Origin of the sequence: Prosthecobacter sp. (assembly GCF_044373815.1) — a bacterium.
GTDB lineage: Bacteria > Verrucomicrobiota > Verrucomicrobiia > Verrucomicrobiales > Verrucomicrobiaceae > Prosthecobacter.
Window position 1 is genome coordinate 1 of record NZ_JBIPNG010000004.1, and the last position, 46,644, is coordinate 46,644.

The 46,644-nt window shown below is 60.1% G+C and carries 35 protein-coding genes; 24 read left to right on the forward strand and 11 right to left on the reverse strand.

Annotation, left to right across the window (positions count from 1 at the left end):
- The 3 genes from ACIREA_RS00620 to ACIREA_RS00630 all read left to right on the forward strand — a co-directional run.
- The coding region (locus tag ACIREA_RS00620; protein WP_397379500.1) for a DUF2339 domain-containing protein at positions 1-2,527 on the forward strand (2,527 nt) is incomplete at its 5' end.
- Positions 2,524-4,452 carry a hypothetical protein gene (locus ACIREA_RS00625; protein WP_397379502.1) on the forward strand — a complete coding sequence of 643 codons (1,929 nt, stop codon included), beginning with the start codon at positions 2,524-2,526 and terminating at the stop codon, positions 4,450-4,452. The genes ACIREA_RS00620 and ACIREA_RS00625, both read left to right, overlap by 4 nt.
- Positions 4,453-4,518: 66 nt before the next feature.
- Positions 4,519-6,696: a thioredoxin domain-containing protein gene (locus ACIREA_RS00630; protein WP_397379505.1), complete on the forward strand. Its 2,178-nt coding sequence runs from the start codon at positions 4,519-4,521 to the stop codon at positions 6,694-6,696.
- Between the two features lie 154 nt (positions 6,697-6,850).
- On the opposite strand, the gene tnpA is transcribed toward ACIREA_RS00630, so the two are convergent.
- Positions 6,851-7,297, reverse strand: coding sequence for an IS200/IS605 family transposase (tnpA, locus tag ACIREA_RS00635; protein ID WP_397379507.1), 447 nt, complete (start codon positions 7,295-7,297; stop codon positions 6,851-6,853).
- A gap of 418 nt (positions 7,298-7,715) precedes the next feature.
- Between tnpA and uvrA the strand changes: the two genes are divergently transcribed.
- The 4 genes from uvrA (at position 7,716) to ACIREA_RS00655 (ending at position 16,900) form a co-directional block, all read left to right on the forward strand.
- The gene (uvrA, locus tag ACIREA_RS00640; RefSeq protein WP_397379510.1) at positions 7,716-13,334 is read left to right on the forward strand and encodes an excinuclease ABC subunit UvrA; all 5,619 of its coding nucleotides are present in this window, start codon (positions 7,716-7,718) and stop codon (positions 13,332-13,334) included.
- Between the two features lie 267 nt (positions 13,335-13,601).
- The gene (locus ACIREA_RS00645) at positions 13,602-13,934 is read left to right on the forward strand and encodes a hypothetical protein (RefSeq protein ID WP_397379512.1); all 333 of its coding nucleotides are present in this window, start codon (positions 13,602-13,604) and stop codon (positions 13,932-13,934) included.
- Positions 13,935-14,015: 81 nt separating this feature from the next.
- Positions 14,016-14,732, forward strand: coding sequence for a YebC/PmpR family DNA-binding transcriptional regulator (locus tag ACIREA_RS00650; RefSeq protein ID WP_397379514.1), 717 nt, complete (start codon positions 14,016-14,018; stop codon positions 14,730-14,732).
- 104 nt (positions 14,733-14,836) lie between these two features.
- Positions 14,837-16,900, forward strand: a complete 2,064-nt coding sequence (locus ACIREA_RS00655; RefSeq protein WP_397379516.1) for a hypothetical protein — start codon at positions 14,837-14,839, stop codon at positions 16,898-16,900.
- A 112-nt stretch (positions 16,901-17,012) separates the two neighbouring features.
- Here the strand turns inward: ACIREA_RS00655 and ACIREA_RS00660 are convergent, their stop codons facing one another.
- The 3 genes from ACIREA_RS00660 to ACIREA_RS00670 all read right to left on the reverse strand — a co-directional run bounded on the left by ACIREA_RS00660 (position 17,013) and on the right by ACIREA_RS00670 (position 22,678).
- Complete coding sequence (locus ACIREA_RS00660; RefSeq protein WP_397379519.1) at positions 17,013-19,109, reverse strand: hypothetical protein; 2,097 nt, start codon at positions 19,107-19,109, stop codon at positions 17,013-17,015.
- A gap of 56 nt (positions 19,110-19,165) precedes the next feature.
- The gene (locus tag ACIREA_RS00665) at positions 19,166-22,105 is read right to left on the reverse strand and encodes a PAS domain-containing protein (RefSeq protein WP_397379522.1); all 2,940 of its coding nucleotides are present in this window, start codon (positions 22,103-22,105) and stop codon (positions 19,166-19,168) included.
- Between the two features lie 132 nt (positions 22,106-22,237).
- Positions 22,238-22,678: a 23S rRNA (pseudouridine(1915)-N(3))-methyltransferase RlmH gene (locus ACIREA_RS00670; RefSeq protein WP_397379524.1), complete on the reverse strand. Its 441-nt coding sequence runs from the start codon at positions 22,676-22,678 to the stop codon at positions 22,238-22,240.
- A 169-nt stretch (positions 22,679-22,847) separates the two neighbouring features.
- Here ACIREA_RS00670 and ACIREA_RS00675 point away from each other — a divergent pair, with 169 nt between their 5' ends.
- The 4 genes from ACIREA_RS00675 (at position 22,848) to ACIREA_RS00690 (ending at position 26,427) form a co-directional block, all read left to right on the forward strand.
- Positions 22,848-23,597, forward strand: a complete 750-nt coding sequence (locus ACIREA_RS00675; RefSeq protein WP_397379526.1) for a hypothetical protein — start codon at positions 22,848-22,850, stop codon at positions 23,595-23,597.
- A 132-nt stretch (positions 23,598-23,729) separates the two neighbouring features.
- Positions 23,730-24,533, forward strand: a complete 804-nt coding sequence (locus ACIREA_RS00680; protein ID WP_397379528.1) for an MlaE family ABC transporter permease — start codon at positions 23,730-23,732, stop codon at positions 24,531-24,533.
- 3 nt (positions 24,534-24,536) lie between these two features.
- Positions 24,537-25,343: an ABC transporter ATP-binding protein gene (locus ACIREA_RS00685; RefSeq protein WP_397379531.1), complete on the forward strand. Its 807-nt coding sequence runs from the start codon at positions 24,537-24,539 to the stop codon at positions 25,341-25,343.
- A 34-nt stretch (positions 25,344-25,377) separates the two neighbouring features.
- Positions 25,378-26,427 carry an MlaD family protein gene (locus ACIREA_RS00690; protein ID WP_397379533.1) on the forward strand — a complete coding sequence of 350 codons (1,050 nt, stop codon included), beginning with the start codon at positions 25,378-25,380 and terminating at the stop codon, positions 26,425-26,427.
- A gap of 18 nt (positions 26,428-26,445) precedes the next feature.
- Here the strand turns inward: ACIREA_RS00690 and ACIREA_RS00695 are convergent, their stop codons facing one another.
- Positions 26,446-27,078, reverse strand: a complete 633-nt coding sequence (locus ACIREA_RS00695; RefSeq protein ID WP_397379536.1) for an RNA polymerase sigma factor — start codon at positions 27,076-27,078, stop codon at positions 26,446-26,448.
- A 133-nt stretch (positions 27,079-27,211) separates the two neighbouring features.
- Here ACIREA_RS00695 and ACIREA_RS00700 point away from each other — a divergent pair, with 133 nt between their 5' ends.
- From ACIREA_RS00700 to ACIREA_RS00710, 3 genes are all read left to right on the forward strand, one after another.
- Entirely contained in the window at positions 27,212-28,813 is a 1,602-nt protein-coding gene (locus ACIREA_RS00700) for a sensor histidine kinase (protein WP_397379539.1), read from the forward strand.
- A gap of 215 nt (positions 28,814-29,028) precedes the next feature.
- Positions 29,029-30,708, forward strand: coding sequence for a 30S ribosomal protein S1 (gene rpsA, locus ACIREA_RS00705; RefSeq protein ID WP_397379542.1), 1,680 nt, complete (start codon positions 29,029-29,031; stop codon positions 30,706-30,708).
- A 232-nt stretch (positions 30,709-30,940) separates the two neighbouring features.
- A complete protein-coding gene (locus ACIREA_RS00710; RefSeq protein WP_397379544.1) occupies positions 30,941-31,804 on the forward strand; it encodes a hypothetical protein in 864 nt (287 codons plus the stop codon).
- 25 nt (positions 31,805-31,829) lie between these two features.
- On the opposite strand, the gene ACIREA_RS00715 is transcribed toward ACIREA_RS00710, so the two are convergent.
- From ACIREA_RS00715 to ACIREA_RS00725, 3 genes are all read right to left on the reverse strand, one after another.
- Complete coding sequence (locus tag ACIREA_RS00715) at positions 31,830-32,117, reverse strand: hypothetical protein (protein WP_397379547.1); 288 nt, start codon at positions 32,115-32,117, stop codon at positions 31,830-31,832.
- 100 nt (positions 32,118-32,217) lie between these two features.
- Positions 32,218-32,808 (reverse strand): PAS domain-containing protein, encoded by a 591-nt coding sequence (locus tag ACIREA_RS00720; RefSeq protein WP_397379549.1) that lies wholly within the window; start codon positions 32,806-32,808, stop codon positions 32,218-32,220.
- A 147-nt stretch (positions 32,809-32,955) separates the two neighbouring features.
- Positions 32,956-34,434, reverse strand: a complete 1,479-nt coding sequence (locus tag ACIREA_RS00725; RefSeq protein ID WP_397379551.1) for a glycoside hydrolase family 10 protein — start codon at positions 34,432-34,434, stop codon at positions 32,956-32,958.
- Between the two features lie 72 nt (positions 34,435-34,506).
- On the opposite strand from ACIREA_RS00725, the gene ACIREA_RS00730 reads away from it, so the two are divergent.
- Positions 34,507-35,625 carry an SMP-30/gluconolactonase/LRE family protein gene (locus ACIREA_RS00730; RefSeq protein ID WP_397379553.1) on the forward strand — a complete coding sequence of 373 codons (1,119 nt, stop codon included), beginning with the start codon at positions 34,507-34,509 and terminating at the stop codon, positions 35,623-35,625.
- Positions 35,626-35,653: 28 nt separating this feature from the next.
- Positions 35,654-36,496: a hypothetical protein gene (locus ACIREA_RS00735; RefSeq protein ID WP_397379554.1), complete on the forward strand. Its 843-nt coding sequence runs from the start codon at positions 35,654-35,656 to the stop codon at positions 36,494-36,496.
- On the opposite strand, the gene ACIREA_RS00740 is transcribed toward ACIREA_RS00735, so the two are convergent.
- Positions 36,480-37,022, reverse strand: coding sequence for a flavoprotein (locus ACIREA_RS00740; protein WP_397379556.1), 543 nt, complete (start codon positions 37,020-37,022; stop codon positions 36,480-36,482). The genes ACIREA_RS00735 and ACIREA_RS00740 overlap by 17 nt on opposite strands.
- 105 nt (positions 37,023-37,127) lie before the next feature.
- Between ACIREA_RS00740 and nrdR the strand changes: the two genes are divergently transcribed.
- From nrdR to ACIREA_RS00760, 4 genes are all read left to right on the forward strand, one after another.
- The gene (nrdR, locus tag ACIREA_RS00745; RefSeq protein WP_397379558.1) at positions 37,128-37,616 is read left to right on the forward strand and encodes a transcriptional regulator NrdR; all 489 of its coding nucleotides are present in this window, start codon (positions 37,128-37,130) and stop codon (positions 37,614-37,616) included.
- Positions 37,617-37,622: 6 nt separating this feature from the next.
- A complete protein-coding gene (locus ACIREA_RS00750; protein ID WP_397379560.1) occupies positions 37,623-37,976 on the forward strand; it encodes a histidine triad nucleotide-binding protein in 354 nt (117 codons plus the stop codon).
- A gap of 44 nt (positions 37,977-38,020) precedes the next feature.
- Positions 38,021-38,446: a hypothetical protein gene (locus ACIREA_RS00755; RefSeq protein WP_397379562.1), complete on the forward strand. Its 426-nt coding sequence runs from the start codon at positions 38,021-38,023 to the stop codon at positions 38,444-38,446.
- Positions 38,447-38,520: 74 nt separating this feature from the next.
- Complete coding sequence (locus ACIREA_RS00760; RefSeq protein ID WP_397379564.1) at positions 38,521-40,212, forward strand: ArnT family glycosyltransferase; 1,692 nt, start codon at positions 38,521-38,523, stop codon at positions 40,210-40,212.
- On the opposite strand, the gene ACIREA_RS00765 is transcribed toward ACIREA_RS00760, so the two are convergent.
- Positions 40,202-40,993: a phosphatase PAP2 family protein gene (locus ACIREA_RS00765; RefSeq protein WP_397379566.1), complete on the reverse strand. Its 792-nt coding sequence runs from the start codon at positions 40,991-40,993 to the stop codon at positions 40,202-40,204. The genes ACIREA_RS00760 and ACIREA_RS00765 overlap by 11 nt on opposite strands.
- Positions 40,994-41,141: 148 nt before the next feature.
- Between ACIREA_RS00765 and ACIREA_RS00770 the strand changes: the two genes are divergently transcribed.
- The 4 genes from ACIREA_RS00770 (at position 41,142) to ACIREA_RS00785 (ending at position 44,825) form a co-directional block, all read left to right on the forward strand.
- Complete coding sequence (locus tag ACIREA_RS00770; RefSeq protein ID WP_397379568.1) at positions 41,142-42,329, forward strand: DUF3419 family protein; 1,188 nt, start codon at positions 41,142-41,144, stop codon at positions 42,327-42,329.
- Entirely contained in the window at positions 42,329-42,973 is a 645-nt protein-coding gene (locus ACIREA_RS00775; protein WP_397379570.1) for a class I SAM-dependent methyltransferase, read from the forward strand. The genes ACIREA_RS00770 and ACIREA_RS00775 overlap by 1 nt, the downstream gene beginning before the upstream one ends.
- Before the next feature lie 71 nt (positions 42,974-43,044).
- Positions 43,045-43,485, forward strand: coding sequence for a DUF3592 domain-containing protein (locus ACIREA_RS00780; RefSeq protein WP_397379572.1), 441 nt, complete (start codon positions 43,045-43,047; stop codon positions 43,483-43,485).
- A complete protein-coding gene (locus tag ACIREA_RS00785; protein WP_397379574.1) occupies positions 43,482-44,825 on the forward strand; it encodes an O-antigen ligase family protein in 1,344 nt (447 codons plus the stop codon). The genes ACIREA_RS00780 and ACIREA_RS00785 overlap by 4 nt, the downstream gene beginning before the upstream one ends.
- Before the next feature lie 243 nt (positions 44,826-45,068).
- Here the strand turns inward: ACIREA_RS00785 and ACIREA_RS00790 are convergent.
- Positions 45,069-46,644, reverse strand: a 1,576-nt coding sequence (locus ACIREA_RS00790) for a sulfatase-like hydrolase/transferase (protein ID WP_397379576.1), incomplete at its 5' end; no start/stop codon positions are given.

Sequence of the window (46,644 nt, forward strand, 5' to 3'; positions counted from 1 at the left end):
GTTTCTGGGCATCATTTTCTTTGTGAAGCTCAGCATCGAGCGCGGATGGATTTCCGCCGAACTGCGCACGGCGATTGGTTTTGTGATCGGCGCGGGGCTTGTGGGTGCGGGTGTGGTGATCCAACGCCGCAAGCCGTATGCCACGCTGGCGCACACGCTTTGCGCGACAGGCATCGTGGTGCTGTATGGCGTGAGTTTTGCCGCGCATGCGCTCTACCACATTCCTCCCTTCAATCATGCGCTGGTGACCTTTGGCATGATGACGCTGATCACCACAACGGCCTTCCTGCTGGCGGTGCGGATGGAGGCGCAGGTGGTGGCGGTGCTGGGCATGCTGGGTGGTTTTTTGACGCCGATTCTATGCTCCACCGGCCATGACAATCCCGGCGGGCTTTTCAGCTACATCGCCTTGCTGGACATCGGCGTGCTGGCGGTGGCCAAACATAAACGCTGGCTGCATCTCACGGCATTGGCGGCGGCTGGCACGATCATCATGCAGGCGGGGTGGATGCTGAAATTCTTTCGCTCGTCCGAGTATGCCATGGGTTCAGCCACGTGGATTCCGGTGATCGTGTTTCTTGGCTTTGCAACACTGTTCATGCTCGCTGCCTGGTGGTCGCGGCAGCGTGAAGATGAGGACGCCTACCCTGCGGGTGCGGCGCTGGCCTTGTGTGGCAGTGCGCTGTTCGCCGCGTTCGTCTTCCTTGGATTTGGTGCCATCACGGAGCGGCCGACGCTGCTGTACACCTTTGTGCTCGGCATCAATGCCGTCGTCTTGCTCATTGTGTGGCAGCAGCCGCGTGTGGCCAGGGCTCAAGGCATCGTCGCCACACTGACCTTCCTGCATCTTTCCATCTGGACCTCGACAAGGCTCACCGACGAGCTGCTTCCCTACGCGCTGGGCATTTATCTCGGCTTTGGCCTGCAGCACACCGCCTTTGCTGTGCTGTGGCAGCGCCGCAGTCAGTCCGCCTCGCTGTTCATGAGCTGGACACCGGTGATCACGCTGGTGCTGCTGCTCATGCCGGTGCTGTGTCTGGATGCGGTGAGCCTCATGCTGTGGCCCGCGATCCTGCTCGTGGATCTGCTCATCATCGGTCTGGCGATTTTCACGGGTGCGCTGATTCCCGTGCTCGCCGCATTGGCGCTGACACTCATCACGGCAGGAGCGTGGTTGTTCCGTCTGCCTGCGAATACCGCCGGCGGCCTGGGAGTGTTCCTCATCGTGCTGAGTGGCTTTGCGGTGCTGTTTGGTGTGGCCAGCAGCTTTCTCTCACGCAAAATGCCGAAGGTGCCGATTGCAGCCATGCTGCCCGTGAGTTCGGCGGTGCTGCCTTTTGCGCTGCTCATTCTCGCCACACTGCATCTGCACGTGATTGATCCCTCGCCGGTGTTTGGCCTCGCGCTGCTGCTCACGGTGTTTCTGCTGGGGCTTGCGCACATCAGCGGCATCACGGTGCTGGTGCCGACGGCGCTGGGCTGTGTGCTGGCGCTGGAGTGGGCCTGGCATCAGCAGAGCTTCAACGCGGAACACGCCGCCACGCCGCTGCTGTGGTATCTGGGCTTCTATGCGCTCTTCACGGCGTTTCCGCTGGTGTTTCGGAAGCTCTTTGCCACACGCCAGCTCCCATGGATCGCCTCGGCGGCTGCGGGTCTGGGGACCTTTGGACTTGTCTATCGTCTCGTGGGCCAGACCTGGCCGAATGAGATGATGGGGCTGCTGCCTGTGGCGTTTGCCATCGCACCGCTGCTGTGCCTCGTCTTTGTGCTGAAGCAGCATGCGGCGGAAAATCCGGCGCGACTGACGCAGCTCGCGTGGTTCGGAGGTGTGGCGCTGTTTTTCATCACGCTCATTTTCCCGATCCAGTTTGAGAAGCAGTGGATCACGCTGGGCTGGGCGCTGGAAGGTGCGGCGCTGTGCTGGCTTTTCCGCCGGGTGCCGCATCCCGGTCTGCGTGGTACGGGCACAGTTTTGCTGGTGGCTGCCTTTGTGCGACTGGCGCTCAATCCGGCGGTGCTGGCCTATCAAATGCGCGGTGAAACGGCCATCCTGAACTGGCAGCTTTATGCCTACAGCCTTTCAGCGCTGGCGATGTTTGCAGCGGCACGGTGGCTCACGCCGCCGAATGATTGCTGGGACAAGGTGAACCTGCGGGGGCTGTTCTGCGCCTTCGGTGGCATCCTGCTCTTTCTGCTGCTGAACATTGAGATCGCGGATGCCTTCACGCCTGCGGGAGAACGCTCAATCACCTTTGACTTCGATGGCAACTTCGGGCGTGACATGACATACACGATCGCCTGGGCGCTGTATGCTCTTGTGCTGCTCATCATCGGCATCTGGCAGCGCAACGCGCCCACGCGCTATGCGGGAGTCGGACTGCTGGCGGTGGCGCTGCTGAAGCTGTTTCTGCACGATCTGGCGAACATCGAAAGCATTTACCGCATTGGCGCGCTGATGGTGGTGGCCGTCATTGCCCTGGCCGCTTCGTTCCTGTATCAACGTTTCCTCACTGACGACAAATCATGAAACTGCCTCTTCTGCTCATTGCCCTGTGCCTGTCCTCGACCGCCGGTGCTGCTGACTTTGCCGCGTGGACGCATCGTCAAACGGTGCGCGTCACACAGCCCGGACTCACGCGCATCGAACTCGAACCGGAGCTGCTCGATGCCTCGCAAACGAAGGGTGGCGCGGCGTTTCATGACCTGCGGATCATCAGTCCCGGCAAGGTGGAGACGCCCTACATCATCGCTCTGCCACGGATAATCCGGCCTGAGATGGTGGAGGTCCCCGAGTTTAGGGCGGCACTCAATCCGAACACCTTGAACACCGTGCTCGAATTTCGACCGCCTGCGGCCAGCACGACTTCGGAAGTGCTGCTGCAAACTCCGGCGGCCAGTTTCATCAAGTCCGCCACTTTTGAGGCAAGCCTGGATGGCACCCGCTGGCAGACGCTGGCCAGCAACGAACTGCTCTGCCGGCAGAACGGGACGGAGCGGCTGCGCTTTACCTTTGCGCCCGGGGCGTGGACGCATTTCCGTGTGACCCTGGATGATGCGCGCAGCAAGCCCGTGGTGTTTACCGGGGCGCAGGTGCGGCGGGATCTGCCTGAATGGCGCACGCTGTCGCAGCCGGTGAAGATCCGTGGGCGCACGGAGACCGCCGGTGAAACGCATCTGAAACTCGATCTGGGCAGCGCCAATGTTCTGCTGGGCAACGTGCGGCTGCACACGCCTGAGGCGGTGTTTCAACGTGATGCCGCTTTGCTGGGCGCGCGTGCCACGCTCTTCCGGCTGCAGCATGAGGGCCGCAGTGCGGAGGACCTCGACATCGGCGTGCATCAGCTGGCGACCACGCGTGAAGTGGAGCTCGTCATTCGCAATGGCGACAGCCCGCCACTGCGGATCGAGAGCATCGAAGCGACGCGGCATCCGGTGCCGGTGGTGTTTCAAGCGGATGCCGCAGGGGAGTGGCAGTTTTACATTGGCAATGTGCAGGCCCCGGAGCCGCGCTATGACATTGCCGCGCTCAGTGACAAGCTGCGCGATGCCTCCGCGCAGTCCGCCATGGCCAGCGTCGTGGAAGCCAACACCGCCTTTAGCAAAAAGGCCACCGCGCCTGATGTGGAAGATGTGGGTCCGGAGATCGATGTTTCTCCGTGGTCGTTTCAGCGACCGGTGGAATTCAAGGAGGCCGGGGTGCTGGTGGTGGAGCTGATTCCCGAAGTGCTCGCTCGCACGGCGAATGACCTGCACGACATGCGGGTGGTGCGAGAGGGGCATCAGATACCGTTTCTCGCCATCAAACCGGGCGTGGACCGGGAGGTCGAAGTCCCCATCACAGAAGTGCCCGATCCTGAAAAGCCCCGGTGGTCCAAGTGGGACATTCAGATGCCGTTTGCGAATTTTCCGGCGAGTGAGCTGCTGCTGGACTCCCCCACGCCCTTGTTTGCGCGGACGCTCACCGTTTCCGAGCAGCATCTGACGGAGAAGGGGCATTTCGAACGCATCCTGAGCAATGCCAACTGGCAGCGGCTGCCCGGCCAGGCTGCCAACACCTTTCATCTGGCACTCTACACCGCCCCGCGCGCCGCCACGATCCACCTGGCCACGGACAACGGCGACAATGCGCGGCTGCAGATCACCGCTGCTCGCGTGGTGTATCCGGTGGTGCGGCTGATGTTTCGGGTGCCGGACACCAAGCCGGTGCAAATCTGCTACGGCAACCGCCGCGCCCCGTACACGCGCTACGATCTCCAGTTGGTGAGGCCTGATTTTGAAAAGGCCACCCAAGTCGCGGCCACATTGGGCGAGGAAGAGAAGCTGCCCGGCTACGAGGCCGATGCCAGCGGCCCCTCCGGCAAAGGCAGCCCCTGGCTCTGGGCCGCGCTGGCGCTGGTGGTGGGAGCGCTGCTGTGGGTGGTGGCGAAGATGCTGCCGAAGAAGGTGGAGTGAGGGAAGGTCGAGGCTTCGCCTTGCAACCCCGGCCCTCATGTGGACGTTATCTCATTACCCCCAACCATGAGTGATACGACCGGCCAGCCCCCCAAATTTACCAACGCCCTCGCCAAGGAGCGCTCGCCCTACCTGCTGCAGCATGCCCACAATCCGGTGAACTGGCTGCCGTGGGGCGAGGAAGCGTTCAAGAAAGCGAAGGCGGAGGACAAGCCGATTTTCCTCTCCTCCGGCTACTCGACCTGCCACTGGTGCCATGTGATGGAGCGTGAATCGTTTGAGAACGAGGAGACGGCGAAGCTGATCAACGAGAACTTCATTCCCATCAAGGTGGACCGCGAGGAGCGGCCGGATGTGGACCTGACCTACATGACTTATGTGCAGGCGGCGAGCGGCCACGGCGGCTGGCCGATGAGTGTGTTTCTCACGCCGGAGCTGAAGCCGTTTTATGGCGGCACGTATTATCCGCCGGAGAATACGCCGGGGCGCATTGGCTTCAAAAACCTGCTCAACGAGCTGCACAAAGTGTGGACGGAGGATCGCAAGGGCATCGATGAACGTGCGGCGCGCTCGGTGGAGAAGCTGCAGGATCATTTGGACAACGAAAACACGGCGCTGGATGAGATCAATCACGAGACGCTGGTGCAGAAGGCCTACGACGACCTCTCCGGCTCGTTTGATTACCATGAAGGCGGGTTTGGCAGCGCGCCGAAGTTTCCACGACCGACATCGCTGAACATGCTGATGCGGGTGCATCGCATCCTGGCGGAGCGGAAGGGGAATGACCGTGAGTCTGAGAGCAACTGGGCGATGGAGATGACGGTGAAAACGCTGCGCGGCATGGCAAACGGCGGCATGCGCGACCACATCGGGGGCGGCTTCCATCGCTACAGCGTGGATGGCTACTGGCACATCCCGCATTACGAAAAGATGCTGTATGATCAGGCGCAGCTGCTTACCGCCTACACCGAAGCGTGGCAACTCTCGCAGAATGTGCTGTTTGAAAACATCGTGCGCAGCACCGTGGCCTATGTGAAGCGCGATCTGCGGCAGAAAGATGGCGGATTCTTCTCCGCTGAAGATGCCGACAGCCTGGCAAGTGCCGATGCCGCGCACAAAACCGAAGGGGCTTTCTACGTCTGGAAAGCCGCTGAGATCGACGAGCTGCTGGGCAAGGAAAACGGCAGCATCTTCCGCTACGCCTACGGTGCGCGCCGCGATGGGAATGCAAGGCCTGAAAGCGATCCGCAGGGTGAACTCAAGGGGCTGAATACTTTATACCGTGCGATCTCCTTCAAGAAGACTGCGGAATATTTCAAGAAAACGCCGGAAGAGGTCAAAGGCATCATCGACCAAGGCACAGCCACGCTGTTTGAAGCACGTGCGAAACGCCCGCGTCCGCACCTTGATGACAAGGTCATCGCCGCGTGGAACGGGCTCATGATCTCCGGGCTCGCCCGTGCGGGGGCTGCGTTTGGGGATGCTGAGATGATCACACTCGCTGCGGATGCCGCGCAGTTCCTGCATGACCAGCTTTGCACCACGCCCGGCAAGGAACTGCACCGCTCCTGGCGCGAAGGTGAACGCGGGCCTAGAGCCTTTGCGATTGATTACGCCTGCCTGATTCACGGGCTGATCGATCTTTACCAGGCTTCGTTTGAGGTGAAGTGGCTGCAGTGGGCCACGGCTTTGCAGACGGAGATGGATACGCTGTTTCTCGATACGAAAAACGGCGGCTACTACAGCGTGCACACCGACATACCGAACAGCGTGCTGCGCATCAAGGAGGACTATGATGGTGCTGAGCCTTCGCCGAATTCACTCGCCGCGCTCAATCTGGTGCGCCTCAGCGCGCTGCTGGCCAAGGATGACTGGAAGAAGCAGGCGGAGAAGATCTTCGCGCTCTTTGGTTCGACGCTGCAGAGCAGCCCGTCCTCGGTGCCGGTGATGGCCATCGCGTTTGACATGCATCATCGTGGCAAGCAGCAGGTTGTATTGGCGGGAGATGTGAACAGCGCGGCGTTCAAGGCTCTCGCCGCGAGTGTGCATCGCCGGTTTCTGCCCACTGCGGTGATCCTCTGTGCGGATGGTGGAGCTGGTCAGCAATGGCTGGCCACGCACAATGAAGTACTCGCCGGAATGAAGCCGGTGAATGGTCAGCCTGCGGCGTATGTTTGCCAGAATTTTACGTGTCAAGCGCCGGTGACGACGGTGGAGGGATTGGAGAAGGTACTGGGGAAGTGACTTTTCTGCTTGGTGGAGACTAGCCACGATCCCGAAGGGATCGTAGAAGGTAGCCAGGGGTCGAAGACCCCTGGAGAGCTTATCACCCAGCCCCCTCTCACGGGCGCATGCCGGAGGCATGCCAGCACCTCTCTACCCACGCCTGACTCACGCCTCAGTCCAAATAGCGCTCCTCAAACTCCACGCCTGCACGCCGAAGCATCGCCACCAGTTCCTCACGGAATGTGCGGACGCGATGATGCTCTTCCTGGCCATTGACGTACTCCCGTACGGATTCAATCGCCGTCGGGCTGACGGTGAACGCGGCATATCCTTCCTGCCAGGCGAAGTTGGGTTGTTGAAGAGTCTCCTTGGTCCAGTTCGTTGCGTCCTTTTTCAAATCGCGCATGAAGTCGGACAGGCAATGCGTGGGCTTTAATCCAAAGAGCAAATGCACGTGGTCCGCCACGCCGCCGATGCAAATCGGAGTTCCGCCCAAGCCGTGGATCATGCCGCCGAGGTATTCGTGAAGTCGTGATCGCCATGCGACGGCGATGAGAGGCTCCCGGTTCTTAGTTGAGAAGATCACGTGGTAATGCAGCGAGGTGTAGGTGCCGGGCATGCGGAAGAGATGAGACGTCTCATGATGCCGTGGGAGTGAGAGAATGAGCAATGATTTTCATGGGCATTTTATCGTGTGGTGAGCGCGAAGAGGCATTGCCGCAGCTTCGAGGGCGGTGGGAGGACTGTATCGTACTAGCATCCCTTCGGGATGCGACCTTGAGAGAGCGTGGGGTGGAATGGCTTTCCAGGGGTCTGCGACCCCTGGCTACCTGCTGTGATCCCTTCGGGATCGAGACGATAGAACCGCCGCCTTGTTCAAGCCACCTGCTATGATCCCTTCGGGATCGAGACTGTGCCATCGTCGTCGCAGCCTTCCTTGATCTCCCGGGCTGGAAACACCACCTCCCCGTGCTTTCTTTTCTTCATCGCGAGCGCCCGGTTGCCTCTACGAGGCGTATCGTTACTCTCGCTCCCCCATGTCTCGTGTTGCCAAAAAAACTGCCGCCCGGAAGTCTCTCAACGATGTCATTCGCATTCGTGGGGCGAGGCAGAACAATTTGAAGGGGATCGATCTCGATCTGCCGCTGGGGAAGCTGAATGTGATCACGGGGCCGAGCGGGTCGGGAAAGTCGTCGCTGGCGTTTGATACGATCTATGCGGAAGGGCAGCGGCGCTATGTAGAGACGTTTTCGCCGTACACGCGGCAGTTCTTTGAGCGCATGGACAAGCCGAAGGTGGATTCCATCGAGGGCATCCCACCGGCAATCGCCATCGAGCAGGTGAACAACATGCGCAGCACGCGCTCGACGGTGGGGACGATCACGGAGATCAATGATTATTTGAAGATGCTGTTCCCGCGCCTGGCGGAGGCGACGTGCCCTTCGTGCCACCGTCCGGTGCGGCCGGAGTCGCCGGAGAGTATTCTCAATGAGCTGCTGAACGCGCATGCGGGGAAGCAGGCGCTCATTCTGTTTCCGGTGGCGGTGCCGAAGGATGCTGTGACGGCGGACTTTGCGGCATTTCTGCAAGCGCAGGGCTTTCTGCGGGTGTGGCTGTATGGGAATGTGATTCGTCTGGATGAGCCGGATGCGCTCAAGGGCCGCAAGCTGCCTGCGCAGGTGATGGTGGTGCAGGACCGTGTGGTGCTGGAGGCGAAACAGCGGTCGCGTGTGAGCGAGGCGCTGGAAGCAGCGCTGCGTTATGGCAAGGGAAAGGTGGCAGCGAGCATTGAGGATGAGACGCTGCATTTTTCCACCGACTGGAGTTGTGCGGACTGTGGCATCACGCTGCCGGCACCGACGCCGGGGCTGTTCAGCTTTAACAGTCCGATTGGCGCGTGTCCGACGTGTCGTGGCTTTGGCCGCACGCTGGGGCTAGACATGGGGAAGGCGATTCCGGATGAGTCGCTGAGCATCAATCAAGGGCTAGTGCGGCCGTTTCAAGGGAGCACGTATGGCGAGTCTCAGCTCGACCTGGAAAAGGCGGCGCGGAAGCGTGGCGTGGACATCCACAAGGCGTTTGAAGATTACTCGAAGGAGGATCGCAAGTGGCTCATTGAAGGCACGCGAGATGATCCTGAAGACGCGTACAATCGCGGTGAGTGGTATGGCGTGCGCGGCTTTTTCAAATGGCAGGAGTCGCGCAGCTACAAGATGCATGTGCGGGTGTTTCTGAGCCGCTACCGCGCTTACACAGAGTGTGGCGACTGCGGCGGCGGGCGATTGAAAAAGGAGGCTTACAACTTCCGCATCGGCTCGCATACCATCGCGGATCTGTCGCGGCTGCCGGTGGATGAGTTGCACCCGCTGGTGCAGTCGTGGCCGATAAAGGCGAGCGATCATGTGGCGACGATGCTGCGGGGTGAGATCGCCAGCCGCATCAGCTACATGGATCGTGCGGGCCTGGGCTACCTGAATCTGGACCGGCAAACGCGCACGCTGAGCGGTGGCGAGTTGCAGCGGGTGAATCTCACGACGTGCCTTGGGGCGTCGCTGGTGAACACGCTCTTCGTGCTGGATGAGCCAAGCATTGGGCTGCATCCGCGCGACATCGGGCGTCTCATTGGTGTGATGGAAGGTCTGCGGGACAAGGGCAACACGCTGCTCGTCGTGGAGCATGAAGAAGCAGTGATGCGCAGCGCTGACAATCTGATCGACATTGGTCCGGGACGTGGAGAGAAAGGTGGAGAGCTAGTGTTCAGCGGACCGCTGGAAAAGCTGGGAGCGAAGGTGAAGTCGCTCACGGGAGATTATTTGTTCGGGAGGAAAAGTGTGCCCATTCCGGCGCAGCGACGTTCGATTTCCAATCCCAAGTCGTCTGACTCAGATGTGGCTCCTGTGAAGGTCAAAGGTGGTCGCAAAGGAGCTGTGGCAAATCAGAAGCCTGGGACTCTTTCAATCAGAGGCGCGCGTCAGAACAACCTCAAGAAGCTGGATGTGGACATTCCGCTCGGCGTGTTTTGCTGCATCACCGGCGTGAGCGGTTCGGGGAAATCGACGCTGGTGCATGATGTGCTGTACCGGAACCTGCAGCGGCTGCGCGGTGAGGTGTGTGAGGAAGAGCCGGGGCGCGTGAGCAAGATCACGGGCTGGGAGCAACTGCATGAGGTGGTGATGGTGGATCAGTCGCCGCTGGCACGCACGCCGCGCTCGACACCGGCAGTGTTTCTGGGGGCGTTTGATCACATCCGCACACTTTTCTCCGAGACGGACGATGCGAAGGCGCAGGGCATCATGCCGGGCTTCTTCAGCTTCAACTCTGGGGAAGGGCGCTGCGAGCGCTGCGCGGGCAATGGCTTTGAAAAGATCGAAATGCAGTTCCTGAGCGATCTGTATGTGACCTGCCCTGAGTGCGAAGGGAAGCGCTACCAGCCGCCTGCGCTGAAAATCCTGCTGCATGGCCAGAGCATCCATGATGTGCTGGGCATGACGGCGGAAGCTGCGGTGGAGTGGTTCAGCAGTTCGCTGTTTGAGTCGTCGAAGAAGGCGAAGCAGATCGTGGCGCAGCTGCATCTTTTGAATGAGGCCGGACTTGGCTACCTGAAGCTGGGGCAGCCGCTGAACACGCTTTCGGGCGGTGAGGCGCAGCGCTTGAAGCTCATTGGGCATCTGATTGAAAACCCGGCGGGCTCAGCGGCTGGGAGTTTGTTGCTGCTGGATGAGCCGACGACGGGGCTGCACTTTGATGACATCGCGCTGCTGGTGAAGCTGCTGCAGCGCCTCGTTGATGAAGGTCACAGCTTGCTGGTCATTGAGCACAATTTGGAAGTCATCAAATGCGCTGACTGGGTCATTGATCTGGGGCCGGAAGGCGGAGAGGCAGGCGGAGGTTTGGTGATTGCTGGAACGCCGGAGGAAGTGGCGGAGTGTGCGGCTTCGCATACCGGGCGTTATCTGCATGAGCTGCTTTCGGTTTCAAAGGGGCACGCTGCCAGCCGTGTGGCGGAGACTCCAAGGAGAGACCTCTCGCTGCCGCAGGAGACCAGCAATACGATCAGCATTCGCGGGGCACGTGAGCACAATTTGAAAAACATCTCGTTGGATATTCCGCGGGATGAGTTTGTGGTGGTCACGGGGCTCAGTGGTTCCGGCAAGTCATCGCTGGCGTTTGATCTGATCTTTGCTGAAGGGCAGAGGCGCTTCCTGGACAGCATGTCGGTGTATGCACGGACGTTTGTGGAGCAGATGGAGAAGCCGGAGGTGGATCTCATCACAGGTGTGCCGCCGACGGTGGCCATCGAGCAGCGCATCTCTCGCGGCGGTGGCAAATCAACGGTGGCGACGGTGACGGAGGTGTATCACTTTTTCCGCCTGCTGTTTGCCAAGCTTGGGACGCAGTACTGCCCGACGTGCAACGTGCCGGTGAAGAAGCAGAGTGTGCAGGCCATTTTGAAAACGGTGCAGCAGCATCTGCGCAGCGGTGGCGGGCATCTGCTGGCGCCGCTGATCAAGGCACGCAAAGGCTTCCACAGCGAGGTGGCGGAGCATGCGAGCAAGCATGGCATCGAGACGCTGCTGGTCGATGGCGAGTTCCGCGACACGGCGGGATTCCAAAGGCTGGAGCGCTTCAAGGAGCACACGATTGATGCGGTGATCGGCAAAGTGGGGAAGAGCGATGATGCGGAGAAGCTGCGGCCGCTGATCGAAACGGCACTGAAGATGGGCAAGGGCACGATCAAGCTGCGGCTCAATGACAAGACGATGCACGTGCTGAGCACGGAGATGAGCTGTCCTTCATGCGGATTGTCGTTTGAAGAGCTGGATCCGCGTCTCTTTAGCTTCAACAGCCCGCATGGCTGGTGCAAAGACTGCCGTGGCTTTGGCCTGAAGGGCCACAAAACGGATCTGAGCGACCGGCAGCCGGATGTCTCGGTGCTGGAGGCTGAGCTCGAAGAGGAGCGTCGTTTTGAAAGTGCTGATGAGGAAGGAGAGAAGCCGCGTGAAGTATGCCCAAGCTGCCAGGGCAGCCGCATCAATGAGATCGGCCGTGCGGTGCAACTGCAGGGCACGAAGATCCAGCAGTTCGCGGGATTGACGGCGGGAGATGCGGGCAAACTGCTGTCGAAGTTTAAGTTCGAAGGCACGGAGGGCATCATCGCGCTCGACATCGTCAAGGAGATCGCGCAGCGGTTGAAATTCATGCAGGAGGTGGGCCTGGGCTATCTTCAGCTGAATCGCAGCGCGGACACGCTCAGCGGCGGTGAGGCGCAGCGCATCCGGTTGTCGGCGCAGCTGGGCAGCAATCTGCGTGGCGTATTGTATGTGCTCGATGAGCCGACCATTGGTCTGCATCCGCGCGACAATGAGAAGCTGCTCGACACGCTTATGGCGCTGCGGGACAAGGGCAACTCGCTGCTGGTGGTGGAGCACGATGATGAGACGATGAGACGTGCGGACACGATTCTCGATCTCGGGCCGGGTGCGGGCAAATTTGGCGGTCAGATCGTGGCGCAAGGCACGATGGCGCAGATCTTGAAGAACAAGAACAGCGTCACGGGCGCGAGCCTGCGCACGCCTTTGAAGCACCCTGTGCGTGGCTCACGCCGGGCACTGCCTGCATTGAAGGCGAAGGATGGCTGGCTGCGCGTGACCGGCGCGACGGCGAACAATTTGAAGAACATCGATGTGTCCATTCCGCTGGGGCGTTTGACGGTGCTGACTGGCGTGAGCGGCAGCGGCAAGAGCTCGTTCATGCACGGGGCGCTTTCACCGGCGGTGCGGGAGAAGATCAGCAAGTCGAAGATCAAGGTCGTGAAGGCGTGGAAGAGCATCACCGGCTTTGAAAATTTGCAGACGGTGCATGAGGTGGATCAGTCGCCCATCGGCAAGACCAGCCGCTCGTGCCCGGCGACGTATGTGGGCATTCTCGATGACATCCGCGCGCTGTTTGCGCAGGTGCCGCTGGCACGGACGCGTGGCTATACGGCGAGCCGATTTTCCTTCAACACCGAAGGCGGCCGCTGCGAGACCTGCGGTGGCAATGGCGAGATCAAGGTGGAGATGGCCTTCCTGCCGACCACCCGCGTGCATTGCGAGGCCTGCAACGGCCTGCGCTTCAATTCATCAACGCTGGAGATCGAATACAACGGCAAGCACATCGGCGATGTGCTGCGCATGAGCATCACCGAGGCAGCGGAGTTCTTTGCACCGGTGCAGAAGATCGCGCGTCCGCTCAAGCTGCTGGCCGACACGGGCCTGGGCTATTTGCAGCTCGGGCAGCCGAGCCCGACGCTCAGCGGCGGCGAGGCGCAGCGCATCAAGCTTGTGACCGAACTGCGCAGCGGCGATGGCCGCACGAACAAGGAGCGGCTCAAGGGCATCACCGTGGCCGGGAAGCGGAATCTCTACCTCATCGAGGAGCCGACCATCGGGCTGCACATGCAGGACGTGGCGCGTTTGATTGATGTGCTGCACCGACTGGTGGATGAAGGCCACACGGTGGTCGTCATTGAGCATCATCCGGATGTCTATGCCGAGGCGGATTTCCTCATCGACATCGGGCCCGAAGCTGGGCCTGAGGGTGGGAAGCTCGTGGCTGCGGGGACGCCGGAGCAGGTGAAGAAGTGCAAGGGAAGCGAGACGGCGCGCTTTTTGTGAGAACGGCACGGTGCTGAACCCAAGAAAAGGTTCTCAGCGGTCGTGGTCTTTCGCATGCACTCGAACAGACCAGCCTCCCGACGCATCCCAGACTGGCAAATCGGGTGCATTGACAGCAAGTGGAAGTGGATTGTCCCCTGGGGAGTCTTTGGCTTGGTCGGAGTGGCCTTTGCGAGCCTGTGTTCTACGCCATGGATTTGCAAAGCCATTGAGAGAAACACTTTCTACGAGTTCAGGTTGAGGCTTGCAGATCATTCCACCGCCGCCATGCCTGGAACGACGGTGGTTCAAATTCAATCTGACCGCCAAATTCAACTGGGTGAAGTGACACTCGACTTTTCTCCCCCTGAAGTGCGAACTACGCATCCGTGGGAGCTGTATGAATTGCAATGGAAGCAGGCACTGCAGCGGAGGCATGATGTCCGAACTGCGGTTCAACGAGAGATCAAGAAGATTCCAAGAACTCCGACCATCGTGCTTCGTGTGAATCCAAACGTACAGTTGGAGACCATCGCCATTGTCTGGACAAGCGTTGAGGCCGTTTCAAAGGCGACTTTGTATTTGGATGTGACCGGCACAGAGCAAAGAGGCGTTGATTAGGGCACCCGGCTCCTGCTGCTCCTTGCATTCCCAGCGCTCCCACCTTTGATTACGGTCTAACTTTAAACTGAAAGACACATCATGGGCGCACAATGGAAACAGAAATGGCGGGAAATGGCCGCAGACCAGAAGGGGAAGATCACGGGGAAGCTGGTGCGTGAAATCCAGGTGGCGGCGAAGCTGGGCGGGCCGCACCCGGAGTACAACGCCCGACTGGCGGCGGCGGTCGCAGTTGCGAAGAAGCAAAGTGTGACGCGGGAAACGATCGAGCGTGCGATCGCGAAGGGCTCGGGCACCGGGCCGGATGCGGTGCAGTTTGAGACGACGACTTATGAGGGCTTCACGCCGCACCGGGTGCCGGTGATCGTGGAATGCCTGACAGACAACAACAACCGCACGTCCTCGGACATCAAGGTGCTGTTCCGTGCGGGCACCATGAGCAAGGTGATGTGGATGTTTGACCATGTGGGCCTGATCGAGGCGCACCATGCGGACAAGACGATGGACATCGAGGTGGCGGCGCTGGAAGCCGAGGCGGAGAACGTGGAGCCAATGGAGGTCGAGGATGAAGAGGCGGCGGGCCACATTGGCGCGCGGTTTTTCACGCAAACGACGACGCTGGATGCCGTGACGAAGGCGCTGAAGGCGGCGGGCTGGGTGGTGACGACCTCTGAAATGAGCTACGTACCGAAGGAATACCCGGAGCTGACGGATGAGCAGCGCGAGGAAGTGACGAATTTCCTGCAAACATTGGATGGACATGATGATGTCCACCGGGTTTACGCTGCGCTGAAATGACGAAACCCGAATGTCGAATGACGAATGAATGGCAGCGGCTCGTGAGACGCGAACTTCGAGCTTCGTCATTTGTCATTCTGATTTCGTCATTATTGCTGCCCGTGATGCTGCTCCTGTGCGGCTGCGGGAAGAAAAAAGCCGCTGCGAAGCCCAAGGTGGAAGCTCCGGTGGTGGTGATGCCGACGCTGCTGACGGAGGCGGACCGGCTGGGGCTGGCAGGCCGCGTGCCGGTGGATGTGGAGTTTTGCGTGAGCAGCGTGCAATTGAAGAAGCATGCTGAGGCGCTGAAGGCCTCGCGCTGGTGGGGGCAGATGGTGGCGTTTCTGGAAGACAAGGCGCCGACCCCTGACAAGTCGAGCAGCGTGATGGTGGATGAGGCGTTTGTCGCTTTTGGCAAAGACAGCGTGAAGAGCTTGGTGCTGCTGCGGCAATTGAACGATCTGTACAACGAGACGGCGTATCGCGGCATGATGAGCGGCGGGGTGCTGGCGGGTCTGGGGACGAGTTTTGATGCGAAGAAGCTGATGGAGGCCGCGCTGCGTGACCCCGATGTACTGGAGGCACTGATTTTGCTGCTGGAGCGCTTTGAGATGCCGCCGGTGATGATCGGCGTGGGATCGCCAGAGCCGGAGCAGGTGCTGAAACGGTTCAGCGACATGCTGCATCTGGCGGACTGGCTGGGAGATGCGCCGCAATCGCGCATCGTGACGGCGCAGGGGGAAAAGATCACGGTGAATGAGATCGCGATGGATCAGGTGCTGACAGCGGAGCGGCGGCGGCAGTGGCTGGAAGTGCTGGCGCAGGCCGTGCCGGGGATCACGCCGGAAATGAAGGACCGGATGGCGCGCGGTCTGGAGGTGCTGGCACGCAAGAAGTGGGTGCTGGCACTGGGCCTGGGCGCCCAAAGTGCGTATGTGGCGGTGGGGAAGTCGAAGGATCAGATCCGACTGGCCAACTCGGTGGAAGAATCGCTGCTGGCGCGGCCGGAGCTGCGCACGCTGGATGCGCATGCGCTGAAAGGCCTGGGTTTGATCGCGTGCTGGGACGGCGTGTTCATGGACGTGCTGCAATCAGACCACCCGTTTCAGCCGATCGTGCGCGGAGTGATGGCGGGCTTGCAGAGGGAGAAAATTTTTTCTGGTGTGGCGCGTGCCCTGGAGCCGCAGGTGATCGAACTGGCGGCGGCGGAGCGCGCTTATTACCGCAATGAACATACGAACGGCGCTGCCGTGGCGTGGTGGGACGGCGGAGTGCAGATGGAAATGGCTGGTGGGGACTCGACGGCGGAAGCCGCAGAGCTGGCGAAGGCATCGCAGTTCTCGGCGTTGCTAGATCAACCGGAACTGGTGTTTGGCGTGAGCGGACAGGGATCTGACGCTGGAACGGGGAGAGCTTATTTTGAAGCGTGGATGCGCGCGGTGCATGCGACGGCGCATGAACTGGTCAAGGCGGGTGTGGGCGGAGAGCAGTCTGCGCAGATGTTCAAGCTGGCGGATCTGGCGGTGCTGCCAAGCGTCATCGCCGTGTATGACGGCACGAAGACGATCTGGCAGAAGGCGCTGAGCGGAGACGGGGCTTTCATCCTCGACATCGGCGGGAAGATGCCGCCGCTGCCAGGCCTGCCACCGGGAGGTGAAGCGGTGCCGGTGCCACGCTTTGCCAGTGTGCATGAGATCAAGAACCGTGCGTTGATCGGGGTGTCCTGGGAGAACATGGAGGCGGCGCTGCAGAAGCTGCTGAAAAACGTGCCTTCACCGCAACCGATCGAGCTGCCGAAAGTGGTGGTGAAGCGGAGCGGTGATCTGACGAGCTACAGCTATGAGCTGCCGTTTGATTCGAGAGAGCTGGGGCCATGTGCGTCGCTGAATGATCGACTGTTCATGCTGGGCACATCGCGTGTGCAGCAGAGTCACCTGGCGGAAGTTCTCAAGCAGCCGAACGCCAGTCCTGCCAAAGGAATGCGGGTGAAGCTGAGCATTGCCAAACTGCGGGAGTTTCTGAAAGCGTTTGCGACGGTGCGGGCACAGAGCGCAGGCGCAGGGGAATTGAAGGCTGCTTTGAAATGGCTGGAGCCGTTTGAGGAGCTGGACCTGCGGCGGTGGAGCGAAGATGGAGTGAGCAGAGGACGCATGTCGTGGAAGATGCACGATGTGCTGAGTTATGACTGAGGCAGGGCATGGGGGAGCAAGTGCTGGCACGGCCTGCGCAAGCAGTAGCTGCGTTCGTTCCTCACTCCGCAACCGCAGTCCAGATGGGGGCATTCCCATCTCGATGCGGAAATCACTTCGATGACGAGGTCACCGGCGCGGGCTCGGGCTGAGGACGCCAGGTGAGCATGCCTTTTTCGTTCATGAGGTAGAGGACGGGGATGGACTTGCCCTGCGGGCCATCGGGGAGGAGCCGGCCTTCGGCGTCGAAGTTGGCGATGCGGGCGTCGGCGTAGCGGATCCAGCCCTGGAGTGCGCCGGAGGTGGGATCGTAGCGATAGACATCGCGCCACTGCTTGAGTGTGGTGAGACGTGGGCTGACGTAAGCAGGAGCGGTGGAACGATCGAGAACGTCGGGGAAGAGTACCTGGCTGAGGAGGGTGAGATTCAGGCCTCGAAGCATGTAGCGCTCGCCGAGAGAGAGCTTTTCCGGCGGGGACATGGTGTCGATCTGCCCGGAGGCCTGCTCGACGAGGACGCCCTGCATGATGAGGCGGTGGAGTTCGGCGCGGACATCCGCGACGGCGGTGGATTTGGGCGAAGCGGCTGCGAGTGCATCGAGCTCGCGCTGGGAGCCGAGGTAGAAGGGATAAAAGCCGGCGATGGCGTTGAGCACTTTGTCGATGGTGGCGCGCACGGTGAGATCGGATTTTTCCGTGACCTTTTTCTTCAAGGCGGAGCTGGTGGCCTCGCCGAGTTTCGCACGCAGCTGGGCGGCCTCGTCTTTGCGTTTGTCGGCGTTTTCGATGGCGGTGAAGGCATCGAGCAGGGGTTTGAGCACGACGTAATGCTGCTGCAGACCGCTGCGTTCATCGGGCGTGAGAATTTGATCAAGCAGGCGGCTGCGGAGATTGGTGTCCTTCATGCTGAAGGCGAGCAGGATCTTCACCCAGCGGGGGTCGGTGTCTGTGACGGGCAGGCCAAAATCTGGATTGTGAGTTTGATAGTGGATTTCAGAGACGCGGCCCTTCTCATCGTAGAAGTGCATCTCGTTGGGCAGCATGTAGAAGCTGATGATGGCGGGGGTGCTGATGCTGGAACCGTTGTCGGCGAAGATGCCGATGTCGATGCGATGGCTGCGAATGCCGGTGGCGGTGATCACGGGCGGCTCCCAGCGGATGCGGAGGCGCATGACATCGCCGCCGGGTTCGGACTCGATGTGGACGAAGCGCGGATCACCCTGCAGCACGGCGGCGCGCATTTTCAGCGGGGCTTTGACCAGGTTCACCGTTTTATCAAAGCCGATGAGCATGCCGTGCTCGGCTTCGTTGCCGCGCAGGATGCGGGCGATGGAGACGGGAGTGTCGGAGAGCTTCCAGGGATGGGGGTTGGCGAGCTCGAAGAAATTCTTGCCGGGCTCGATCTTGGATTCCTCAATGACACGCAGCAGCACGAGCGGCGGGATTTTCGCCGGCGTCATGTCATGAGCGATGCGCACCATTTTTTCCTCGTCGATCTGCGCGCCGTCAAAGACCGGCGGATGAGCTTTGCCGGTGAAGTAGTCCTCGGGTGTCTGCACCGCAGTGTTCGAACGGCGAAAAATGGACTGCAGCGTGGGCATGAGCAGGCGCTTTTCGATGAGGAGCTTCTGCGTTTCCGGCGGAAAGGCGGCGGTGGCGGAGAGCAGGGCCTTGAGGAAGGGCTGATCGGTGAAGGAGGAGCCCTGGGAGATGAGCACGCAGGGGGTGTTCAGCGGCAGGAGATCGCCATAACCACCGCCAGCGTTTCCGTTGGCACCGATGTCGTAGTCCTGGTGCTCTGGATAGATGAAGAGGTTGTTGGAGAGGTACTGCTTGGCGAGGAAGAGATTGCCGCCGGGATCCATCATGATGATCCGCGGCAGACAGCCCATCTGCGTGGCACCGGAGGCCATGGAGCAATTGCCCAGGGTCGGCTGGGAGCGGACCAGAGTGGCAGCCCCTTTTTCATTCTCGGCCCCTTTGTTCACCTGCAGCTGCGGATACTGCGCGGTGTTCAGCGGCGAATGCTGGCCGTCACGATTTTCATAGGTGATGGCCTGGAGTCCGGCCGCGGTGCCTTTGGCAAACCAGTCATTGATCAGCTCGGCGACTTTGTCCGTCCGTGTGGTGACGGGCTGTGCGAGGACATCCGAGAGGCCAAGCGTTAGAAACGCCAGGAGGCACAGGCAGGCCGTGGATTGGATCAGCACGCCGCATTGTCACGACAGTGCCGCTATTGGCAAAAGGAATATGCTATGCAGAAGGTTTAACCTTCGGGCGTCGCCAGCGGGAAACGCAGCTTGATCTCGGTGCCTTGGTCCGGATTGCCCCGGACAAAGAGCTGGCCGCGCATTTGATCGGCAAAGACCGCGAGGATTTTGAGGCCAAGACCACCGCCTTCACCTGGATGAAAGTCGGAGGGCAGGCCCACGCCATCGTCACTGATGACGAGTTCGCCGCTGCCCTGGGTGTAGGTCAGCGTGGCGGTGATCAAGCCTTTGCGGCCATGCGGATAGGCATGCTCAAAGCAGTTGGAGAGCGCCTCATTGAGCGTGAGGGCGAGCGGCATGAGCCACTCCTGCTCAATGGGGCCTTCCTGCACTTCCAGGTGCACCTTGATCTGGTCTGACTTCACCTCATAACATTCACGCAGGTGCGCGACGAGATCGCGCGAGAAGTCGCTGAAGGTGTCAGCCTTCCCAAGGGCGACCTGATACAAATGCTGATGGAGTGCGGCGATGGCACGCACGCGGTTCTGGCTGGAGCGCAGGGCATTGCGGGCATCCTGATCGCTCACGCCATTGATCTGCATGTTCAGCAGGCTGGAGATGATCTGGAGATGGTTCTTGATGCGATGATGCGTCTCGGTGAGCAGGAGTTTTTCGCGCTCGAGGTCAACCACCGGCCAGCGCTGGCTGGAAGGCGACACCACTTGGAAAGCCAGCGGGATGGCGGCTTTCAGGATCGCGGCAGGCAGCGAAGGGACCGCTGAAGTTTCGACTTCGGCGGCGAAGTGGGCGCTGAGTTCAACCCCGCCTTCCTCAAGGATACGCACGCTGGTTTCCACTTCCCCGCGTTTGCCATTCCCGCCGAAAAACGGACGCTGAACGATGCTGTGAGGACGGGCTGCCTGTGCGGCGAGATCTGCAAAAAAGCCGGTAGCGTCTGAAGGGCGGAAAAACTGATGCAGCGGCCGCCCGACGGCAGCAGCAGCCTCGAGACTGAACAATTGCTGGGCGTGCACCGACCAGGTGCGCACGCGGCCATTCGCATCCGTGGTGAGCAGTATAACGCTGGTCGGCCGGGGCGCTGGGGCAGGCGTCTGGAAAATGGCTGCGGCGGGAAACGCTGGCTCTGGCAGAGTCGCGGTTACAGGCTCATTGACCTCCTGCAGGTAATGGATGGTACAGTGGGTTTCCCCCTGCGCATCTGGAACGGCTGCAAGGTGCAGGATGGCGTGAGAGAAAGAACCATCGATGCGTTTGATGCGAACTCCGAGCGCCTCCGCCTGACGACCGCTGCTTTGCAGGGAGCGCAGCGCATCACGCCGTGCGGTGGCGCTGTCAGGATCCAGCCAGGCATCCAGCGGATAACGCCGCAGCTCAGACTTGGCCTTGCCGAGAAGTTCTTCGGCATGCTGGTTGACCTCGAAGATGACGCCGGCCTTGTCCGTCATGACAATGGCGATGGGACTGCCCTGCATGAGCGTGCGGAGCTTGGCCTCCATGCTGCGAAGCTGCTCTTCATGACGGGTGTGCTCGGTGGCGTCCTGAATGCTGACCAGCAGCCCCCCGCCGGGCAGGGCAATGGGATGAAACTCGAGTTCCTTGAGCAGGCCGTCCGCTGTGGCGAGAGACACGGTGCGCGTCAACTGACGGCGCCAGACGCTTTCACGCCAGGCCAGCACGACCTGCGCGCGATGCTCTTCGGTGGAGCATGCGTGAGCCAGCCAGCTTTCGACGGTTTGATCTGATTCGAGCGGACGCCCCAGCAGTTTGGCCAGGCCTTCATTCTGATACACTGGAACGCCACGTTCATCCAAAACGAAGACTCCGCAGGGAATGCCTTCAAGATAGCTGCGCAGGCGGGACTCACGCCTGCCGAAGGCCTGCTGCGCCTCGGCGAGAGTGCGCAATTCCTGCCGTGCACGCGAAAGCTCGTTTTCCAAACGCTGCTGTGCGGCATCATCCACCGGTGCTGCCGCAGGAAGCGGAGGGGGAACCACCACGGGTGCAGGCATAGCCACCGGAGGGATGAAGCGAGGTGCGATTTCCGCAGCCGGTGGGGAAGGGAAGCCCATCACCATGACTTGGCGTGGGGAATCATCCGCCCCTTTGCGTGCCAGCGCTGAAACCAGCCAGCGGGAAGGGACGGAAGGATCCGGGGAGGAATCCTTGTGCGTGGTGATGTAGACCGGAACCGGCGAGTGGGCCAGCGCCACACGGGTGAGTGCATCGAGTGTCTGCTGACGCAGGGCGCTGTAGTCCCGGCCTTCACCGAAAACTTCCCAAAAGCAGGTGGTGCCCTCCTGAATTCCTTTGTCCAAGGTCAGATGCGCAGCGGCGACGTTGGCGCGCAGGATCGCTCCGTCCAAATTGAGGATCAGCATTGGAATGGAGCAGTCCAGCGGATCGGGCGTTTTCGCCACAGGCGCTGAACCGTCTTGATCCTCCGAGGAAGGAGCTGCTTTGACAGCATCTTCACCAGAAGACTGTGGAGAGCTGAATTTCTCACAGGTGACCATCAGGCCGCCGACAGCGGCATCACGCTTCTTGCGCCAGGGCCGCACTTCCCAGCGGTAGACCAGATGCTGGCCGTCAGGTCCGCTGAGTGAATCATGTTCGCTGCGGACGATGTGTCCCTGCAATGCACGTTCATAGACCTGTCTCCAGCCCGGGTGCAGGCCTGGAAAAATTTCATACTGGCTCTTGCCGACCAGCGGCTGCACCTGCTGCAGGCCGAATTCAGTGATCCACTGGCGGTTGGCGAGCATGTAGCGCATGCCACGGTCAAACATGGCCATGGCCACCGGAGCGTTTTCCACCAGTACACCCAGCACCAGCTCCATGTCTTCTGATTCGTGTTTGGGGGAATCTGAGCTCCCCTGAACTCCCGTACGCGGGTCCTGGGCCTCGTCACGCGCCTTCTCCAGAGGCGCGGATTGCGCCTTGGGGTGAATGACGTTTCTGAGGACCGAAGATGACATGTCGCGATTAGTTGAGAAAATTTGAAATTTAGGTTCTCCCAAGTTATCAGCAAGGCGAAAGTGCGAAGATTTGCGACTCAGTTCAGCAATAAACGAGCCTAGAGGCAAGTTTCATCCTTAAGCCTGATGAAATCATTCCCGATGGTAAGGTTCCCCGCGAATGATGGTGTAGGCACGGTAAATCTGCTCCATCAGCATCACCCAGGCAACGTCATGCTGCATGGTGAGGGTGGAGAGGGACCAGGCCATTTTGGCCTTGGCACGAAACTGTGGGGAGTGGCCGTCCGCCCCCCCGATGACGAGACAGATGCGTTTGCGACCGGAAACCTCTTCGTTTTCAATCCATTTCGCCATCTCGACACTGCGCAATTGCCTGCCGCGTTCGTCTAAAAGAATGCAAAGATCACCAGCACAAGCGGCCTCGATTTGCTTTTCCACCCGCTCCAGAGGAGCCTCTTTAATAACCACATGCTCGAAATGACTGTAGTGCTGAAGTCTCTTCCAATAGAGCTCCACAGCCTCTTTAACCCAAGGGTGGCCGGGCTTCCCAACAGTGATGATGCGCCATTGCATAAGGTCAAAAGCGCACATCTCAGCCAGATATACAAGGCAGGCATAATATTATTGTTATTTTAATAAAGATGGATTTTGTTGCTTAGCATTACCATCCTTGTTGTTGCATAATTTAAAAAGATCGTTAAAATGAGAATGCCACTTCAAAAATTAACCGTTCGCTAAGCCTATGTCCAAAGCACCTCACACCCCGGTTCATCTCGTCGCAACATGTGTTGTGACGCTCATGCTGGCATCCTGTGCCGTTCCTCCTCGTGAGGCATGGCAGGCGATCCAGAGTCGTGGACTCATCACCTACTACATGGGACACGAAAGTCGTCCGCTTGGAGCCACGGGTGGATCGCCGACGCTGGCAAAGAGCACGACGCCCGTGCAAACGCCCAGCCCGATCGTGGGTCCTGACCGTCCTGCGACTCCGCCTCCCTCGATGCTGAATGCATCCACGATGCCTGTTGCGCAGGCAGTACCAGACCTCCCCGGCTATGTTCGCACTCCATTCACCAATCCACCACGCTTGGTGGATGTGCGCGGAATGTCTGCTGGCTCCAAAGTGGTCTGCCCCTACACACAGCGTCCCTTTCTGGTTCCGGGCAGCGTGACAGCCGCCCCTTCCAACGTCGCTGCGAATCGTCCAAAGACACCCGCAGCGCCTGCGCGTCCGCGCACCACACCTGTTGCTCCTAACAGCAACGTGGCCGCAATGACCACGCCAGCCCCATCCGCCCCATCGGTGGCACCGACAACTCCCGCCGCGCCAGTGGCCGAGCTGCCATATGGTTCCCCCATCGCCGGGCGCCCTGGCTTCGTGAACAGCCCGTTTGCCGCCAAGCATCAGCTGGTGGATGTGACCGGCCTTCCCGTCGGCATGGAAGTCAAGTGCCCCTACACCGGCAAGCTCTTCCGCGTGCCGCCGCAGTAGCATTCGCTGCTACAAGCAGTCGTTCAATACCTTTGCCCCGTCTGGATCTTCTCCAGACGGGGCTTTTCATTTTCGTCTCCAAGGACTCGGTTAAGTTGCCTTCATGCCACAACATGCGATGATGAAAGCGTAATGGATTTACCTTCAGGCCTGCTGATCCTACCGGGCCGCACCTTCCTACATTTTCTAGTCTATCTCGGACAGCTCGCAGACTTGATGCGCGAGTTGACGATTGCTGTTCGTTCAGGCGTGTGGCGGCTCAGGCTGGTGGCGCAGCAGATTGTGGCCATCGGCTATGGCTCACAGGCGGTGGTGATTGTGACCGGTGCCTTCACCGGCGCGGTGTTCACCTTTCAAAGCTACGCCAAGTTCAAGGACTTCGGCTTTGAGACCACCGTGGGCGCCGTGGTCTCCGTGGCGCTCTGCCGTGAGCTGGGGCCGGTGCTGGCCGGGCTGATGGTGGCCGGCCGCGTGGGCGCTGCCATGGCGGCTGACATTGGCACCATGAAAGTGACCGAACAGGTGGACGCCCTGCGCGTGATGGGCGTGCATCCGGTCGATTTCCTGGTCCTGCCACGTTTCCTGGCGATGATGATCTCGATGCCATTCCTGGTGGCAGAGAGCATTTCCTTCGGCCTGTTTGCGTCCTATCTGGTGACGAGCTTTGGCTATGACATGCCCTCCGCATGGTACCTCACCCATATGCTCGATCACACGAACATGGAGGATCTCAGCATTGGCATGATCAAAGGCTTCGTGTTTGGGATGCTGATCACTTTGATTTCATGCCACCAGGGATTGTCCGCTGAAAACGGCGCGGTCGGTGTAGGCCTGGGAACGACCCGTGCGGTGGTCATCTCCTCGCTCGTGCTGCTCATCGTCAATTTCTTCCTCTCCATCCTGCTCAACTACGTCTTCCCCATCGGCACTGTCTAAGTCATGGCTGAACCAACCACCGGCACGACTCCAGCCTCCGTCCCTGCCTCTGACAACGGCAGCCCGCATGCTTTCATTGAGTTGAAAAACGTCAGCAAACGCTTTGGCAGCCAGCAGGTGCTGCTGAACATCAACCTCACGCTCAAGCATGGTGAAACACTATGCATCATCGGCCCCAGCGGTGAGGGCAAGACGGTGACGCTGAAACACATCATCGGCCTGATCAAACCGGACAGCGGGGAGATCTACGTGGATGGCGTGCACGTGAACCGTTTAAAGGAACGTGAGATGGCCCCCATTCGGAAGAAGGTGAGCATGCTCTTCCAGGGCGCTGCCCTCTTTGACAATCTCACGGTCGAGCAAAACGTGGCCTTCCCGCTGCTGGAGCACGGTGTGCGTGACCGGGCCGAAATCGACCGCCGCGTGCGTGAAGCCCTGCAGGCCGTGGATCTGGACGAGCACCGGCATAAATTCCCGACCGCTCTTTCGGGTGGCATGCGCAAACGCACGGGCATCGCGCGTGCGATCATCGACCACAGCGAGTGCATCCTGTACGACGAGCCCAACTCCGGTCTCGACCCCATCGGTTCCGACGTCATCGACCAGATGATTTTGCGCATGCAGCGCCGCTACAAAATCACGTCCATCATCGTCACCCACGACATGCGCAGCGTCTTCAAGATCGCCGACCGTGTGGCCATGCTCTACCGTGGCGAAATCCGCTTTCTAGGCACGCCGACGGAACTGCGTGAGTCCACCGACCAAGTCGTTCATGATTTTATCAACGGCCATTCCGACATCACCGGTTGAACCCGCCCCTTTTCACCCTCATTCATACCCTCTCATGATCGACAGCGATAAAAAAACCGAAATGCTAGTCGGACTCTTTCTGCTCGTCGGACTGCTCCTGCTCGGTGGCCTCATTCTGATGTTCGGACGCGTGCGTGAAGTCTTCAAGGACACCTACCATCTGCAGGTGTCTTTTCCAAACGCCTCCGGCATCAAGGAAGGCTCGCCAGTGTTCCTCGGTGGATCGCGCGTGGGCAAGGTGGACAAAAAGCCGCAGCTCAACGACACCTTCACGGGTGTCATTCTCGATCTGGAACTCTTCAGGGACGTCATGGTCCCCGCTGATGCCACCTTTGGCATCGGTTCCGCCGGTCTGATGGGAGATGCGCTGGTGGAAATCAAACCCACTGGCAAACAAACCGATGTGTTCCTGCCGCATGATTATGACAAAGTCATCGAAGGTGAAAAAGGCGGCGGCCTGAACGACCTGCAAAGCCAGGCGGAGAAGGTCGGGAAAAAAGTCGATGTGGTGCTGGATGACGTGCGCGTCGCTCTCAAAGATGTCCAGTCGGCCATGGGCAAGGTGAACAAAGATGCTCTCTCCGATGCCACGATTCTAAATTTCAAGGAAGGCATGGAACACCTCAACAACACACTCAAGCGTGTGGACGACAAGGTGCTGGGCGAGGAAAACGCACAGACCCTGAAGACCGCTCTGTCGGAACTCAAGGACGCCGCCACCAGTTTCAAAGGTGCGGCCAAAAACATGGAGGAGTCGAGCAAGAAACTCGGCCCGATGTTTGACAAACTCGACCCTGCCATCGCCAAGGCGGACAAGCTGATGGCGACTGCCGATGAATCCCTGCAGTCGATCAAAAAGGCTGCCGACACATTCGCTGTGGTAGGTGCCAACATCTCCTCCGGCAAAGGTCTGCTGGGAGCGCTCATGAACGACCAGCGTTTGATGACCGACTTCCGTGACTTGATTTACAACTTCAAGGTCAATGGTCCGCTTTGGTACAAGGACACGGCGGAAAGACTCCGTGCCGAGGAAGCGAAAAAGCGTCTCGAAGAAACTCCGTCGAAACGCGGCATTTTCCGCTGAGCCTCTGAGCGTGCCGGTTCATGCCAGCACTGCATGCAGCATGCTTTCGTCCTCGCGGCATTCGGCCAGGATCAGCGTACGCAGACGGCGTTTGGCACGGTGAAGCGCCGTTCGCAGCGCACCACTCTGCGGACGTGCGGCACGACAGCCTTTGACGATGTTTTCCTCAAGGCAGTCCCAGACTGCGCCACGACCCTGGGCGTGAAGTTCAAGGCTGAATGAATGCAGTGCGCGCTCGATCACGCCCCTGGCCCACTCACGGTCCATTTCTCCATCGGGAGAGGGACGTGAATCCACCAAGTCGATGTTGCCGCCATTTTCATCACTCAAGGAAAAGCAAACCACGCCACCTCCACGGCGCTGCCGTGTACGGTGCTGCCAGCGCTTGATCAAGTGCGTGCGCAGACGGGCAAAGAGGAAGGCCGCCTGCTCGCCATGATCCACGATGGCTGCGGCACGCTCGTGCTGGCCCTGCGCCACGAGTTTGGCAAACAGCTCCTGCACGGCGTCTTCGGCATCATGAACTTCGCAACCGCGTGCCCGCGCAAAGGCGCAGAGCACGGGCCAGTGGCGGCTGTAGAGCATTGAGGCTGCATTGAGGGCGGATGAATCCGTGGTGTGGCTGCTGGCGTGGTCTTCTCCAAGGTGCATGGCGGTGTGGGGTGGTTACCCATGCATTGGAGCAACGGTGCATGACACAGGACTGCGGGCGGACATTAATAGGCGTTTATCTTCGTGCGCATCCTCACTCCCCGCATGAGAGTCTGCGTGTTCACCTCCTTGAATGAGCGCCCCGGCCAACACCCGCAGCTTCCGCATCCGCCTGGCCCTGCAGACGATGATCGTCGCAGGGACGCTGGTGGCGGGCTTTGGTGCCGCCGCCTGGTGGTATGCCAGCCAGACACTGGAACGCAGCGTCGATGACCGCATCATCGCTCCAGCCCAGCGTGTGTGGAACCGCATCGACCCCTACACGACGGATGATCAGTTCAAACTGATCGCCGACCTCGTCTTTGGCACTTCAGCGGAGCATAATGCCACCCATGCGGTGCTCGTGGTGCAGGAGCATGCGCAGGGGAAGACCCTGTTCGCCACGCCCAACGCCCCCAAAGATCTGAATGCGTACTTCCGCAGCTGCTTCCCGACGCAGGAAGAAATCGGGCGAGCGCCGCCAGTCACGCCACATGGCGGGGGCCCCGGCCCGCCCGGCGGAAGGCGGCGCGAACCACCGCCACCGCACAGAGATAGCGGCTTTGACGATCTGCTCGGCACGCCGGGATTCGGCAGGCCACCACCACCGCAGGGGCGCGACCTGCCCTTCCGGCCGCAGATGCCCATGGTGCGCGAGCCGACCACCTTCACCGCACGCTCCGGCGGCATCGACTGGCGTTTCGGTGCCTTCAGCAGCCCCACGTACACCATCTTCATCGGCCTCTCGCTCACGGATTTTTATGCGGAGATCAACCGCATGGCCTGGTGGTACATGGGTGCGGGAGCGCTGGGCCTGGTGCTGGCCGGCTTCGGTGCGCTGTGGACTTCCGGGCAGGCGATGCGGCCGCTGGAGCGTGTGGTGAGCACGGCCCAGCGCCTGACGGCGAGTGATCTGGCCGAGCGCATTCCTGTGCAGCGCGATGACAACCGCGAGTTCGCCCAGCTCATCGACGTGCTCAATGGCATGATGCAGCGCCTGGAAGGAAGCTTTCAGCAAGCCGTACGCTTCACGGCTGATGCCTCCCACGAACTGAAGACCCCCCTGGCCATCATGCTGGCAGATCTGGATGACGCGGTGCGCCACACCGCTCCCGGCAGCGAGGAGCACGAGAGATTTGCCTCACTCTTTTCCGAAGCCTCGCGCCTCAAACAGATCACGCAAAGCCTGCTGCTGCTTTCCCAGGCTGATGCGGGGCGGCTGCCCACGCATCCGGAGAGCTACGACCTCAGCCTTGATCTCGAACGCCTCATCGAAGACGGGGAAATCCTCTGCGAACAAGCAGGGCTCACTCTGGAACATCATATCGAGCCCGGCATCACCGCGCATGCGGACCGCGCCCTGCTGCAGCAGGTGTTTCAAAACCTGCTGAGCAACGCCATCAAATACAACCGCCCGCAGGGCTGCGTCTCCCTGCAGCTTTCAAAGCAGGACACGCAGATCGTTTTCAGCGTCGCCAACACCGGCCCCGCCATTCCGGCGGAAAATCAGCAGCGCCTTTTCGAGCGCTTCTTCCGCGGGGACAAGGCCCACACGCGGCAGACCGACGGCTTCGGCCTCGGCCTCAACATCGCCACGGAGCTCGCCCGTGCGAATGGAGCGGAATTGCAGCTCGTCAGTTCGCGAGAGGATGAGACGGTGTTTGAGGTGCGGCTGGCGGCGACGATGGGTGTTTGAGTCATTTGGGGGCGGGGCGAATGCCATCGGACAGGATTGCCCGGCAGCTTTTTCGCCCACTTTCCCCCTTGCCAAACGCGGAACCTCCCCGAGAATCCCGGCCCTCTTGTCCGGAGGCCTTTTGGCTTTGCGGGACGAAAGCCCGCCGTGCGCCTCAGGAGTGGAGGTTTGCGAGCGGTTCCCTCCTAAACACTCGCAACCCGTAAAAACAGATAATGAGCGCAACAGCTACTCTCGCAGACCTGATCGCAGGTTCTTTCCGCGAGCTTTCCGAAGGATCCATCGTCAAAGGCAAGATCCTCGAAATCAAACCGCAGGTCATCCTCGTCGATATCGGCTACAAGTCCGAAGGAGCCATCCCCTCCAACGAGTTCGAAGATGAAGACATCCAAGTAGGCGATGAGGTCGAAGTCCTCCTCGAACGCCTCGAAAACGACGAAGGCATGGTCGTTCTCTCCAAGGAGAAAGCCGCCCACCGTCAGAACTGGGAAAAGATCTACAACGTCTTCAAGGACGGTGGTCTCGTCAAAGGCAAGATCAAGAGCGTCGTCAAAGGCGGTCTCATGGTCAACGTCGGCGTCGAAGCCTTCCTCCCCGGCAGCCAGATCGACATCATCCCGCCGAAGGATCTCAACGAGTACGTCGGCAAGGTGTTCGAGTTCAAGATCGTCAAGATCAACGACGAACGCAAAAACATCGTCCTTTCCCGCCGCGAAGTCATCGAAGCGGAGCGCGCCGAACAGCGCCAGAAGTTCCTCGACGGCGTCACCCCTGGCGACAAAGTCATCGGGATCGTCAAGAACATCACCGACTTCGGTGCGTTCGTGGACCTCAACGGCATGGACGGACTGCTCCACATCACGGACATGTCCTGGGGCCGCCTCAACCATCCTTCCGAAATGCTTGGAATCGGTCAGAAGATCGAAGTCCAGATTCTCGAAGTCAATCGCGAGAAGGAGCGTGTCTCCCTCGGCCTCAAGCAGCTTCAGAACAATCCTTGGGAAAACATCGAAGCCCGTTACCCCGTCGGCCAGCGCGTGCGCGGCAAGGTCACGAAGCTCGTCGCCTACGGCGCGTTTGTGGAAGTGGAAGAAGGCGTCGAAGGCCTTGTTCACGTCTCCGAACTCTCCTGGACGAAGCGCATCGCGCGTCCTTCGGACGTTCTCACCGTCGGTCAGGAAATCGAAGCTTCCGTCCTTGGCATCAACAAGGAAGAGCGCAAGATCAGCCTCGGCGTGCGTCAGCTCGACACCAATCCTTGGGACGACATTGACGCTCGTTACCCAATCGGCACTCAGATGAAGCGTGCCGTCCGCAACCTCACCGCTTACGGTGCGTTTGTGGAGCTGGAAGAAGGCATCGACGGTATGATCCACGTGTCCGACCTCAGCTGGACCCGCAAGATCAACCATCCTTCCGAGCTCCTCAAGAAGGGTCAGGAAGTGGACGCCGTGGTTCTCGGCATCGACAAGGCCAACCAGCGCATCAGCCTGGGCATGAAGCAGCTCGACACCGACCCATGGTCCATCATCGACACCCGCTTCAAGGTGGGCGACGTCGTGAAGGGCCGCGTGGCGAAGATCGCCTCCTTCGGTGCCTTCGTCGAACTGGAAGACGACATCGACGGCCTCGTGCACATCTCGCAGATCAGCGAAGACCGCATCGAGAAGGTCAAGGACAAGCTCAATGTGGGCGACGAAGTGGAAGCACGCGTCATCAAAGTGGACAAGGTGGAGCGCCGCATCGGCCTTTCCATCAAGGCCATGAACTACAGCGAAGCCGACATCCAGAAGGAAAGCCAGGCCTTCGAAGCTCTGCGCCCAAGCACCGACCTCGTCGGTCTGGAGCAGGCCTTCAAGTTCGCCACCGAAGAGTGGCGTCCAGGCGGCCAGTAATCCGCGATCTGAGACTCAACATCCAATCAACCACGAAGGGGACGCCGCAAGGCGTCCCCTTTTTTGTCTTCACTGCGTGGAGTCCACATGGCATGCCTGTCTTTCTCCTCCTCTTACTCCTCCTCAACCGGGGAGGAATATGAGCGGTCGGCTCTCATCTTTGAGCACCGCTTTAACAATCTTCTCACACATTCCCTGTGGCGGTCTGCTTCGAAGAAGGCAGTTTCCCGCAATGTCCGAGGATGTTCCTTCAGCGCTTCCAGAGACACGCCGCACTTGGCTGCAGCGTGGCCTGCTGGCATTGCCTGCGGCATTCGCCGGCTGTGCGGCTCCCGCCACCTCGGTGCTGGGTGTCTCGGCACGCAAAACGCGTGCGCAGTGGGAGTATCACAACCGGTTTCTCGCCTCGGGTGCCCGGCTGCGCTTTCGCTCTCACAGTGCGCATGGCAGGCCTTTCACGGCGGGCATGGAATACGTGTACCGCACGCACAAGCGTGATCCGCGCATTGGCTATGCGGTCAAAAATCTCGCCACGGGCCGGTATCTTGCGGAGTTTCAGGCGGACAAGCTCTTCGTTGGGGGATCAATGCCGAAGCCTGCAGTAGCGGCGGTGCTGCTGGAGAAGCGCCGTGGCAATCTCACGCGCGAGGAGTTTCAGAACATCGTGTATGCCTGTGATCAGAGCATCAACGCTTCTTGGTACTACCTGATGGCCCGCCTCACGAAGGCCGATGAGCAGTACTTTGAGCAGAAATACAATCTGCCAAATGTGGAGATCCTCAACAACTGGCAGTCACCGCGCTTTTACGCGGAGTTTTACGAGCGCTGCGTGAACTACCGCTTTGAGTATGGCTGCGAGCTGCTGCTGGAGGCGATGCGCCGCGATCAGTACGGCCTCGGCCGCTGGGTGATGCCCGCGAGCATCACTTACATCGGCGGCAAGACGGGCAACTACGGCGAATGGGATCACGAGTCGCTGTTCTTTTATCATCGCAACACGCCGTATGCGATTGTGCTGTACACCCGTGGCAACTTCGCGCCTGGAAATCAGCTGGGCTGCATGATGGGCGGCCTGTTCCACGAGTATTGCGCGTGAGCTTCACGGCTTGAGCCGGTCGGCTTCACCGTTCCTTCTCCGGCAGTACTTCCACTTCAATGTCCCGCACCTCGAGCGAGGCCGTCGTGGCAGGTGGAGCGGGCTCCAGCCAGATGTCACGTTTGGTCCCGGACGAAAGCTTGCGCCGGATGGTGTAATACAAGGCCGCAACGGCGGAGATGGCCAACCCGGCCACGGCCACCGCAGCACCGACCATGAGAACCAAGGCGATGAGCCCAACGCCCACGACCGCAACCACTCCCAGCAGCAGCATGGCGGGCAGTCCCCGGATTTCGAATGTCCTCGGTCTCATGGCAATAACATGCGGCCTGTGTCCGGGATGACAACCCACATGTGGCTCCAGAAAAGGAGCAGCTTTGTAGTCTCCTTATTCGTAGAGGAGGTCAGACCCTTCAGCCTTCAGGAAAGTAGATAGGCAGGCATGAGGGGCAGAGAGAATGCGTGAAGCTGACCTCCGTGTGGGCCGAGACATAGGCCTCCAGGCCATGCCACTCTCCACTGCCATCACGGATGTTTTTGCAGGCGGCGCAGATCGGCAGCAGTCCACGCAAGGTGCGCACTTCTGCCAGCGCCTCGTCTCTTTCTGAGATGGCGCGTTGCAGCTGGGCTTCACGCATGCGCAGGGGGGTCACATCCGCCACATGACACCAGAACCCGCGCACCACTCCATCCTCGATATCCGGTGTGTAGGTGGCGATGCTGTCCTTGGCCCCGCCTTGAGGAAGGGGTATGTTCCTTTCAAACTGCTGGGACTCACCGCAGAGCGCCCCCTGAATGTAGGGAAGGTTCAATTCATACAGTGGACCCAGAAGATCCTGCATGCGCATGCCGAGCATTTCCGCCGGACTTTTGCCAAACCACTCCCGATAGGCTTCATTGGAAAACAGGCACCTCTGCTCCGAATCCCAGTAGGCCACCATGGCTGAAATTTGATTGACCGCTCTCAGAGCTAGTTGGGCTGGGTCTGCAGATTGGATGTCCATTCAGGGTCGCTGTGTCGATCCTAACTTCGACACTTTCATATTAAGTAATCGTTCAATATTGGACATTTTTTTAGACATCTTACTTGGAGCAGTATTTCCCATGCCACGTGCTCGTTTACTTCAAGCACAGGCGCTGGATTCGCTCCATCATTTCACCACGACTCCCGCCTCACCCATCTCCCAGCCAAGGCCGCCTGCACGAATGGCCACGGCGGTGGCATTGTCCGGCCATGGAGCGCTGAGCTGGTCTTTGAAGTAGGTTTCCCAAGTGATCCATTTGCCATTGATCTGCGCCTGCATCACCCACCAGCGCGTGGCGCTCATCCAGCGTATATCGCTGTGCTGCCAGGCGACGGTGAGTTTACCACCGGGGATGATTTTACCGACCACAGGTGCCGGCAACTGCGACTGACTGAGCCATGGCGATGCAGGAGGAATGGCATGCGAGGTGTAAGCGCGCTCCTTCGTGTAAGTGCCGAGCTTGCCGAGGTCCTTGTGCAGGGAGCCGAAGTTCCAGTGAAAGTGGCCGGGTGTCATTTTCAGACCGCGCTCACGCAGCACGCTCATCTGGTGGAGAATCTCGCCCGCATTGCGGTCATCGCCGACCTTGGAAGAATTCATGCCGGGCCAGATGTGGCGGCCCTGCGTGTTCTGCTCCAGCCACCAGTCGTAGTAGGTGATGAAGCCGAGCTTGGGCCGGTCGATGGTCCAGTAGAGCTGCGGCGTGAGGTAATCCACCCAGCCCTGCTGCAGCCATTTGCGTGAGTCCGCGCCGAGATCTTCAAAGGGATCCAGCCCACCACCGGTGCCTTCAGGAAAATTGGGCCGCCACAAACCGAAGGGGCTGATGCCAAACTTCACGTATCGCTTCTCCGCCTTGATGCCCTCGTAGATGAGGCGCACGGTCTCATCGACATTCTGCCGCCGCCAGGCCGTGAGCTCCAGCGTGCCGCCGGTCGCTTTGTAGCGCGCAAACGTTTCGCTGTCGGGGAACTCGATCTTCTTCTTGGCCGCATCCGTGAGCGGATACGGATAAAAGTAATCGTCGATGTGAATGCCATCCAAATCGTAGCGCCGTGTGACGTCCATGATCACCGCGATGGCTTGGGCGCGCACCTCGGGAATGCCGGGGTCCATCCAAGTATCAGGGCCGTATTTCATCGTCCACTCGGGATGCCTGCGAACGATGTGACCCGCGCTGGGCGTGCGTTTTTCACCCGCAAGGGCACGAAACGGATTGAACCACGCATGCAGCTCCATGCCGTGCTTGTGCGCTTCCTTCACCGCAAACTCCAGAGGGTCCCACAAAGGCGAGGGGGCCACGCCCATCTGCCCCGTGAGGAAAGGCGACCAGGGTTCAATCTGCGAGGGATACATGGCATCGCCCGCCGGGCGCACCTGGAAGATGAGGGCGTTCAGGCCCACGTCCGCCGCCGACTCGATGAGCGTCTTCAACTGCTCCTTTTGCTTGGCCACCGGCAGCCCCGGCTCGCTGGGCCAGTTGATGTTGTGGACTGTCGCCAGCCACGATCCACGCAGCTCCCGCGCCGGCAGCGGCACGCTGGTCTGGGCGTGCAGCGTGACGGTGAGCAGCAAAAAAATCGGGAGCAGGGGAGGCAAACGCATGTGCCTCAAGAGAACGCTGCGGGAACAATGTGTCGCTGAATTTTTCCATCCCATGCCGTATTGATTCACCGCATGTCTTTCCGCCATCTCTCCAGCCTCGCACTTGCGCTCCTCCTGGCCTCCTGCTCATCCCTGTGCTCGCCCGTCGTTCCCGGTGCCACACCCAAGGACCATGGTGCCATCGGCGCGACGGAAGGCCCGGCGTGGCATGATGGCTCGCTCTATTTCACCGATGGCAAGCACATCAACCGCATGGGGCCGGATGGCAAGACGACGGTCTTCCGCCACAACGCCTCCAATGGGTTGCTCTTTGACAAGGAGGGTCGCCTCATCGCGTGCGAGTCCGGCATGCGCCGCGTCACGCGTACAGAGAAGGATGGGAGCATCACGGTAATGGCGGACCGTTTTGAGGGGAAGCGCTTCAATTCGCCCAACGACCTCTGCATGGACTCGAAAGGACGGATTTATTTTACTGACCCGAGGTATGGATCGCGGGAGGGGATGGAGATTCGAGATACTGATCTTGTTCGTAACCCTGTTACTCCTGGCAAGACCGATATCAAGGCACCGGATCTGCCTTCTTGGCATGACTCGACTGATCTCAGCAGGACAAAGTTTTATACGGTTCCCAAGTCTCATCTGCACGAATTGCCTGATCAGCATCCATTGCTGGAAGGCGTTTATCGTATCAACCGCCAGGCCAAATTACCGGATGGTGCTTGTTCCTTTGCTCATGACATCCCCAACGTCACGCGCATCCATTGCGATGGAGCTGAACGCCCCAACGGCATCCTCATCTCACCGGACGACCGCTACCTCTACATCGCCGACAACAATAACAACACCCACGGCGGTTCGCGGAAGATACTGCGCTACTCGCTCGACCAAAATGGCGACGTCAAACCCGGTTCACGCAAAGTCATCTTCGACTGGAAAGACGGTCGCGGCCCGGATGGCATGAAGATGGACAGCGCAGGCCGCATCTACGTTGCCGCAGGTACGAACAAGCCCACCGAGTTCGAAAACACGAGCTTCAAGGCAGGCTGCTACATTCTTTCTCCTTCAGGACGACTGCTCGACTTCATCCCCGTCGGTCCTGATGAGTGCTGCAACTGCGCTTTCGGCGGCAAGGACGGCAAGACGCTCTTTATCACCTCAGGCAGCCATCTGTGGAGCCTGCCGCTGCGCTGAGCCGCGCCTCATTGAACTCAAGACCTCCATGAAAACCGCCATCTTCTTCTGCCTCTTCGCTGCAGGTTTGTGCGCGGCGGAACTGCCTGACATCCGCAGCATTCCGCCAGATCTTGAAGTACCCGCTCTGAGCGCAGGCCCGCCTGCCGCTGGCAAGCGCGTCAAAGTGGGACTGCATGTGCTCTATCTGCCGACCGATTGGAAACCGGACGCAAAGATGCCCGTGATCGTCGAACTCGCCGGCAATGGCCGCTACACCAACAAATTCGGGGATGTCAGCACCGGCCTGCCCGAAGGCAGCAATCTCGGCTACGGCCTCTCCGCCGGTCACGGCTTCATCTGGCTGTGCTCGCCGTATCTGAATGCGAAAGGCGATGCCATAGCCATCAAGTGGTGGGGCGATGCGCCGACGTATGATCCGCAGCCGACGCTGAAATACCTGCGCGAAACCGTGAAGTCCGTCTGCCATGACTTCGGTGGCGATGAGTCAAAAGTCGTGCTGTGCGGCTTCTCGCGCGGAGCCATCGCCTGCAACTATCTGGGCCTCTACGATGATGAGACAGCCAGCCTCTGGTGCGGATTTCTTTCCTACAGCCATTACGACGGCGTCAAAACCTGGCCCTATCCCCATTCAGATCACGAATCGGCCCTGACCCGCCTGAAACGTCTCGGCAACCGCCCCCAGTTCATCTGCGGCGAAGGATCGAATGCCCAAGAAACCGAAGCCTACCTGCGTCCGCTGCTGCCCAAGGCCGATCTGACCTTCCTGAGCACCGGCTTCCGCAATCACAACGATGCGTGGACCCTGCGGCCCAGCCCTGTGCGTGAAAAGGCCCGCGAGTGGCTTCAAAGAGTCACTTCTTCTCGCTGAGCACCGTTGCCACGGCCGCGAGGATGGTTTCCACCTCCGCCAGCCGCCCGACACCTTCATACCCGCAGGCGAGCATGCCGGAGGCGGGTTCGACGAACTGCGCACCGAATCCGCGCAGGGTTTCGACGTTCTTTTGCGTGGCAGGGTGCTGCCACATCTTGCCGTTCATGGCGGGGGCGATCAAAATCGGGGCACGGGTGGCCAGAGCGATGGCGGTGAGGGCATCGTGGGCAAAGCCATTGGCCATGGAGGCCAGAATATTCGCTGTGGCGGGGGCGATCAGGAGCAAATCGGCCTCGTCGGCGAGCTGAATGTGCCCGGGCTGCCAGCCTTCCTTTTCGGCAAACAGGTCGGTGATGACCGGGTTTTTAGACAGCGTTCCCAGCGTGAGGGGCGTAACAAATTCCAGCGCCGATTTCGTCAGCACGCAGGTCACCCCATGGCCGGCCTTGCTAAGCTGGCTGGCGAGGTCCGCCGCCTTGTAGGCTGCGATGGAACCGGTGACGCCGAGGATGATGCGGGACATAAACCCACGATAAACGCGAAAATCCGCCCGCAAAGCCCGAACTACGATGGTGCTTGCCATCCTGCCCCCGAGAAAGCACATTCCCTCCCCCTACCCCCCGACTGAATGCGTTGCCCCAAATGTGGAAGCTCCCAGGATAAAGTCATCGACTCCCGCGAGGCGCGGGAAGGGCATGCCATCCGCCGCCGCAGGGAATGCATGAAGTGCGATTTCCGCTTCACGACCTATGAAATCGTGGAGCGCGAGGAACTGCGCGTGGTGAAGCGCAACGGCGCCCGCGAGAACTTCAACCGCGACAAGCTGCTGGGCGGCGTGCGCAAATCCTGTGAAAAGCGCCCGGTGAAGATGGAGCAGCTGGAGCAGCTGGTGGATGACATCGCCAACGAGCTGGAAGAGGAAGGCTACCGCGAAATCCCCAGCACGGTGATCGGCGCGAAGGTGATGCGCCGTCTGGAGGCGATCGATCACGTGGCCTACGTGCGCTATGCCTCGGTGTACCGCCAGTTTGAGGACGTGGGCGAGTTCATCGACGAGATCAAGAGCCTCGGCGAGCGCCGTCCGCGCGATGGCAAGCAGCCGGAACTTTTCCGTTAATCCGCCATGAGTGAGAAGACCATTTTTCAAAAGATCATCGACCGTGAGATCCCTGCCCCGCTCGTCTATGAGGACGATTTGGTGGCCGCCTTCAATGATGTCAATCCGCAGGCTCCGATCCATGTCTTGATCGTGCCGAAGAAGCTGATTCCGCGCGTCGGCGAAGCCGTGGCGGAAGATCAGGCCACGCTGGGCGCGCTGCTGCTCGCTGCGGGGAAAATCGCCGACAAGCTGGGCATCAAAGACCGCAGCAAGGGCTTCCGCCTGGTGATCAATCACGGCAAGGATGCGGGGGAGTCCGTACCCCACCTGCACGTGCATATGCTGGCAGGGCGCAGCCTGGAATGGCCGCCGGGCTGATTTTTTTGCAACTTTGGACCGTCCCGGTTGTTTTCGTTACCATCATGGAACCCCTCTCGCCTCAAGACCCCATCGCCAAGCTGCTGGCCCAAGCCCGCGCGGTCGAGGTGCGCACCAATTTCGCCCAAAACGTGGTGCGTGCCGCCCGCCAGACCCCACAGGATCGCGGCTGGCTCGCAGCTTTGCGCACCTGGTGGGAAGATGTCTCGTTTGCGGCCCCTGCGGCCAAGTGGGCTTTCGCCACGGTCACCGTGGCCACCCTCGCTTTGGCGCTCGTGATTTTCCAGACTCAGCCTGCGGCGGAGACCCAGCTTGCCAAACAGGAAACTCCCGTGATGGCCGCCCCTGATCTGCCACTGCTCGCTGCGGCAGAGACTCCGTGGGAGGCGACCTTTGACACGCAGGCTCTGCTGGCGGTGGATGACACATCCCAGCTCACGGACAGCGAGATCGGCTTCCTGCTGTATTAATCGGCGGGTGCCCATGTGACGAAAACGTCGGAACTTGCTGACGGACGAAGTGTGCGCTGATGCCAAATGGCGTGATGGGTTTGTCCACCACGCCATTTTGGAATGATCAACGCTGCCGCCAGCATGGCTGGTGGGTGCTGCTGGTGCTCGCTCTTCTCCTGTATCTTCCGGGAACTGCCACGATCCCACTCATGGACCGCGACGAGCCGCGCTTTGCCCACGCCACGGTGGAAATGATGGATCGGGAGAGCTGGACGATCCCCTATTTCAATGGGGCGTATCGTTTCGACAAACCGCCCCTGACCTACTGGTGGATGCGGCTGCACTACGTGCTGCTAGGGGTGAACGAGCTGGCGGCGCGGCTGCACAGCATCGTCGCCGTTTATTTGACCGCTCTCGTTGTGGCGGGCATGGCGCGGAAACTGACGCAAAATGCCAGCGCAGGCTTGGTGGCGGGCGCGGCCTGGCTCACCAGCCTGCAATCGCTGGTACATGGCCGCTTATGCGTGGCGGACATGCCAATGATCCTGCTGGTGGCGCTGGCATGCCGGGCTCTGCTGGAGCTGCTGACAGAGCCGACGCTACGGCGGTGGAACGGCTGGTTTTGGTGCCTGTGGCTGTCTCTTGGCGCTGGGTTTCTGGCCAAGGGGCCCATCGCGTGGTTTGTACCCGCGCTGGCTCTCGTGCTGTGGCGCTGGGTGTTTTGGAAGAAGGCGCTGCCGTGGGGCAGGCTGCAGGCGGTGCCCGGCCTGTGCATCGCTGTAGCAATGGTGGCGGCCTGGGGCATTCCAGCTTTGATCGAAACAAACGGTGCTTTCTGGAAGACCGGCATGGGCGAGCATGTGGTGAAACGCGGCACGGACGTATTCAATGGCCGCAAATTTGTCCCCGGCTTCTACCTCCTCACCACCTGGCTCAGTCTCTTTCCCTGGATAGGTTTTGCACTGCCGGTGTGGCGCAGCCTGCGCGCCAATTGGACAGCGCAGACGTCGTTTCTAGCCGCGTGGTTTCTCGCGCCTCAGCTCATCTTCTTTTTCTATGCCACGCAACTGCCGCACTACGTGATGCCGGGTTATCCGGCGTTCATCGTGCTGCTGGCGCTGGCATGGCAAAACCGCAGGCACGAAATCCCCGCAGTGGCGAAATGGCTGTCGCTGGGGCTCGGGATTCTAATAGCAGGCGGCTGGATGTTTGCGATGCAGATCCAGCAAGGCAGCATCCGGGATCTTATGGCCAGCGCACTGTGGGTTCTGACCTGTGTTCTGGCCGTGGGAGGTGCCGCAGTCTGCGTGGTGTGGAAACAAGGCATGACGCGCCGCACTATCGGGCTCGTCTACCTGACGGTGGTGCTGACCAGCCTGAGTCTCGCGCTGCTCGGTCAGCAGTTGCGAGCGACTTCCGTGCCAGTGCGTGTCGCCGAGCAACTCGGCACACTGCCATCTGACATGACGCTGCATGGCTGCGGCTATACCGAGCCCAGCCTGGTGTTTTACACGAACCATCTGTGGGAGTTCACGGATGATGTGAATGAGGCGAAGCGGCTGCTTCAGCAAACCGGCTCTGTCGCTGTGGTGGTACTCAAACGCGAGTGGACGCTGGACCGCTGGTTCAAAGGACTGCTGGGAACGGCACCGAAAGGAACAGCCGCCAAGGATTTCACGGCGAGCTTGCAGATTGAATCGGCAGGGGTGCAGAGTCAGAGGATCGAAGGCTTCAACGTGGCACGCTTCAGCTGGGCGGAGGTGCAGCTCTTGATCAAACGCTAGATGCTGCACGTCGCATGCGGCGCACCGTGAGGCCAAGTGGAACACCGAAAGCGAATGCCAGCAGCACGGAGGTCAATACATCGCTGGGATGATGGCAGTTGTTCTGCATGCGTGACCATGCGACGCCGCCGGACACCACAAGCAACGGAACACCTGCCGGTGGAAATGCGACGGCCAGCGGCACGCAGGCACCAAACGAAGTCGCCGTGTGAGCGCTGGGAAACGATTGTTTGCGGGCGCTCAAGGTGGGCCCATAAAATCCGGCCGCCACGTTGCTGCCCGGTCGCGCGCGTCCGGTGGAAACACGAATCACATTGACCAGACCGCCGGTGAGCACGGTGCCCATCACGGCAGCGAGAGTCAGCCGCCGGAAGAAGGGCGAACGCCGCACAAACGCAAAGCAGGTGAGCGTGGCGAAGACGAACATGTTGAACCCTGCCAGATCGCCCCAGTAACTCAGCCAACGCGCGATGCTGCGGATGCGCTCGGATTCCACCGAATCTCCCACATGCCGCACCTGCGCCAGCAAGGCGAGATCCTGCGGCATGAGCCATGCAATCAGTGCAACACTCAGCAGCACGAAGCCCAGCAGCTTCCAGCGGTTGGCCGCCAGCATGGCTTTGGCGCTTCGAAAGAGGCACACCACATCCGCCCACCAGCAGGCCAGAAGGGGGCGTGCCTGAAAATCAAAACCCGCAGGCAGCCACGACGCCGAGGCTTCTGTGGCAAGCTCATCCCAAGACGCTGCATACGGTGGCAGCAGGCCGTGTTTTTTTTCCATCGCCACCAATGAAACCGCGATTGGCCAAATGCCCAGCGCATGGATGGAAACGAATTCGTTGCGCTCTGATTGTGTGACGAAACAAACACACTCGCCTGCTGGCTCATTGTCACATTTCGCGTGAACAAATGCCTACTCCATCGCGAACATGCTCAAAGAGTCCCCACCCCGCCGTCCGGTTCAAATGTTGAAATCGGCTCATGACCTGGTTTTCCGCCATGTTCACAATTCCAACCTCATCTACAACACCGCATGGGAGGATCCGCGACTCGACCGTCAGTTGATGCAGCTCGATGCAAACAGCCGCGTGGTCATGATCACCAGCGCCGGCTGCAACGCACTCGACTACCTGCTGGACAATCCGGCGGAGATCCATGCGGTGGACATGAACTACCGGCAGAATGCACTGCTGGAGCTCAAGCAGGCGCTCATCCGCCAGGGCAACTTTGAAGAGTTGTTTGAGATGTTCGGTTTCGGCTCCCATGCCGAGTACGCTTTTGTTTATGACCGCGTGCGCAAAACGCTGTCCGAACCTGCACGGAAGTTCTGGGACAAACGCATCAGCTTCTTCAATCCCACGAGTCTGAAGAAGTCGTTCTATTACCACGGCACCTCGGGCATCGCCGCGTATGTGATGGGCAATGCGCTCTTCAAGCTCCGCCCGAATGTGAAGAACTTCGCCACCTGCCTGCTGGATGCCCGCTCCTTGGAGGAGCAGCGCGATGCGTATGAACTCTTCGAACGCGAAATCTGGGGTCCGTTCAGCAACTGGCTGCTGCGCCAGCCCACGCTGATGACGCTGCTGGGCGTGCCGCGTCCGCAGATCAAACTGATCCAAGACTCCTATCCCGGCGGGCTCACCGATTATGTGAAGGACAAGCTGCGCCATGTCTTCACGGAGTTGCCGATCAGCGACAACTACTTCTGGCGCGTGTACATGACCGGCTCCTACACGCTGGGCTGCTGCCCGAATTATCTGAAGCAGGAAAACCAGCCTGCGTTGAAGTCACGCGTGGACCGCCTGAAGAGCTACACCACCACGCTCTCGGGCTTCCTGCGCGAGTATCCCGGCCAGTACACGCACTTTGTGCTGCTGGATCATCAGGACTGGCTCGCGGCCCATGACACCGAAGCTCTGCGGGATGAATGGGAGCTGATCCTCGCCAACAGCGCCCCCGGCGCTAAAATTTTGATGCGCTCGGCGGGTGTGAACCTCGACTTTGTGCCTGACTCGATTCGCTCACGCGTGCGCTTCTTCCCGGAACGCACCGAAGCCCTGCATCAGCTGGATCGCGTGGGCACCTATGGCAGCCTGCACTTTGCGGAGGTGCTGTGATGAGCACCACTGCAGACACATCCTCATCCGCCCACCGCACCGGTGCCGCGCTGGAACGCTACTACCAGTTCCATTCGCGTATCTATGATGCCACGCGCTGGAGCTTTCTGTTTGGACGCGAGGAAGTCCTGCTGCGTGCCGCCTGTGTGACAAATCCGCAGCGCATTCTGGAAGTCGGCTGCGGCACCGGACGCAATCTTCCAGGCCTGCGCCGGCGCTTTCCACAGGCCCACATCACGGGCGTGGATCTTTCCGAACAGATGCTGGCCATTGCCGCAAAGAAAGTGCGTGATGACAAGACCACGCTGCTGCGCCGCTCCTACTCGGCACCCATACATGAAGACGGGAAGCGTTTTGATCTGGTGGTGTTTTCGTACGCCTTGTCCATGTTCAATCCCGGCTGGGAAAAGGCGATCGATGCGGCGTGGGAGGATCTTGCCGAAGGTGGCTGCATCGCCGTGGTGGATTTCTCCGATTCTTACTTCTCATGGTTTCGGAACTGGATGGGCGTGAACCATGTGCGCATGGAAGGCCACCTGTGGCCGTATCTGAGCGGGAAGTTTGCACCCCTGCTCGATGAGCGTTTTGCCGCTTACGGTGGCGTCTGGAACTACGGCATCTTCATTGGCCGGAAGCAGGCCTGAGTGTGGCGATAGTGTTTCGTGCAGTTCGGTGAACTGCTCACATTTTGGGGTGCTTCAAGCCACTTCATCTCATGACCCACATCGTACTTCTCGGTGCCGTTTTCGCGCTGTTTGCCTTCATCTATTTTCTCCGTCGCTTCAGCACTGCATGGTCGATGCGTAACTGGCGGCGCACCGAGGGCCGCGTGGTGATGGCGGAAATGCGGCGCGGAAAACAGAAAACCCCGGACGGCTGCCTGCTGTACGACCCGGTGCTGCGCTACTCCTACACCGTGGGCGGACATACCTTTGAAGGCAGCCGCTTCACCCATCAGGCCGTGAGCAACGCGGCCGGCCGGACCACGCAGTTCATCACCCGGCTCACACAGGGCGCGGAGGTGCCGGTGTATTACCATCCTCGCAATCCTGAGGAGGCCGTGGTGCAGCCGCTTGCCTGGCAGGGGTCAGCGATGGCCGCTCTTATATGTGCGCTGTTGCTGATCATGCTGGCCGCCGTACTCTGGTTCTCGTGAAAAGCCTGACACCTGCCTTCATCAACGAATGCGCAACGCATGAGTTGCGACGCTCCATGGCCGGAATGTGGGCGGGACAAATCGCCGTGACCGGCTTTGTCGCAGGTCATTCCTGCCTGCCTAATATTTGGGTGCATCTCGGGTGGTTGTTGATCGCAGGATTGCCTGCGCTGGCATTGACAGACTGGACGCCGCACCTCAGGCGCTGGCAGACGGATGTCGGCGCGCTTGCAGTCATCTCCTTCCTGCTGTGGATGACGGTGCGCTCCTGCATCCAGATACCCTTCGTGCCAGATCGTACCCTGGATGAAATCATGCGTGGCATCGTCGGCGTCAGCCTGCTGGTGATGTTCTGCGCGCTCGTCTGGCAGCAGGCGCAAAGCCGTGAATCCCTGCACGTTCTGGGCTGGGTGACGGGCATGACGAGTGCTCTCGCCGCGCTGATCAGCATCCTGCTTTTGTATTTCGTGCTTCCTCATCATGAGGCTGGAGAGCGGCTCATGAATCTGCTCGTGCACGGCGGGCTCAATCCGGTCTGCACGGGATTGATCTTCGGCTTCGCCGCGCTGTGGCTCGCGGCTTTGATGGAGCAAGAAGCCACGCCTTTGCCACGCCGGATCGCCTGGGCCGCCATCGCGCTGCTGCATTTTGCGGCGTTTCTTTCCGGCAGTCGTGGTGCCATGCTGGCACTGGCATGCGGCCATGCAGTGCTGCTGTCAGCACGCGGCTGGCGGCGTGGCAGGATGGTGCTCTTTGTGTTCGTCCTGACAGGAGCGGTCTATTTCACCAGCGCCCCTCTGTTTGCACACATTTCGCAATGGCGCTCTGAACCGGCGGCTGTCACCACCTCTGCGCCCGGCATCACCCATCATTTTCAAAAGGCGGTCGAACGTGGCGACAACAACCGCCTCGATATCTATCGCGCAGGATGGCATGCGATGGACAACCTCTGGCTCGGCACCGGTCAGTGGGGAGTGTGCGGGATCTGGCAATGCGAGCTGCAGGCCAAAGCCGACATCTTTATGATGTCGCATCTGCACAGCGCCTTTCTGGCCACCTTCGTACATGGTGGGATCATAGGTGCGGCACTGCTGCTGCTGGTGCTCGGCCATGGAATCAAGCGCGCGTGTCGACTGGCTGTTCAAGGCGATGCCACGTGGATCGCGCTGCTGGCGTTTGGCTGCGGCGGCTTGCTGTTTGACGGCGAATCCCTGGCCTCGCTGGCAACTGCGCCGCGTTTTGAGGGACTGCTGTTCTGGCTGCCGCTGACGGTCGCGCTGGCACGTGGCTCCGTTCTATCACGATCCGCTGAAAACAGGTCTGTCTCTGAGGGCTTTTGAAAAAGGGGCATGCGATGAACCCGCAGCCCACGATGAGACGAAGTCTTCCACAGACACGCACAGCGCGTCCCTACCATCCAGAGCAGCGCGTGCCGCAGGGCGGGTAGGGAACCGCTGTGCGGGTCCGAAACTTCGGGTCTGTAGCTTCGCGGGCGGTCAAAAAGGTGCGCCGTCCTTGCAACGTGGAAAGGCAGGATATGCGGGCAGTTGCCGCGATGAACTCCTTTTCAACTGCTGATGGTATTACTTCACCACCCGCAGATTCCTGAACCCGGCGACACCATCGAACACGATCATGTTGAGCTGTTCTTTGGCCTCGGCGATCACGGGATGTTTGCCTGTCGCCGTCACTCCTGCGATTTGAGCGGTCACCTGATCTCCTTTGAAGGTGATGCGCAGTGTCTGCCAGTCTTCGGCATTGAGTTTGATCTTCTGCCGGGCCAGCGGCTCGGTCTGGCTCTTGTCCTGACCTTGGTCGGGATTCTTGGTGATTTCGAGCACCGTGCTGCTGACGACGATGCGGAAGGAATGTTTGCCAGCCGTGTGAATGCGCAGCGAATGACGCCCTGCGGTGTGCAGTTTCATGTCGTATTCCAGCGTGCCGTCCGTGATCGGCAACGGGCCGGTTAATGTGGCACCTTGCTCCTCGGTCTTCGGCGCGGGATTCCAGAGGGCATTATCATGCACCTGCCAGGCTCCTCGGGTGAGCGTCCAGGGTTTGGTGGGAAGCACGGTGAAATCATGCCAGACCAGATCCTTGCCCATCAACGTCGGGAGCCCAGCCTGCGACTTTTTCTCAACGATGGGCGGCAGTTCACGGCTGTAGCCGCCATCGCGATAGCGATTCACCAGGGCGCTCAGTTCCTTCACCACCTCAGGATTCTGCGCACTGACATCCTTGGTCTCGGCAGGGTCTTCCTTCACATTGTAAAGTTGCGGTTTGAACTGTGTCGCATGGGCTTTGCGTGCTCCGAGTTTGATGTCGCTGACCGGAATGCCTTCGATCCATTTCCACGGCCCCTTGCGAATCGCGAAGACGCCGTCGGAGCTGTGGATGAACATGTGATCGCGTGTGGAGGCGGCGTCCTTGGTGCCGATGAAGGCAGGCAGCGCGTTGAAGCTGTCTTCTGCACCGGTGGCGGCAGCGGGGAGTTTTTCACCGACGATGGCCGCCGTTGTGGCCAGGATATCAGCGAGGCTGATCATGTCGCTGCACTCGGTACCCGCCGGGATCTTCGCGGGCCAGCGGGTGATGAAGGGCACTTTGAAGCCCCCTTCCCAGACGTCGTGTTTGCCGCCGCGGAGACCGGCATTCACTTTGAGCCCGGCTTTGAAAGCCTGCGTCTGCACGGTGTCACGCGTGGGAGTGTACACGCCGCCGTTGTCGCTGGTGAAAATGACGAGCGTATCTTGCGCGATGCCTTTGTCATCCAGCGCTTTCAAAACACCGCCCACACTGCGGTCGAGCTCGAGAATCCAGTCACCGTAAGGTCCGGCCTTGCTCTGCCCGGCGATGTCCTTCTCGGGTGTGACAGGATTGTGCACCGCGACCGGCGTGTAGTAGAGAAAGAACGGCGTGCCCTTCTTCTGCTGCGTGATCCACTCGGCCGCCTTGGTGGTGAGCAGCGGCATGACGCGTTCATTCACACGACGCGGCGCATCGAGATCAAGGAAGGTCGCCTTGCCGCCTTCCGTGTCTTCGGAGCCGTAGGTGGCTTTGAAATTCGGATCGTCAGAATCGGGGCCGTGCAGTTTCATGCCAGCAGGAATTTTGCCGGTGCGCAGGCCATAGACGAAGCGGTTCTCCACAAACACCCCG

Excerpts from the sequence above, each read along its gene's own strand:
- ACIREA_RS00625 (WP_397379502.1), top strand. The coding sequence starts at position 2,524 with ATGAAACTGCCTCTTCTGCTCATTGCCCTGTGCCTGTCCTCGACCGCC.
- ACIREA_RS00630 (WP_397379505.1), top strand. The coding sequence starts at position 4,519 with ATGAGTGATACGACCGGCCAGCCCCCCAAATTTACCAACGCCCTCGCC.
- tnpA (WP_397379507.1), bottom strand. The coding sequence starts at position 7,297 with ATGCCCGGCACCTACACCTCGCTGCATTACCACGTGATCTTCTCAACT.
- uvrA (WP_397379510.1), top strand. The coding sequence starts at position 7,716 with ATGTCTCGTGTTGCCAAAAAAACTGCCGCCCGGAAGTCTCTCAACGAT.
- ACIREA_RS00645 (WP_397379512.1), top strand. The coding sequence starts at position 13,602 with ATGCCTGGAACGACGGTGGTTCAAATTCAATCTGACCGCCAAATTCAA.
- ACIREA_RS00650 (WP_397379514.1), top strand. The coding sequence starts at position 14,016 with ATGGGCGCACAATGGAAACAGAAATGGCGGGAAATGGCCGCAGACCAG.
- ACIREA_RS00655 (WP_397379516.1), top strand. The coding sequence starts at position 14,837 with ATGCTGCTCCTGTGCGGCTGCGGGAAGAAAAAAGCCGCTGCGAAGCCC.
- ACIREA_RS00665 (WP_397379522.1), bottom strand. The coding sequence starts at position 22,105 with ATGTCATCTTCGGTCCTCAGAAACGTCATTCACCCCAAGGCGCAATCC.
- ACIREA_RS00670 (WP_397379524.1), bottom strand. The coding sequence starts at position 22,678 with ATGCAATGGCGCATCATCACTGTTGGGAAGCCCGGCCACCCTTGGGTT.
- ACIREA_RS00675 (WP_397379526.1), top strand. The coding sequence starts at position 22,848 with ATGTCCAAAGCACCTCACACCCCGGTTCATCTCGTCGCAACATGTGTT.
- ACIREA_RS00680 (WP_397379528.1), top strand. The coding sequence starts at position 23,730 with ATGGATTTACCTTCAGGCCTGCTGATCCTACCGGGCCGCACCTTCCTA.
- ACIREA_RS00685 (WP_397379531.1), top strand. The coding sequence starts at position 24,537 with ATGGCTGAACCAACCACCGGCACGACTCCAGCCTCCGTCCCTGCCTCT.
- ACIREA_RS00690 (WP_397379533.1), top strand. The coding sequence starts at position 25,378 with ATGATCGACAGCGATAAAAAAACCGAAATGCTAGTCGGACTCTTTCTG.
- ACIREA_RS00695 (WP_397379536.1), bottom strand. The coding sequence starts at position 27,078 with ATGCACCTTGGAGAAGACCACGCCAGCAGCCACACCACGGATTCATCC.
- ACIREA_RS00700 (WP_397379539.1), top strand. The coding sequence starts at position 27,212 with ATGAGCGCCCCGGCCAACACCCGCAGCTTCCGCATCCGCCTGGCCCTG.
- rpsA (WP_397379542.1), top strand. The coding sequence starts at position 29,029 with ATGAGCGCAACAGCTACTCTCGCAGACCTGATCGCAGGTTCTTTCCGC.
- ACIREA_RS00710 (WP_397379544.1), top strand. The coding sequence starts at position 30,941 with ATGTCCGAGGATGTTCCTTCAGCGCTTCCAGAGACACGCCGCACTTGG.
- ACIREA_RS00715 (WP_397379547.1), bottom strand. The coding sequence starts at position 32,117 with ATGAGACCGAGGACATTCGAAATCCGGGGACTGCCCGCCATGCTGCTG.
- ACIREA_RS00720 (WP_397379549.1), bottom strand. The coding sequence starts at position 32,808 with ATGGACATCCAATCTGCAGACCCAGCCCAACTAGCTCTGAGAGCGGTC.
- ACIREA_RS00725 (WP_397379551.1), bottom strand. The coding sequence starts at position 34,434 with ATGCGTTTGCCTCCCCTGCTCCCGATTTTTTTGCTGCTCACCGTCACG.
- ACIREA_RS00730 (WP_397379553.1), top strand. The coding sequence starts at position 34,507 with ATGTCTTTCCGCCATCTCTCCAGCCTCGCACTTGCGCTCCTCCTGGCC.
- ACIREA_RS00735 (WP_397379554.1), top strand. The coding sequence starts at position 35,654 with ATGAAAACCGCCATCTTCTTCTGCCTCTTCGCTGCAGGTTTGTGCGCG.
- ACIREA_RS00740 (WP_397379556.1), bottom strand. The coding sequence starts at position 37,022 with ATGTCCCGCATCATCCTCGGCGTCACCGGTTCCATCGCAGCCTACAAG.
- nrdR (WP_397379558.1), top strand. The coding sequence starts at position 37,128 with ATGCGTTGCCCCAAATGTGGAAGCTCCCAGGATAAAGTCATCGACTCC.
- ACIREA_RS00750 (WP_397379560.1), top strand. The coding sequence starts at position 37,623 with ATGAGTGAGAAGACCATTTTTCAAAAGATCATCGACCGTGAGATCCCT.
- ACIREA_RS00755 (WP_397379562.1), top strand. The coding sequence starts at position 38,021 with ATGGAACCCCTCTCGCCTCAAGACCCCATCGCCAAGCTGCTGGCCCAA.
- ACIREA_RS00760 (WP_397379564.1), top strand. The coding sequence starts at position 38,521 with ATGGGTTTGTCCACCACGCCATTTTGGAATGATCAACGCTGCCGCCAG.
- ACIREA_RS00765 (WP_397379566.1), bottom strand. The coding sequence starts at position 40,993 with ATGGAAAAAAAACACGGCCTGCTGCCACCGTATGCAGCGTCTTGGGAT.
- ACIREA_RS00770 (WP_397379568.1), top strand. The coding sequence starts at position 41,142 with ATGCTCAAAGAGTCCCCACCCCGCCGTCCGGTTCAAATGTTGAAATCG.
- ACIREA_RS00775 (WP_397379570.1), top strand. The coding sequence starts at position 42,329 with ATGAGCACCACTGCAGACACATCCTCATCCGCCCACCGCACCGGTGCC.
- ACIREA_RS00780 (WP_397379572.1), top strand. The coding sequence starts at position 43,045 with ATGACCCACATCGTACTTCTCGGTGCCGTTTTCGCGCTGTTTGCCTTC.